The organism is Streptomyces sp. NPDC002884, assembly GCF_040295245.1.
Taxonomy (GTDB): Bacteria; Actinomycetota; Actinomycetes; order Streptomycetales; family Streptomycetaceae; genus Streptomyces.
Genome location: NZ_JBEOVB010000008.1, coordinates 1 through 57,671, shown reverse-complemented (window position 1 = coordinate 57,671; position 57,671 = coordinate 1). Strand labels below are relative to the sequence as shown.

Below are 57,671 nucleotides of genomic sequence, written 5' to 3'. Positions count from 1 at the left end.
CCTGATCGTGATGGCGCTCACGTACTTTCCTACAACTCTACCCGCGTAGAAATTTTGTACGGGTAGTCTGAAGACACCTGTTGGAGACACCCGCAGGCACCTGCTCAGCACCACACCACCGGGAGTGCCAGTGGCACGCGTCGTAGTCGACGTCATGCTCAAGCCGGAGATCCTCGACCCCCAGGGCCAGGCGGTGCAGCGCGCACTGCCGCGGCTGGGTTTCGAAGGCATCTCCGACGTACGTCAGGGAAAGCGATTCGAACTGGAAGTTGACGGGCCGGTCGACGAGGCCGCCCTCGCCCGCATCCACGATCTTGCGGAATCCTTCCTCGCGAACACCGTGATCGAGGACTTCACCGTCAAGGTCGAGTCGGAAGAAGCAGTCGCGGGAGCCGCGAAGTGACCGCTCGTATTGGCGTCGTCACTTTCCCGGGCAGCCTCGACGACCGGGACACTCAGCGTGCGATCCGCCTCGCGGGTGCCGAACCCGTCGCTCTCTGGCACAAGGACAAGAACCTCCATCAGGTGGACGCCGTGGTGCTCCCCGGTGGTTTCTCCTACGGCGACTATCTGCGCGCCGGAGCCATCTCCCGGTTCTCGCCGGTGATGGAGAGCGTCATCGAGCAGGCGAAGGCCGGTCTTCCCGTCCTCGGTATCTGCAACGGCTTCCAGATCCTCACGGAGGCCCACCTGCTTCCCGGCGGGATGCTCGGCAACGACCACCTCCACTTCATCTGCCGCGACCAGAAGCTGCGGGTGGAGAACGCGGAGACCGCCTGGACCGCCGACTACGAGGCGGGCCAGGAGATCCACATCCCGCTGAAGAACATGGACGGCCGGTACGTCGCCGACGAGTACACCCTCGACAAGCTCGAGGCCGAGGGCCGGGTCGCCTTCCGCTACCTGGACGTGAACCCCAACGGCTCCCTCCGTGACATCGCCGGCATCACCAACGAGGCCGGCAACGTCGTGGGCCTCATGCCGCACCCGGAGCACGCCGTCGAGCCCCTCGTCGGGTCCGGCCGCACCGACGGTCTCCCGTTCTTCACCTCGATCCTCAAGAAGCTGGTCAACGCATGAGCCGGACGCCTCTGGACACGGTCGAGCACGCGGCCGAGACCCCCGACGTCGAGCTGCCCTGGGCCGAACTCGGTCTGAAGAAGGACGAGTACGAGCGCGTCGTGGAGATCCTCGGCCGCCGGCCCACCGGTGCCGAGCTCGCCATGTACTCCGTCATGTGGTCCGAGCACTGCTCGTACAAGTCCTCCAAGGTCCACCTCCGCCAGTTCGGCGAGAAGGCCCCCCAGTCCGACGCGCTGCTCGTGGGCATCGGCGAGAACGCGGGCGTGGTCGACGTCGGCCAGGGCTACGCGGTCACCTTCAAGGTCGAGTCGCACAACCACCCCTCGTACGTCGAGCCCTACCAGGGCGCGGCCACGGGCGTGGGCGGCATCGTCCGCGACATCATCGCGATGGGCGCGCGTCCGGTCGCTGTCGTGGACCCGCTGCGCTTCGGCGCGGCCGACCACCCCGACACCAAGCGCGTCCTGCCGGGCGTCGTCGCCGGCATCGGCGGCTACGGCAACTGCCTGGGTCTGCCCAACATCGGCGGAGAGGTCGTCTTCGACGCCTGCTACCAGGGCAACCCGCTGGTCAACGCCGGTGCCATCGGCGTGATGCGGCACGAGGACATCCACCTCGCGAAGGCCTCCGGCACCGGCAACAAGGTCATCCTCTACGGGGCCCGGACCGGTGGCGACGGCATCGGCGGCGCGTCGATCCTCGCCTCCGAGACCTTCGACGACGCCAAGCCGTCGAAGCGCCCGGCCGTGCAGGTCGGCGACCCCTTCCAGGAGAAGCTCCTCATCGAGTGCACCCTGGAGGCCTTCCAGGAGAAGCTCGTCGTCGGCATCCAGGACCTCGGCGCGGCCGGCCTGTCCTGCGCCACGTCCGAGCTGGCCTCCAACGGCTCCGGCGGCATGCGCGTCACCCTGGACGACGTACCGCTGCGCGACTCCACGCTCTCGCCCGAGGAAATCCTCATGAGCGAGTCGCAGGAGCGCATGTGCGCGGTCGTCGAACCGTCGAAGGTCGACCGGTTCCTGGAGATCTGCGACAAGTGGGACGTCATCGCGACCGTCATCGGTGAGGTGACCGACGGCGACCGGCTGGAGATCTTCTGGCACGGCGGCAAGATCGTCGACGTCGACCCGCGGACCGTGGCCCACGACGGCCCCGTCTACGAGCGCCCCTACGCCCGCCCGGAGTGGCAGGACGCCCTCCAGGCGGACGACGCGAACAAGCTGCCCCGGCCCACGACCGGCGCCGAGCTCAAGGACCAGGTGCTCGCGCTGGTCGCCTCGCCCAACCAGGCGTCCAAGAAGTGGATCACCTCGCAGTACGACCACTTCGTGCAGGGCAACACCGTCCTCGCGCAGCCCGAGGACTCCGGCATGATCCGGATCGACGAGGAGACCGGCCTCGGCGTCGCCATCGCGACCGACGGCAACGGCCGCTACGCCAAGCTCGACCCGTACGCGGGCGCGCAGCTGGCCCTCTCCGAGGCCTACCGGAACGTGGCGACGACCGGCGCCAAGCCGCTCGCCGTCTCCGACTGCCTCAACTTCGGCTCGCCCGAGGACCCGGCGGTGATGTGGCAGTTCGCGGAGGCCATCCGCGGCCTGGCCGACGCCTGCCAGCAGCTGGGCACCCCGGTGACCGGCGGCAACGTCTCCCTCTACAACCAGACGGGCGAGGTGGCCATCCACCCCACCCCGGTGGTGGCCGTGCTCGGTGTGATCGACGATGTCGCGCGCCGCACGCCCGTCGCCTTCCAGGAGGAGGGCCAGCTGCTCTACCTCCTCGGCGACACGCGCGAGGAGTTCGGCGGCTCGGCCTGGTCCCAGGTCGTCCACGACCACCTCGGCGGGCTGCCCCCGAAGGTCGACCTGGAGCGGGAGCGGCTCCTCGCCGAGATCCTGATCTCCGCCTCCCGCGACGGCATGATCGACGCCGCGCACGACCTGTCCGACGGCGGTCTGATCCAGGCCGTCGTCGAGTCGGCGCTGCTCGGTGGCAAGGGCGCGCGGCTGGTCGTACCGGACGGGCTCGACGCCTTCACCCTGCTCTTCTCCGAGTCGGCGGGCCGTGCCGTGGTGGCCGTCCCGCGCTCCGAGGAGCTGCGTTTCAACGACATGTGCGGGGCGCGCGGCCTGCCCGTCACCCGCATCGGTGTCGTCGACGGCGACACGGTCGAGCTCCAGGGCGAGTTCGAGCTGTCCCTGGAGGAGCTGCGCAAGGCCCACGAGGAGACCATCCCGGCCCTGCTCGCGTAAGCACCCGAGGCGCCGAGGCGCCAGGACGCCCAGGCGTCTGTACGGCGGTGAAGGCCTCGCCCGTTCCCACGGGCGGGGCCTTCGTCGTGACCGTCACGGGGTCGCGCCGGACGGGACGGCCCCGGTGTCACAGGCGGCCACTAGGCTCACCGCCATGCCCCCGGCCAGGAAACGCACGCGCGCGTACGACCCCGCCAAGATCCGTGCCGCGGTCACCGCGCAGTTCGGGAACGTGAGGCGGGCCGTGGCGACCCTCGGCCCCGAGCAGCTCGCGCTGCCCACCCGGCTGGCGGGCTGGACCGTACGGGACCTGGCCGCGCACGTGACGATGGCGGTGGCGACCGTCGGCCGCAACCTCGACAGGGACGAGCCCGCGAAGGCGGACCTCACGCTCCTCGAGTGGCCGTTCGCCACCGCCTCCCGGGCCGCCGGCATCTCCGACGGCACCCGGGACCTCGCCGCAGCCGAACCCGACCTGAACGCCCTGTTCGCGCGCACCGAGGAGCGCTTCGCCGAGGCCCTCGCCACAGCCTCCGGCGGCCGCGTCCTCGCCGCCCGCACCGGGGCGATGACCCTCGCCGACTACCTCGTCACCCGGACCGTCGAACTCGTCGTCCACACCGACGACCTGAACGCCGCCGTCCCCGGCCTGGACATCCCGTACGACCGCCAGGCGCTCGCCGCCGCCACCCGGCTCCTCGCCGACGCCCTCGCCGCCAGGGCGCCCGGCGGCGCGACGGAGGTGCGGATCCCGCCGTACGCCGTCGTGCAGTGCGTCGAGGGCCCCCGGCACACCCGGGGCACCCCGCCCAACGTCGTCGAGACCGACCCGCTGACCTGGATCCGGCTGGCGACGGGCCGGGTGACCTGGCCGGATGCCGTCGAGCGGGCGAAGGTCGCGGCGAGCGGCGAGCGGGCCGACCTCACGGCACTGCTGCCCCTCATGTCCTGAATCCGACCCCCGGGTGGAACCGACCGCCCCACCCGCCCCGTCGAACCGGCATGTACCGGCAGAGGCACAGCCCTACGCACACGTACAAGCAGCGCTTGACGCTGACCGCGGCCGTCCTGCTCCTCCCGCTCGCCGCGGCCTGCGGCAGCGAGAAGGCGGACGGTGAGCAGCCCGGCAGCGGGGCGGTGAGCGCCGAGCAGCCCGTCACCGGGGTCCGCTGGAACGTCGACAGCGTCACCGTGGACGGCACGACCCACCGTGCCCCGTCCGGCGCCCACGTCGAGATCCGGGACGGCAGGGCGGCGGGCAGTTACGGCTGCAACAACTTCACCGCCAAGGCCGCCGTCGAGGGCGACCGCATCCGGTTCAGCGACGCCAGGTCGACCAGGATGGCCTGCGCGGACCAGCCCATGGACTTCGAGCGCACGCTGGCCGGCACCCTCGCCGAGGGCGCCCTCAGCACCGAGGTCGACGGGAGCACGCTGACGCTCGCCACGGCCGACGGCGATCAGGTCCTGCTGACCAGGAAATGACCTCCGGCCGGCTCCCCGGCCCCGGTGGACCGCGCCCACCGGCCCTCATGGTGTGCGACACCTCACTCGCGCCCGCGGAACGGGCACCCGGGCGGCCGCCCCCGGGGCCCGCCCGACCGTCCAATGGATCACCATATCCGGCCATTGACCTGCGGAAATGAGTGGATCTTGGAGGTAATGACCGACGGGTGATCGAGTTACCGGTGGGTATCCCCAATTCGGACCAGTGGTCGATCTCGCCTACACTCGGTGGCGTGCCACGTGGTGACGGTCGACTCAGTCATGATCTGCTCCCCGGCGAGAAAGGACCCCAGGACGCTTGCGGCGTCTTCGGAGTCTGGGCTCCCGGTGAAGAGGTCGCCAAGCTCACTTACTTCGGGCTCTACGCCCTTCAGCATCGAGGTCAGGAATCCGCGGGGATCGCGGTCAGCAACGGCTCCCAGATCCTCGTCTTCAAGGACATGGGCCTCGTGTCCCAGGTCTTCGACGAGACCTCGCTCGGTTCGCTCCAGGGTCATATCGCGGTCGGACACGCCCGCTACTCGACCACCGGTGCCTCCGTGTGGGAGAACGCCCAGCCGACGTTCCGTGCCACCGCGCACGGCTCGATCGCGCTCGGTCACAACGGCAACCTCGTCAACACCGCCCAGCTCGCCGAGATGGTCGCCGACCTGCCCAAGCAGGAAGGCCGCAGTCCGCGCGTCGCGGCGACCAACGACACCGACCTGCTCACCGCGCTGCTCGCGGCCCAGGTCGACGAGGACGGCAAGCCGCTGACCATCGAGGAAGCGGCCCACCAGATCCTTCCCCAGGTCAAGGGCGCCTTCTCGCTCGTCTTCATGGACGAGCACACCCTCTACGCCGGCCGTGACCCGCAGGGCATCCGCCCGCTGGTCCTCGGCCGCCTGGAGCGCGGCTGGGTGGTCGCCTCCGAGTCCGCCGCCCTGGACATCTGCGGCGCCGCCTACGTCCGTGAGATCGAGCCCGGCGAGTTCATCGCCATCGACGAGAACGGACTGCGCACCTCCCGGTTCGCGGAAGCGAAGCCCAAGGGCTGCGTCTTCGAGTACGTGTACCTGGCCCGCCCGGACACCGACATCGCCGGCCGGAACGTGTACCTCTCCCGCGTGGAGATGGGCCGCAAACTCGCCAAGGAAGCGCCGGTCGACGCCGACCTGGTGATAGCGACACCGGAGTCCGGCACCCCCGCCGCCATCGGCTACGCGGAGGCCTCCGGCATCCCCTTCGGCGCGGGCCTCGTGAAGAACGCCTACGTCGGCCGGACGTTCATCCAGCCCTCGCAGACCATCCGCCAGCTCGGTATCCGCCTCAAGCTGAACCCGCTGAAGGAAGTCATCAAGGGCAAGCGGCTGGTCGTCGTCGACGACTCGATCGTGCGCGGCAACACCCAGCGGGCCCTGGTCCGCATGCTCCGCGAGGCGGGCGCGGCCGAGGTCCACATCCGGATCTCCTCGCCGCCCGTGAAGTGGCCCTGCTTCTTCGGCATCGACTTCGCCACCCGCGCGGAGCTCATCGCCAACGGCATGACCATCGACGAGATCGGCACCTCCCTGGGCGCCGACTCCCTCTCCTACATCTCCATCGACGGCATGATCGAGGCGACCACCATCGCCAAGCCGAACCTCTGCCGCGCCTGCTTCGACGGCGAGTACCCGATGGAGCTCCCGGACCCCGAGCTGCTCGGCAAGCAGCTCCTGGAGACCGAGCTGGCCGCGGGTCCCGCAGCCACGGCCGCGGCTGACGCCATCCGTCGCCCGTAGCGCCGCAGAGCCCCGTTTCACCAACCCGAAAGATCCCAGGCAATGGCTTCTGTGTCCGATCAGTCCCCTCCGGCGACGGGCAGTGCCTCCGGCGCGTCCTACGCGGCCGCCGGAGTCGACATCGAGGCGGGCGACCGCGCCGTAGAGCTGATGAAGGAGTGGGTGAAGAAGACGCAGCGCCCCGAGGTCCTCGGCGGCCTCGGCGGCTTCGCCGGCCTCTTCGACGCCTCCGCCCTCAAGCGTTTCGAGCGTCCGCTGCTCGCCTCCGCCACGGACGGCGTGGGCACCAAGGTCGACATCGCCCGTCAGCTCGGCGTGTACGACACCATCGGCCACGACCTGGTCGCCATGGTCATGGACGACATCGTGGTGTGCGGCGCCGAGCCGCTGTTCATGACCGACTACATCTGCGTCGGCAAGGTCCACCCCGAGCGGGTCGCCGCCATCGTCAAGGGCATCGCCGAGGGCTGTGTGCTCGCCGGCTGCGCCCTGGTCGGCGGCGAGACGGCCGAGCACCCGGGTCTGCTGGGCGAGGACGACTTCGACGTGGCCGGCGCCGGTACGGGCGTCGTGGAGGCCGACCGGCTGCTCGGCCCGGATCGTATCCGCACGGGTGACACGGTGATCGCCATGGCGGCCTCCGGCCTCCACTCGAACGGGTACTCCCTGGTCCGGCACGTCCTGCTGAAGCAGGCAGGGCTGTCCCTGGAGGCGCGGATCGAGGAGCTCGGCCGCACGCTCGGCGAGGAGCTCCTGGAGCCCACCAAGATCTACTCGCTGGACTGTCTGGCGCTCACCCGCACGACGGACGTCCACGCCTTCTCGCACATCACCGGCGGCGGTCTCGCGGCCAACCTGGCCCGGGTGATCCCGGACGGCCTGCACGCCGTCGTGGACCGCTCCACCTGGACCCCGGCCCCGATCTTCGACCTGGTCGGCAGGACCGGCTCCGTCGAGCGTCTGGAGCTGGAGAAGACCCTGAACATGGGCGTCGGCATGATGGCGATCGTGCCCGAGGAGTCGACGGACGTGGCCCTCGCGACGCTGGCCGACCGCGGCGTGGAGGCCTGGGTCGCCGGCGAGATCACCGAACGCGGCGAGCACACGACCGGCGCGGAGCTGGTCGGGGACTACGCAGGCTGAGGACCGAGCGGGCCGGCCACCAGGCGGGCCCGTGATCGGGTAGGCAGCACAAGACCCGGTCGGTGACCGAAGTCACCGACCGGGCGGGTGCTCAGTACAAGGTCAAGCGCCGCGACGATGTTGCGAGGAGTCCTCGCCGTCATCTTCGTCGTCGGCCCCGTACAGCTCGGCGTACCGTGCGTACGGGTCGTCGTCTTGCTCATCGTCATCGTCATCGTCCTCGAATGGCTCACCATTCGGCGGAATATTCGATGGCGATGCGCCCAGCTCTTCGGCCAGGCGTGAGAGATCTGTCCCGCCGCTGTTGTACTTCAGCTGGCGGGCGACCTTCGCTTGCTTGGCCTTGGCCCGGCCGCGCCCCATGGCTCGACCCCCTCAACGACGGGGCTCGACGGCCCCAGGTTGACACGCGTTCATGATCCAGGACGGTCCCTCCGTAGAGAGCCCGTCGTAGGGCTCCCACGGTACCTGAGCCCACGCCCGTACGGTACGTCGCCCGTAGCACGCGCGTGTGCGCAGCACCGTTCGGTCGCCCCGTCCTTGCTGGTCAGTGGCGATTTTAACCACTTATCGGCGGCCGACCCGCCGGGAAGAGTGAGAGTTCTCTCCAACTTTCCACCCGGCGGTACCGCCGAAACCCCCGGGCGGGTCGCCGCGGGGCCCTACGTGAGGGTCACCAACCGCGCGCCTGGGCGGCTTCGTGCATCCGCTGCTCGGCGATCCGGTCGGCCGCCGCCGCCGGTGGAATTCCGTCCGCCTTCGCACGTGCGAAGATCGCGAGTGTGGTGTCGAAGATCTTCGCGGCCTTCGCCCTGCACCGCTCGAAGTCGAAGCCGTGCAGCTCGTCGGCGACCTGGATGACTCCGCCGGCGTTCACCACGTAGTCCGGCGCGTAGAGGATCCCGCGGTCGGCGAGGTCCTTCTCCACGCCCGGGTGGGCGAGCTGGTTGTTGGCCGCGCCACAGACGATCTTCGCGGTCAGCACCGGCACGGAGTCGTCGCTCAGCGCACCGCCGAGCGCGCAGGGCGCGTAGATGTCGAGCCCGTCGATCCCGATCAGGCTCTCGGTGTCGGCGACCACGCCCACCGAGGGGTGCTTGTCGGAGATCCGCCGCACCGCTTCCTCGCGCACGTCCGTGATCACGACCTGGGCGCCCTCGTCCAGCAGGTGCTCCACCAGGTGGTGGCCGACCTTGCCGACGCCCGCGATGCCGACGGTACGGCCCCGCAGCGACGGGTCGCCCCACAGGTGCTGGGCGGAGGCCCGCATGCCCTGGTAGACGCCGAAGGCGGTCAGCACGGACGAGTCGCCGGCCCCGCCGTTCTCCGGCGAGCGCCCGGTCGTCCAGCGGCACTCGCGCGCCACGACGTCCATGTCGGCGACATAGGTGCCGACGTCGCAGGCGGTCACGTACCGACCGCCGAGCGAGGCCACGAAACGGCCGTACGCGAGCAGCAGCGCCTCGGTCTTGATCGTGTCGGGATCGCCGATGATCACGGCCTTGCCGCCGCCGTGGTCCAGACCGGCCATGGCGTTCTTGTACGACATCCCGCGCGCGAGGTTCAGCGCGTCGGCGACGGCCTCCGCCTCGGTCGCGTACGGGTAGAAGCGGGTACCGCCGAGGGCGGGGCCCAGAGCGGTGGAGTGGAGGGCGATGACGGCTTTGAGGCCGCTGGCGCGGTCCTGGCAGAGCACGACTTGCTCATGACCGCCCTGGTCCGAGTGGAACAGGGTGTGCAGTACATCAGCAGGTGCGCCGGAAACGTCGGTCACTGTGGTGACTCCCGGGTGTCTAGCGGCGATCGGGACGCAGGCACCGTAAGGGTGGCGGGGCCTGTGGACTGAGAGTAGAGCCTGCGTGGCCCGCCGCTCTCGCAGTGTTGGGGATCACCTTCTCCCGGAGTACCGCCGTGGGACGATTCGCAGGGTTTCCCGGTCGGCCGAAGGGGGAGGGAGCAGGCGTGCCCAAGGTGTCCTCGGTGATCGTTCCGTACGCGGTCTATCTGCGCGTGTACGAGCCGTTGGCCGCCTTCCCCGAGCCCGAGCGCACCCACTGGACGCGCTACGCCGGCCGCCCCGATCTCCCCTCCTACCAGGACGAGCTGCGCCGTTCGCTGGCCGACCTGCTGCCCACCCCGCCGGTCGCGGTGCCCGTGCACGAGAGCGGCGACGCGTTCCTGGCCCAGGTGGACGGAGTGCTCTGCGTCTGTCCCTGGCGTACCCGGCTGCGCGGCTGGCTGGCGCTGGCCGAGCTGAACGACGAGCTGCCCCGGCCGGTCCTGGAGGCGGCGCTGCCCGAGGTGGTGCGTCTGGAGGCCGCCAAGGACCACGAGCGGTGGCTGGAACGCAACCCCGACGCCCGGCCCTGGATCCGCACAGCCGTCTGGCAGGTGCCGCTCAACTGGTTCGTGCTCGTCTCCGACGAGGAGCGGCAGTACGAGAAGGGGACGGCGGAGGTGGCCCCCGTGCTGCGCTACCGCACACCGATGGTGCAGGCGCGGCGCCGGGTGGCCCGGTCGCTGCGGACGCTGAAGGACGCCATGGACGAGGGGCCGCTCATCGACGGCCTGGTGGACGTGGGGCGCTGGCTCGAGGAATTCCACCCGCGTTCGCTGGTGGAACTGGATTACGGCGGTCTGGTGCATGTGCTGCCGGCGGGTGATCTGGAGGACGATCACTCGGCGAAGGACGTGGCCGAGGGCATCGAGGCGCTGCGGGTCGGGGACGGCGCGGCGGCGGGCGAGGCGTACGGGCGGCTCGTGGAGCGGTGGCGCTCGGTACGGGAACGGCGCTCGGCGAACTGACGGCCGCCGCGCGCTCACGGCCGCCGACCCGGCCCGCTTGCTGTGAACTGACGATGTGACAGACGCGACAGCGCTTTCGTTAGTGACGTAGGTCACGGCCCTGAAGCAGTGGAACAGCGTACGGTCAACCGCACTTCACGGAACTGACGGGACGTAGGTCCCGATCCGGGCTTATGTCGCAAGGGTGATGGAACGCACGTACGCGGCCCTTGCGCCGCTTGCCCCTCCTCGTGCCAAAATAGGACAAGGAGTCCGGGGAGGGCTCCGTCCGCCTGCTTATGCTCCACTGTGGGGGGAAATCTCAGCATTGCAGCGCTTTGGGGGGTCTGATGCCTCCTGATCGTCCTGTGACTGATCGTCACAGTGGCGTGACTGTCCGCTATGGCATGGTCCATCGGCTTCCGTCGCCGATGAACACCTGGGGGGCAATTCCATCGGTTTGGCCGACGCGGCTGGACAGATGGTGTAGTTGTAGTGCCGAGGACAAGCCGTTCGTCCTATAACCGACTCGACTCGCGTCCGCCATTTCGGGCAACGCGGGTCAAGGTGCAGAATTTAGAGGAAAGAACCGAGAAGGTTCGGTTCTCCCGAGGAGGCCGCTCATGACCGCTCGCACCCCTGATGCTGAGCCGCTGCTGACCCCGGCTGAGGTCGCCACGATGTTCCGCGTCGACCCTAAGACGGTCACGCGGTGGGCGAAGGCCGGCAAGCTCACGTCGATTCGTACGCTCGGCGGACACCGCCGTTATCGCGAGGCTGAGGTCCGCGCACTGCTTGCGGGTATCCCGCAGCAGCGCAGCGAGGCCTGAACAAGTGAATAACCGGGCAACACGTCAGGTCCCCCAACCTGTGCGGACGCCCGAAACCTAGCTACAAGCGACGTGGGTCCTGCCCCAACAGGCCCCTCGCCCATCGGGAACGTCGTCGATCGCGCTGGACTCCGCCGGGTCCAGCGCGATCTTTTTTGTGCGCTTGAGACTGGTCGAGAGCGCTCGGCGGGTCGTATCAGGTGGCTCTGTGAGCGGGCTTGTCGGAGTCTGGGGAGGCTCTGGGAGGGTTCCGGGGGGCATCCTCCGGAGTGGTGCAATTGCACATATAAAATTGACCAGTTGTAGGAGCCTGGTAAGAACCCGGGTTTTCAAAACTCATGCCGTGACACCCGTCACATGCCAGGAGCCTTGTTGCCTCTGGCTCATGTGCGCTAGAGGAAGCTCACGTTCCAGCGTCCCACGCGGGTACGGCTGTTGGCGGCCGTGAGCGCGGGCGCCGGCCCGGCCGGAGGTCGAACCGGGCGCGGGTCACGCCGTCGAGGGGCTCTCGCCCTCCACGGCCCCCTCGGGGGCCTCCGCGCCCTGTGGAGCGCCGTCCATGGCCAGCCGCAGTAAGCGGTGGCAGATCGGGCAGTGGCGGGTCAGATGCCGGTACGGGGTCGCGGCCGACAGGTGCGCGCGAAGCAGTGCCCGCGTCTCGTGCCTGACCGATGCCGCCATGCCCCACCTCCGTCGGGGCCACGCGGAAAGAGGCCCTGGCTTCTGGGGTACCGGCGGAAAGTGACGACGTCAAGAGACCGGCGGACAACGTCCGGAGAGCAACGCAAAGAGCCCGGATCCGAAGATCCGGGCTCTTTGCCGTTCATTCACTGCGGTCCTGACGGGATTTGAACCCGCGGCCTCCACCTTGACAGGGTGGCGAGCACTCCAAACTGCTCCACAGGACCAGGTTTTGCGGCACTTGATGTTGCGTTGCGCTGCGAGAAGGACTGTACAGGAGGGTGAGCCCGCCGGTCGAACTCACCCTCCGTGCGGGAGCCGTTACGGCACCGCGGCGTCGATCGCCTTCACGATCCGCTTGTCGGAGACGGCGTACGCCGTGCCCAGCGCGTGGGCGAAATAGCTGACCCGGAGCTCCTCGATCATCCAGCGGATGTCCAGGACCTGCTGGGGAACCGGCCGGCCCTTCGGCAGCTGCTCCAGCAGCCACGCGTACTCGTCCTGCATCTCGTGGACCTTCTCCATGCGGCTGGTGTCCCGCTGGACGCCGGTCGGCATCTGCTGGAGGCGCCGGTCCGCGGCCACCAGGTAGCGCATGAGGTCGGGCAGGCGGCGCAGCCCCGCCCAGGTCACGAAGCCGGGCTTCACGAGGGCGTCCAGCTGCTTCCGCACGTCCGCCAGGTTCGCGAGCAGCACGGGGCTGCGTACGCCCTTCAGGCGGCGCTCACAGGCCTGCCAGGCGGCCAGGACCTGCTGCACCTGGCCGACCGTCCGCACCGTCGTGTCGACGATCTCCGCGCGCACCTTGTCGTAGAGCTTCCGGTACGACTCCTCGTCCCAGGCCGGACCGCCGAAGTCGGCGATCAGCCGGTCCGCCGCCGCCATCGCGCAGTCGTCGAACAGGGCCTGGATCGAACCGTGCGGATTCGCGGACAGCGCGAGCTTCTGGGCGTTCGTCAGCTTCTCGGATGCGAACTTTGCCGGGTTGACCGGAATGGTGCGCAGGATCAGCCGACGCGTGCCCTTCCACATCGCCTCCGCCTGCTCCGCTTCCGTGTCGAAGAGGCGTACGGACACGGTGTCGCCGTCGTCGACGAGCGCCGGGTAGGCCTTCACCGGCTGGCCGGCGCGTCGGGTCTCGAAGACGCGGGCGAGCGAGCCGATCGTCCAGTCCGTCAGCCCCGAACGCTCCAGGGACTCGCCGCCCTGCCGTTCGGCGATGGCCGCGGCCGCCTGCGAGATGGCCTGTCGGGCCTTCGGTTTCAGCCGGAGCCTCAGCGTCTCGAGGTCCTTGTCCTCGGCCAGATTGCGGCGCCGCTCGTCGACGATCCGGAAGGTGATCCTCAGATGTTCGGGGAGCCGCGACCAGTCGAAGTCCTCGGCCTCGAACGGGACGCCGACCATGCGCTTCAGCTCACGCGCCATGGTCGTCGTGAGCGGCTCCTGGAGGGGCACCGCACTGTCCAGGAAGCGCTTCGCGAAGTTCGGCGCCGGTACGTAGTGGCGGCGGATCGGCTTGGGGAGGGAACGGATCAGCTCCGTGACGACCTCCTCCCGCAGACCCGGGATCTGCCAGTCGAAGCCCTCGTCCGTGACCTGGTTGAGGACCTGGAGCGGGATGTGGACGGTCACGCCGTCCGCGTCCGCGCCCGGCTCGAACTGGTACGTGACCCGGAACTTCAGCTGGCCCTGCCGCCAGGAGTCCGGATAGTCGGCCTTGGTGACCGCCTCCGCCGACTCCCGGATGAGCATTTCCCGCTCGAAGTCCAGGTGATCGGGCTGCTCGTGCCGCTTGTGCTTCCACCACGAGTCGAAGTGCGCGCCGGACACGACGTGTTCGGGCACCCGCTGGTCGTAGAAGTCGAACAGCGTCTCGTCGTCCACCACGATGTCCCGGCGCCGGGCACGGTGCTCCAGCTCCTCGACCTCGCTGAGGAGCCGGCGGTTGTCGGCGAAGAACTTGTGGTGCGTGCGCCAGTCGCCCTCGACCAGCGCGTTGCGGATGAACAGGTCGCGGGAGGTCTCCGGGTCGATCCGGCCGTAGTTGACCTTCCGCTGGGCGATGATCGGGACGCCGTACAGCGTGACCTTCTCGTCCGCCATGACGGCCGCCTGGTCCTTCTCCCAGCGCGGCTCGCTGTACGTCCGCTTCAGCAGGTGTCCGGCGAGCGGCTCGACCCACTCCGGCTCGATCCGCGCGTTGACGCGGGCCCAGAGACGGCTCGTCTCCACCAGCTCGGCGGACATCAGGAAACGCGGCTGCTTCTTGAAGAGGGCCGAGCCCGGGAAGATCGCGAACTTGGCGCTCCGCGCGCCCAGGTACTCGTTCTTGTTGCCGTCCTTCACGTCCTTCATGCCGATGTGCGAGAGCAGTCCGGCGAGGAGCGAGACATGGACACTCTGCTCGGGCGCGTCGTCCTCGTTCAGATGGATGCCCATCTGCTTGGCGACCGTGCGGAGCTGCGTGTAGATGTCCTGCCACTCACGGATGCGCAGGAAGTTCAGGTACTCCTGCTTGCACATACGCCGGAAGGAGGAGGAACCCCGCTCCTTCTGCTGCTCGCGGACGTACCGCCACAGGTTGAGATAGGCGAGGAAGTCGCTCGTCTCGTCCTTGAAGCGGGCGTGCTGCTGGTCGGCCTGGGTCTGCTTGTCGGCCGGGCGCTCACGCGGGTCCTGGATGGACAGCGCGGCGGCTATCACCATGACCTCGCGCACACAGCCGTTCTTGTCGGCCTCCAGGACCATGCGGGCGAGGCGCGGGTCGACGGGCAGCTGCGCCAGCTTGCGGCCGGTCTGGGTGAGCCGCCGGCGGGGGTCCTTCTCGGACGGGTCCAGCGCGTTCAGTTCCTGGAGCAGCTGCACACCGTCGCGGATGTTGCGGTGGTCCGGCGGGTCGAGGAAGGGGAACTTCTCGATGTCGCCGAGGCCCGCCGCGGTCATCTGGAGGATGACGCTCGCCAGGTTCGTACGGAGGATCTCCGCGTCCGTGAACTCCGGGCGGGCGAGGAAGTCGTCCTCGTCGTACAGCCGGATGCATACGCCGTCGCTGGTCCGGCCGCAGCGGCCCTTGCGCTGGTTGGCGCTGGCCTGCGAGATCGCCTCGATGGGCAGGCGCTGGACCTTGGTGCGGTGGCTGTAGCGGCTGATGCGGGCGAAGCCGGGGTCGATGACGTACTTGATGCCCGGGACGGTCAGGGACGTCTCGGCCACGTTCGTCGCCAGAACGATCCTGCGGCCCGTGTGCTGCTGGAAGACCCGGTGCTGCTCGGCGTGCGAGAGCCGGGCGTAGAGGGGCAGTACCTCGGTGAAGCGGTACTTCTTCTTCTCCAGCGCGTCGGCCGTGTCCCGGATCTCCCGTTCGCCGGAGAGGAAGACGAGGATGTCGCCCTTCCCCTCGCCCATGAGCTCTTCCACGGCGTCGGTGATCGCGGTGATCTGGTCGCGGTCGACGTCCTCGGAGTCCTCTTCGAGGAGCGGCCGGTAACGGACCTCCACCGGGTACGTCCGCCCGCTGACCTCGACGATCGGGGCGTCGCCGAAGTGCCGGGAGAAACGCTCCGGGTCGATGGTCGCGGAGGTGATGACGACCTTGAGGTCCGGGCGGCGGGGGAGCAACTGGGCGAGATAGCCCAGCAGGAAGTCGATGTTGAGGGACCGCTCGTGGGCCTCGTCGATGATGATCGTGTCGTAGGCGTGCAGCTCACGGTCGGTCTGGATCTCCGCGAGGAGGATGCCGTCCGTCATCAGCTTCACGAAGGTGGCGTCGGGGTTCACCTGGTCGGTGAACCGCACCTTCCAGCCGACGGCCTCGCCGAGGGGCGTGGCGAGTTCCTCGGCGACGCGCTCGGCGACGGTGCGGGCGGCGATCCGACGGGGCTGGGTGTGCCCGATCATGCCGCGGACACCGCGCCCCAGCTCGAGACAGATCTTGGGGATCTGGGTGGTCTTGCCGGACCCGGTCTCACCGGCGACGATGACGACCTGGTGATCACGGATGGCGGCCGCGATCTCGTCCTTCTTCTGGCTGACCGGGAGCTGCTCCGGGTACGAGACGGCGGGTACCCGGCCGCGCCGCAGCACCATCCGCTCCTCGACCCGGGCGACCTCCGCCTCGATCTCGGTGAGGACGGCGGCACGGGCCTCCGGCTTGCGGATCTTGCGCGCGCCTTCGAGCCTGCGCCCGAGCCGGTGCGCGTCGCGCAGGGACAGCTCGGTCAGGCGGGGGGCGAGGTCGCCGAGGGCGGGAGTACCCGGAACGGAGGCGCCGGGAGTGGGGTGCGTAGACATACGCGATCCAGGATCTCATCTTGGCGAAAGAAGGGGCGAGTGCTTTTGGGGCTGCCCCGCCCTCCGCACATCGACAAAAACCCCCTCCGGTCACCCGGAGAGGGTCTTCGTTCTTGTGGCTGGGGCCGGGGTCGAACCGGCGACCTATCGCTTTTCAGGCGATCGCTCGTACCAACTGAGCTACCCAGCCACGAGGTTTCACGTGAAACCTCAGCGGTCCTGACGGGATTTGAACCCGCGGCCTCCACCTTGACAGGGTGGCGAGCACTCCAAACTGCTCCACAGGACCCAGCTGTTGTGTACGACAGTGTCGCACACGGTGTTGCGTGCCCCCAACGGGATTCGAACCCGTGCTACCGCCTTGAAAGGGCGGCGTCCTAGGCCGCTAGACGATGAGGGCTATCGGCCCGCCTGGGCGCTTCTCAGCGCGTCGGGGACGTCATGAGCATATGGGATGGCGGGGGGTATCGCCAAAACGGTTTACGGGGTCGTCCTGGAGGGGGTTCCGGACGGGCCGGTCGACGGGCCGAGCGGCGGGCTGGGGGAGGGAGTCGGGGAGGGGCTCGGGGACGGTACGGCCCCCGGCAGGTTCTCCTTCGGGAGGTGGCGGCTGACCTCGGCCGTCGTCAGGCCCAGACCGCCGAGCTTGATCTCGTCCCAGGCCTGGAGGTGGCGGGTGTCGCGGTCGAAGTAGAGGATCGACGCCTCGATGGGGTCCGGGTACTTGCCCTCGACGGCACGCAGACCGCTGCCGCCCGTGGAGCCCTCGACGCGCAGCCGCGTGCCCTTCTTCATGACCTCCATGTCCTCGTGGTGGAGGTGGCCGGCCAGTACGAGGGGCACCTCGCCGTCCGTGCCCCGGGCGGCGGAGGGCTCGTGGGCGATGGCCACGTCCGCCGGGGTGCCGGCGGTCCGCTGGGCGCGCAGGGCCGCGGCCAGCCGGGCGCCGGCCGTCTCCTGGGACTCCTCGGCGCCGGACGCGGCGGAGCGGTCGGGGGTGAACTGGGGGTCGCCGATGCCCGCGAAGCGCAGCCCGGCGAGGGTGACCGCGCGGCCGTCGTCCAGGACGTGCACGTTCTTCATGCCCTCCAGATAGCGCTGGGTGACGAGCGAGTCGTGGTTGCCCCTGACCCAGACGTACGGCGCGCCCAGCGTGGCGATGGGGTCCAGGAAGCCGTTCTCCGCCGCGGAACCGTGGTCCATCGTGTCGCCGGAGTCGACGATCACATCGACCTTGTACTGCTCCACGAGCGAGGCGATGATCTTCCAGCTCGCGGGGTTCAGATGGATGTCGGACACGTGCAGGACACGGACCGTGGTCGGGTCCGGCTGGAAGGCGGGGAGCGTGGAGGTGACGTCGTAGAGCTTGGTCACGTTGGTGACCAGGCGGGCGAGCTCCTGCTGGTAGACGTCGAACTCGGTGACGATGCTGCGTGCGTTGCCGACGAGCGAGGGCGCGGAGGACAGCAGGCCCGAGAACCGCGGCTCCAGTACCGACTTGGGGTTCCAGGTGGCGTACGCGGTCGCGCCCGAGGCGGCCAGCAGGGTGAGGGCGAGACCGCCGGCGGCGAGGGCGCGGCGGGGGCGGCGGTAGACGGCGAGGCCGAGCGCGGTGGCGCCGGAGACCACGGCGACGCAGGAGCGGACGGCGAGGTCGAGGGTGCCGTGCTCGATGTCACGGGCGACCTCGTCCTGGAGGCCGGACAGGCGTTCGGGATGGTCGACGAGGGCCTGGGAGCGCTCGGGGTCGAGCTGGTCGACGTTCACGTCGAGGCGGACCGGGGCGATGTGGCTGTCCAGGCTGAGCGCGCCCAGCGGGGAGATGTTGATCTTCGTGCCGCCGGTGACGGACGGGCGCAGCGTCATCGTCGTGTTCATGGGGCCGACGGACACGCGGACGTCCCCGACGATCAGCAGGCCGAGCCAGGCGCCGAGGAGGACGACGGCGGTCAGGCCGAGAGCGCGGATCCAGGGGTTGGGCCGGGCGGCGAGTTCGGGGACCGGGTTCCCGCGCCCGGCGGGCTCGGGACGCTTCAGGACTGCGGTGGGGAGACGGGCGCGGACCATTGGTGCCCTATGCCCCGGTCCGGGCGTTGGTATGCGGACGGTTCGTGACCTCCCCCCGACCGCGTCGTACCGGACAATGGGCCTGTGCTGGAGATGACGCGTGAGGAGTTCGAGGAACTGGTCGCCGAGGCCCTGGACCGTATTCCGCCGGAGTTGACGCGGCTGATGGACAACGTCGCGGTGTTCGTCGAGGACGAACCGGCGGCGGACGATCCCGAGCTGCTCGGGCTGTACGAGGGGACTCCGCTGACGGACCGCGGGGAGTGGTACGCCGGCGTGCTGCCGGACCGGATCACGATCTACCGGGGGCCGACGCTGCGGATGTGCAAGACGCGGGAGGAGGTCGTCGCCGAGACGGAGGTCACGGTGGTGCACGAGATCGCCCACCACTTCGGCATCGACGACGCCCGGCTGCACGCGCTCGGCTACGGCTGAGCCGTACGGCACAGGGGCGCGCGTCGGCGCGTGTCTTCTTGCGGGCGCCGGGAGTTGGACAGGTCGACTCCCTGTGCCTGCCCCGGAGGTGGCCCCGTGCGCCCCTTGTACGTACCCGTTCGTCTGGCCGCGACGGTCCTGGCCGTCGCCGCGGCCGCCGGCTGTATGAGCGTGGGGCACGAGGGGGGCGGTCGGCCCGAACCGTCGCACTCGGCGGGCCGGCGCGGCGGTGAGGCCCCGGGCGGGGGCTCGGCGGGCGCCGGGGGCGGTTTCGGGATGGACGCGGCGGCCGGCGACGGCAAGCACGGGCGCGGGAAGGGCGGCAAGGGCAGAGCGAGCGCCTCGGCGTCGGCCTCGGCCCCGCCGTCGGCGGGCCGGAGCGCGCCGGCCTCGGCGGGGGCGGTGCGGCCGGGCAGGAGCGAGCAGCCGGGGGCGCCGACGCCGACCGGGGCGCAGCCGCCCGCGCCCACCCGCTCGCCGGACCCGGAGCCGCCCGCGCCCACGCCGGAGCCGCCGTCGCCCGTGCCGGAGCCGACGGTCGCCGAGCCGTCGTCCTCGGCGCACGAGGGTGACGGAGGGCCGGCGGCGCAGCTGGGGGACCTGGAACCGGCGCCGGAGGCGGGCTCGCCCGCCTAGAGCAGGTGTCCTGTCCCGGGTGGCCGTCCGTCTGGCCGTCCGTCTGGCAGTGCGCCTGTCCGTCTGTCCGTCCGGCTCGCGCAGATCCCTCGGTGGGGACCCTTCGGCGCAGCCCCTCCGCCTCGGGTGCTTCGCGCCGGGCTCTCCGTCCCGGGCTCTCCGTCCCGGGCTCTCCGCTCCGGGCCGGGAGGGCCGCTGAGCTGCGGTGATGGGACCCGGTTTGCCTTCGGTGGTCAGGGTGCTTATAGTGGTAGATCGTTTGATCCCATTTGCCCGGCGCCACCGCAGAGCGCGCCGTGTGGCGCGTACTCTCCCTTGCCGTGGCTGACCGCATAGAGGCGGTCGTAGTGCAATGCGAACACGGAGTTGACGGGCGCGTGCCGACTTGAGACTCCGGAAGGTTTCGCATTCGCATGTCCATTTTCAGTACTGATCACTCCGTCGTGTCCGAGAACAACGACGAGCCGATCACCCTCGAGGCGATCGAGGTCACGGAGACCGTCGAGATCGTCGAGGCCGCCGAGGCCGTCGACGAGACGCCCGAGGCCCCCAAGACCCCCGAGCTCTCCTTCGCCGACCTCGGGCTCCCCGAGGGCGTCGTGCGCAAGCTCGCGCAGAACGGCGTGACCAGCCCCTTCCCGATCCAGGCCGCGACCATCCCGGACGCCCTGGCCGGCAAGGACATCCTCGGCCGTGGCCGCACCGGCTCCGGCAAGACCCTCTCGTTCGGTCTGCCGCTGCTGGCGTCGCTGTCCGGCGGTCACACCGACAAGAAGAAGCCCCGCGGCATCATCCTCACGCCGACGCGTGAGCTCGCGATGCAGGTCGCGGACGCGCTTCAGCCGTACGGCGACGTACTCGGCCTCAAGATGAAGGTCGTCTGCGGCGGTACGTCCATGAGCAACCAGATGTACGCCCTGGAGCGTGGCGTCGACGTCCTCGTCGCCACCCCGGGCCGTCTGCGCGACCTCATCAACCGCGGCGCCTGCTCGCTCGAGAACGTCCAGGTCGCCGTGCTCGACGAGGCCGACCAGATGTCCGACCTGGGCTTCCTGCCCGAGGTCACCGAGCTGCTCGACCAGATCCCGGGCGGCGGCCAGCGCATGCTGTTCTCGGCCACGATGGAGAACGAGATCTCCACGCTGGTCAAGCGCTACCTGAGCAACCCGGTCACGCACGAGGTCGACAGCGCCCAGGGCAACGTCACGACCATGTCGCACCACATCCTCATCGTGAAGCCCAAGGACAAGGCGCCGGTCACCGCCGCGATCGCCTCCCGCAAGGGCCGCACGATCATCTTCGTCCGCACCCAGCTCGGCGCCGACCGTATCGCCGAGCAGCTCTGCGACTCCGGTGTGAAGGCCGACGCGCTGCACGGCGGTATGACGCAGGGCGCGCGCACCCGCGTGCTCGAGGACTTCAAGAAGGGCTACGTCAACGCGCTCGTCGCAACCGACGTCGCCGCTCGCGGTATCCACGTCGACGGCATCGACCTGGTCCTGAACGTGGACCCGGCCGGCGACCACAAGGACTACCTGCACCGCGCGGGCCGCACCGCCCGGGCCGGCCGCACCGGCACGGTCGTCTCCCTCTCGCTGCCGCACCAGCGCCGTCAGATCTTCCGTCTGATGGAGGACGCGGGCGTCGACGCCGGGCGTCACATCATCCAGGGCGGCGCCGCCTTCGAGCCGGAGGTCGCCGAGATCACCGGCGCCCGCTCGATGACGGAGGTCCAGGCCGAGTCCGCGGGCAACGCGGCGCAGCAGGCCGAGCGTGAGGTCTCGCAGCTCACCAAGGAGCTGGAGCGTGCGCAGCGACGCGCGACCGAGCTGCGCGAGGACGCCGACCGTCTGGTGGCCCGCGTGGCGCGTGAGCGTGGCGAGGACCCGGAGGCGGCCGTCGTCGCGGCCGCCGAGGCGGTCGTGGAGCAGAACGCCGTGGCGGAGGCTCCGGCCGAGGCCGCGGTCTCCGAGCAGCCCGCGTTCGAGCAGCCGCGTCAGCGCCGTGACGAGCGGGGCAACTACGAGCGCCGTGACGACCGTGGTGGCCGCTCCTTCGAGCGCCGCGACAACGACCGTGGCGGCTTCAACCGTGACGACCGCGGTGGCTTCAACCGTGACCGCCGTGACGGCGAGCGTGGCGGGTTCCGCCGTGACGACCGTGGCGGCGCCGGCCGTGACGACCGTGGTGGCCGTTCCTTCGAGCGTCGTGACGACCGCGGTGGCTTCAACCGCGACCGCCGTGACGACCGTGGCGGCGCCGGCCGTGACGACCGTGGCGGCCGTTCCTTCGAGCGTCGTGACGAGCGTCCCGCGGGCGGTTTCAACCGTGACCGTCGCGACGACCGCCGTGACGACCGTCGTGACGAGCGCCCCTCCGGTGGCTTCCGCCGCGACGAGCGTCCCACGGGCGGTTTCAACCGTGACCGTCGTGACGAGCGCCCCTCCGGCGGCTTCCGCCGCGACGACCGTCAGTCGGGCGGTTTCAACCGTGACCGTCGCGACGAGCGTCCGTCCACCCACCGTGGCAGCGACCGTCCGTTCAACCGTGACCGTCGTGACGACCGTCCGTCCACCCACCGTGGCAGCGACCGTCCGTTCGGCCGCCGTGACGACCACCGCGGCACCGGCACCGGCACCGGCTCCGGTACGACCGGCCGCCGCGACGACAAGCCGCGCTGGAAGCGCAACGGCTGACGTCGGCTCAGGTGAGTGAACGCCGTGGCCCCCACCGAACACCGGTGGGGGCCACGGCGTTCTCGCGTCTGCTGGTAACCCCTTTCTCCGGGGCTGTGGGGCGACTGTAGGATCAGCCGACTTGTGAGACGGGTGGGAAGGCCGGGGGGCCGCGGACGCCGAAGAGGCGCCCAGTCCGATCCGTCTCCGTCCTGTTCCCGGGGAGGGACCCTCTTGGCTCGCCATGGCTCCGCACGCCTGCGTCTTGTCGCCGCCTCCGCCGTCCTGGCGGCGGGGCTGACCCCGTTGCTGCCGTCCACGGCGGTCGCGGACACGCCGCAGGAGACGGTGGTGCCGGCGTCACTGCGCGACACCTATACGACGGCGACGCTCCAGTCGTCGACCCACGGCAGCCACGACGCGGTCGGCGCGCAGGGGGTCTTCCACAGCCTGGAGGGCACCAGCGGCCTGCTGTGGACGCGATACGCGGACGGCGAGTCGGTACGCGTGCCGACGGCGCCCGCGGGGACGGTGGGGATGCCGACCGGCTCCGATGTCCTGGCGTACCACCACAGCGACGGCCGGGTCGACTTCTGGGACGCGTCCGACGGCTCCACTCGAAGCCTCCAGGTCCCGGACGGGCTGGGTTACCTCACGTCCTACGACAACCTGACGGTGGCCTTCAAGAACGTGCGCACCGAGGACGGCACGGTCGGCCGGGTCATCCATCTGCTGACGCCGGGGCCCGACGGGACCACCGTGGACCGGACGATCACGGGAGGACCGGCCGGTCTCGTCCTCGGACTGGGCGCGGCGGCGGACGCGCGGACGCTGTACCTGCGCGGCTCCGTGGACGGTCAGATGGGCCTGGTCGCCGTGGACCGCGCGTCCAGCGAGGTGCGCGGCTGGAGCGGCCCGATCCCCACCGGGTACACCAACACGAACCTGGGCGGTGGACACGTCGTCGTCTTCGCCCAGGACAAGGCGTCGGTCCTGGTGTTCCCGCGGGAACTCTCGGCGGCCCCCGTCGAGGTGGCGCTCAAGGGCGTCAGCGACGGGGTGAACGCGGCCCGGGACCTGGCCCTCGTCGGCGACTGGCTGGTCAACGGGACGTCCTCGACGACCGCGCAGCCCCTCGCCGGCGGCGAACCGGTGACCTTGCTCCGGTCCTCGGCGTACGGGACCGGCGCGGGGCCCGACGGCACGGCCGTGAAGATCGGCCGCACGGGCGCCGACGACTGGGGCATCCAGCGCATCACCCCGGGCGCGGACGGCGGCCCGCCCGTCGTCACGCCGGTCAAGGCCCTGCCCAGACCGCCGTTGACGATCCAGGGGATCTCCCTGGACCAGGGACGGCTCGTCGTTCTGGACCACTACGGCACCGGTGCGCGCTCAGCCCGGGTACGGACCGTCGCCCCGTCCGGTACCCCCTCGTTCGGCGAGCGCGGCAGGATCACCACCTCCACCTCCCTCCCCATGGCCGACTGCGCCGCCGATGCCGCCTGCGCCCCGGTCAGGGGCCTGGCCGACGGCCGTATCGCCTGGCTCGCACGCGACGGGGCCACGAATGCGATCGAGATCGACGGGCCGGACACGGGTGACGGCTGGGGCCGCCCCGGGCTGCCCAAGGACGGGCAGATCACCGACGTCTCGGGCCGCTACCTGCTCTACACGGGATCCGGTGAGCAGTACGTGTACCGGATCGACAGCGTCGACGCCCCTCCCCTCGTCACCCGCGCCCCCGGGCCGGCCGCCCTGTCCGGCAACATCCTGTGGACGACCGGCACCACCCCGGGCAGTGTCACCGCGTACGACCTGACGGCCGGGAGGACGACCGAGAACCTCGTCACCGACGCGGGCTGCGCGCCCACCGAACTCCAGGCGCTGGGCCGTTGGCTGTACTGGACGTGCGAGGGCCGGGCGGGCGTCTACGACCGCACGGCGAAGAGGTCCGTGCCGGTGCCGGCCGACGAGGCCGAGCTCGGCGACGGGTACGTCGTGACCCACGACAAGCAGGCCGGGAAGCTGACGCTGACGACGGTCGCGGACGGCACCCCCTCCGGCCGGGTCATCGGCGACCTGCCCGACACGGGCGTCTCCCAGCGGGACGTGCGCTGGACGGTCGACGAGTCCGGTGGGAACGCCGCCTACGTCGACGGCCAGGAGCGCGTGCACCTCGTCCCGTCCGGCGTGCCGCAGCAGCCGCTGAGTCTGCTGGACGCGGCACGGAGCGCCACGGAGGTCTCCCCGACGACGTCGCCCGTCCTCACCGACGTGCTGCTGTCGAAGCCGGCCGCGGGCTGGACCCTGACGGTGCGTGACAAGGCGACCGGCAAGGTGGTCGGCGGCACGGACGGCGGCGCCCTGCGCGGCGAGTTGCAGGTTCCCTGGAGCACCGGCATCACGGCCGGGGCGTTCCTGCCCAACGGCTTCTACGACTGGACGCTCTCGGTCACGCCCGCGGACGGCGTCGGCGCCCCCTTGCAGACGCGGGGCACCGTCCGGATGGTGCGCGGCAACCCGGTGTTCCACGACTACGTGGGTACGGCGGCGAAGCCGGACGGAGTCGGAGACCTGCTCACCGTCCCCCGTCCGGGCACTCTGACCTACCAACAGGGCACGGGCAAGGGCACGTTCTCGGGGCAGGTCAGCGGTGCGGGCTGGCCGAAGGACATCAAGGCGGTGCCGATCGGCGATCTGAGCGGCGACCGCTGCAACGACGTCCTCGTACGGCTGAGCAGCGGGGCGCTGCGGCTGTACCGGACGGGCTGCGGCGCGGCGCTGTCGCCCGCGGCGCCGTACACGACGGTCGGCACCACCGGCTGGACCCAGTTCGACGTCCTGACCTCGCCGGGTGACGTCACCAAGGACGGCCGTCCCGACCTGATCGCCCGCAACCCGTCGACCGGCAGGGTCTACCTCTACAAGGGGACGGCCGCCGGGAAGCTGGCGGCGCCCGTGAAGCTCTACGACAACTGGAAGACGTACAAGAAGATCATCGGTGTCGGTGACCTCAACGGGGACGGCATCGGTGACCTGATCGCCCAGGACAGGTCGAACAACCTGTACCGCTACATCGGGACCGGCAAGGGGACCTTCACGGCGAGGGTGAAGCTGTTCGCGAACTGGGGGGCCTCGTACGACGCGGTCGCCGGGGCCGGGGACATCACGGGGGACGGGAAGGCGGACCTGGTGGTGCGGGACACCGCGGGCGGGCTGTACCGGCTGCCCGGCACCGGGACGGGCACGTTCGGGGCGCGGGTCAAGATCGGCGCCGGCTGGCAGAACTACAAGGGCATTTTCTAGCCAAGTTGTGACGTGTGTCACGCCCTCGGCCGGGGAATTGCTGGGGGCATGACAGATGACGGCACAGCGGGCCGGCAGGCTCCCGGGAAACTCTCGGACGAAGAGCTGCTGGCCGAACTCGGTTACACCCAGGTCCTCGCCCGCCGCATGTCGGCGTTCTCCAACTACGCGGTCTCCTTCACGATCATCTCGGTCCTGTCGGGCTGCCTGACGCTGTACCTGTTCGGCATGAACACGGGCGGCCCGGCGGTGATCACCTGGGGCTGGGTCGCCGTGGGGCTGATGACCCTGTTCGTCGGCCTGTCCATGGCCGAGATCTGTTCGGCGTACCCGACGTCGGCGGGCCTGTACTTCTGGGCGCACCGGCTGGCGCCCCCGAGATCGGCGGCGGCCTGGGCCTGGTTCACGGGCTGGTTCAACGTGCTCGGCCAGGTGGCCGTGACGGCGGGCATCGACTTCGGCGCCGCCTCCTTCCTCGGCGCCTATCTGAACCTCCAGTTCGACTTCGAGGTCACCCCCGGCCGGACCGTCCTGCTCTTCGCCGGGATCCTGGTGCTGCACGGCCTGCTGAACACCTTCGGGGTGCGGATCGTCGCCCTTCTCAACAGCGTGAGCGTGTGGTGGCACGTGCTGGGCGTGGGCGTCATCGTCGGGGCGCTGGCCTTCGTCCCCGACAAGCACCAGTCGACGTCCTTCGTGTTCGGCGAGTTCGTCAACAACACCGGCTGGGGCAGCGGGGTGTACGTCGTCCTGCTCGGCCTGCTGATGGCGCAGTACACCTTCACCGGCTACGACGCCTCCGCCCATATGACCGAGGAGACGCACGACGCGTCGACCGCCGGCCCCAAGGGCATCGTGCAGTCCATCTGGACCTCGTGGATCGCGGGCTTCGTGCTGCTCCTCGGCTTCACGTACGCCATCCAGTCCTACGACGCCGCGCTCGCCTCCCCGACCGGCGCGCCGCCCGCCCAGATCCTGCTCGACGCGCTCGGCGCGACCGCCGGCAAGCTGCTGCTGCTCGTGGTGATCGGCGCCCAGCTGTTCTGCGGGATGGCGTCGGTGACGGCCAACAGCCGCATGATCTACGCCTTCTCGAGGGACGGCGCGCTGCCGTACTCGCGCATCTGGCACACGGTCAGCCCGCGTACCCGCACACCCGTCGCGGCGGTCTGGCTGGCGGCCGGCGGGGCGCTGGTGCTGGGCCTGCCGTACCTGATCAACGTGACCGCGTACGCGGCCGTCACCTCGATCGCCGTCATCGGCCTCTACATCGCGTACGTCATCCCGACCCTGCTGCGCATCCGCAAGGGCGACGCCTTCGCGCGGGGGCCGTGGCACCTGGGCCGCTGGTCGAAGGCGATCGGCGTGGTGTCGGTGGCGTGGGTGGCCGTCATCACCGTCCTGTTCATGCTGCCCCAGGTCTCCCCGGTCACCTGGGAGACCTTCAACTACGCCCCGGTCGCCGTCCTGGTCGTGCTGGGCTTCGCCGGGGTGTGGTGGCAGGTCTCCGCCCGGAACTGGTTCCTCAACCCCGAGCACGAACGGACCATCGCCCGCGAGGCGTCACGGGCGGGGGCGCCCGCCGAACTGCCCGAACAGTGACCGATCCCGATCGCTTCGCGTCGACCGGCGCGCCCGTGTCTCCGATACCCGATCGGAGACACGGCCGCGTCCGGCTATGCTCGGGGAGGCAACATCGCCTGGGCCCTTAGCTCAATTGGCAGAGCAGTGGACTTTTAATCCATTGGTTGTGGGTTCGAGTCCCACAGGGCCTACCGGTTGCAGGCGGGGGACACCCCCCTTTCGGCCTGCGGTGCAGCGCCCGGGTCGACTTCGGTCGACCCGGGCGCTGCTTCCGTTCCGGCCCGGTGCTGAGCGCTGTCCGGGCGGGCCGGCGGGTCAGTGGTCCGAGTAGCTGAAGTCGCCGATGGTCCAGGCGCTGACGTCCTCGATCGCGACGCGGTACATCCCGCCCGTCTCCGGGATCCCCACCGTGCCCTGCAGGATCCGGGCGACGTGGAAGTGCAGATGGGTGGGCGGTCCGTCCCTCTTCGCGGAGGTGTCGAAGACGGCGGAGAACTCGCCGAGGTGGGCGGAGTTCGTCAGCACCTCCGACACCCGCTGCCTCCACATGGACTCGGGAGCCAGTCGACCGGTGATGACCGCACCACCGGTGACCACGGTGAGAGGCATCTGATTGCTCTGCTCCGACTCCACAAGGGCGGCGATGTCAACGATCAGCTCGTCAGGCTTCGGCATGGGATCGGATTCTATGCACCGGCCCGTCGGAGGCGGGCCGAAGCGGACGGCCGGGGTCGGCGGACGGCCGGCGAAACGGCGATGCGGAGCCTGCCGCCGGATCCCCCGCAGGATCCCCCGCCGGGTCCCCCTCCGTACCCCCTGGACCTGCGGAGCCTTCGGGCTCACATGAGCGGCGGGCCCTGCGCGACCTGGGCGGGAGTACCGTGGCGGTACCGAGCGCACCTCGCACGCCGTCATCCGTTTCGGCGTCGCCCTCGGGGAACGGCAATGCCGGAACACATCGTGTCCGGTCGGAAATGAGCCGCCCCACATGAGCCTGATGAGCCTCGGAGTACTCGCCTCCTCCCGCAAGGAGAACGAGTTCCGCCTCCCGCTGCACCCCCGCCACCTCGACCGGCTCGCCCCGGACGTGCGCGAGCGGATCTACCTCGAACAGGGCTACGGCCTCCGGTTCGGCGTCGCCGACGACGCGCTGCGACCACTCGTGGCCGGCCTGCGCTCCCGCGAGCAACTCCTCGCCGAGTGCGACATCGTGCTGCTGCCCAAACCGATGCACGACGACATCGCCGAGCTGCGCGAGGGCCAGGTGCTGTGGGGATGGCCGCACTGCGTGCAGGACGAGAAGATGACCCAGATCGGCATCGACCGACGGCTGACCCTGATCGCCTGGGAGGCCATGAACCACTGGACCTCCACGGGCGCCTTCAGCGTCCACGTGTTCCACAAGAACAACGAGCTCGCCGGCTACTGCTCGGTGCTGCACGCCCTCCAGCTCGGCGGGCTGACCGGCAGCTACGGGCGCCGCCTGCGCGCGGCGGTCATAAGCTTCGGCGCCACCGCGCGGGGGGCGGTCACGGGCCTGGGCGCCATGGGGGTCACCGACGTCACGGTGCTCACCCAGCGCGCCGCCGCGGCGGTGGCCTCGCCGATGCCCTCGGTCGTCATGGGCCACTTCGAGGAGCAGGAGGACGATCCGACGCGTCTGCGAGCCGTCACGGCGGCCGGTTCCCTGCCGCTCGCGGAGTACCTGGCCGGGTTCGACATCATCGTCAACTGTGTCCTGCAGGACACCGACGCGCCGCTCATGTTCGTCACGGAACGCGAACTCGCTCTGTTCCGGCCGGGGACCTTCTTCGTCGACGTCGCCTGCGACGAGGGCATGGGCTTCGAGTGGGCCCGCCCGACCACCTTCGGCGAGCCCATGCACGAGGTGGGGCCGGGCTGCCGGTACTACGGGGTGGACCACAGCCCGTCCCACCTGTGGAACTCCGCCACCTGGGAGATCAGCGAGGCGCTCCTTCCCTACCTGCGCAAGGTCATGAGCGGCCCCGCGGCGTGGGACGCCGACCCCACGGTCAGGAAGGCCATCGAGATCCGGGACGGCGTCGTCCAGAACCCGAAGATCCTCTCCTTCCAGCACCGGTCGGCCGCCTATCCGCATGCTCCCGAGGTGCCGGTGGATCCGCTGACCTCATAGGCCGTGGCGAACATGCCGATGTTCATTCGAACATCGGCATGGTAGAAATGCCGTCATGGATGTCGCAGACCGTCTCGACCTGACCCTTCGCCTCGTGCAGGGGCACGGCCAGGACCAAGGGCACGGCCGGGCGCCCGCGCGGGTCTCCGTCGCCGAGCTCGCACAGCGGCTCGGGGTCTCGGAGATGACCGTGCGCAGGGACCTGGACGTGCTGGAGCGGCAGGGGCTCGTGCGGCGGGTGCACGGCGGAGCCGTCGCCGGGCGCCCGCGCGAGGAGGGCGGCGGCTTCGAGGCCCGGCAGGCGTGGCAGGCGGCGACGAAGGACCGGCTCGGCGCGGCCGTCGCCGCACTCGTCGAGCCGGGGTCACGGGTGCTGCTGGACGCCGGCACCACCACCGTGCACGTGGCCGAACACCTCGCCGCGCGGGGCCCGTTGACCGTCGCCGTGCTCAGTCTCCAGGCGGCGCTGCGGCTGGCCGACCGGCCCGGCATCGATCTGCTGGTCGTCGGCGGCCGGTCCCGCCCGGGCGAGCGGTCCCTCGTCGGGCCGCTGGCCCTGCGCACCCTCGAGTCCCTGGCCTTCGACGTGTTCGTGATGTCGATCGGCGGGGTGCACGCCGTGCACGGCTGGTCGGAGTTCTCCCTCGAGGACGCGGCCGTCAAGCAGGCGGGGCTCGGTCAGGCGGCCCGTACCGTCGCCGTCGCCGACGCGACCAAGCTGGGCGTCCGCGCGTTCAGCCAGGTCGCCCCGCTCGACGCCGTGCACTCCTTCGTCACCGACGCCGCCGCCGCGGACCCCGCCACCCATCCCGGCGGCCCGCAGACCCTGGACGCCCTGCGTGAGGCGGGCGTCGAGACCCGGCTGGCCTGAACCCGTCCCAGGAGACCCCGTGAAACCGCTGATGATCCTGGTCGCCGGCCCGTACCGCTCGGGCACCGGCGACGACCCCGCGAAGCTCGCGGCCAATGTGAGGGCCATGAACGAGGCCGCCCTCGTCCTGTTCCACGCCGGGCATCTGCCCGTCACCGGCGAGGCGCTCGCGCTGCCCCTGCTGGAGACGGCGGGCGGCGCCGCCCCCGGCGACCCGCTCTTCGACGAGCTCTTCCACCCCGTCGCCGAACGCCTCCTGGACCGCTGCGACGCGGTTCTGCGCATCGGCGGTCCGTCGGAGGGCGCGGACCGGATGACCGAGCGGGCCCGCGCCCAGGGCAAGCCGGTCCACGCCGACCTCGCCGACATCCCCGACGCCCACGGTGCCGATGCCGACGCCACCCTCCCCGAAGGCCGCCGATGACCGAGCACGTCGCCACCTCGCCCGCCCCCGCGTCCGGGTCCCACGACGCCCCGTCCCGCCGGTCCCGCCCGGCCCCCGGCACCCCCGGCATCGACGTCCCGGACCCCCGCGGCCGTACCGGACTGGACCGCCACGGACGCGATCTCACCGGCAACGACCGGGTCCGCGTCCTCGACGTCGAGGTCCTCGCCTGCGACTGGTCCGTCCTGCGCCGCACCACCTTCGACTACCGGCACAGCGACGGCCACTGGAGCCGCGAGCAACGCGAGACGTACGACAGGGGCGACGGCGCCACGATCCTGCTCTACGACCCCGACCGCCGTACCGTCCTGCTCACCCGGCAGTTCCGGCTGCCCGCGTACGTCAACGGGCATCCGGACGGCATGCTGCTGGAGGCCGCCGCCGGACTCCTGGACGGCGACGACCCGCGCGAGGCGATCCGCCGTGAGGCGGCCGAGGAGACCGGACGGGCGGTGCACGACGTCGAGCACGTCTTCGACGCGTTCATGAGCCCCGGTTCGGTCACCGAGCGCCTCAGCTTCTTCGCCGCCCCCTACGACGCCTCCGCCCCCGGGGCCGACACGGCGGGCGTCGCGGCCGAGGGCGAGGACATCGCCGTCGTCGAACTTCCCTTCACCGAGGCCCTCGGCCTCGTCCGCACCGGCGCGATCGCCGACGCGAAGACCATCATGCTGCTCCAATGGGCCGCGCTGGACGGCCCGTTCGGGCCGTCGGCGGTCAGCCCACGTTCAGCCCGGTGAGGTCGGCCAGGGGCAGCGTGTGCTGCGTCTGGAGGACCTTCGCGCGCAGGTAGCGGACGTTGTGCGGGGTCGTGAAGACGCCCGTGGGGACCCGGTCGTGGACGTCGATGCCCAGGTCGCGCAACTGGCCCGCCTTGTCCGGGTTGTTGGACAGCAGGTCCAGGCTCGTGATGCCCAGGGCGCGCAGCATCTGGGCGGCGGCCGTGTAGTCGCGGTCGTCCTCGGGCAGGCCGAGCGCGGCGTTCGCCTCGTAGGTGTCCAGGCCCTGGTCCTGGAGGGCGTAGGCGTCGAGCTTGTTGTAGAGGCCGATGCCGCGGCCCTCCTGGCGGAGGTAGAGCAGGACACCGCCGGTCCCGGCTATGCGCTCGACCGCCTCGCGCAGTTGCGGCCCGCAGTCGCAGCGGGCGGAGCCGAAGACGTCACCGGTCAGGCACTCGGAGTGCAGCCGGACCAGGGGGGTGGCCCCGGGCGCCGGCTCGCCGAGGACGACGGCGATGTGCTCCTGGCCGTCGGTGAGGCCGTGGAAGGTGACCAGTTCGGCGTCGACGGAGTAACCGTCGGGGAAGCGCAGCGGTACCCGGACGCGGGCGCGCGGGGTGGCGGCGGGGGTGTCGGGCATACGGTCTCCCGGGTCCGGAGGACGGTGGCAAGGCGGCACCGGGCCGCCTTGTGCTTCAGATTTGAAGCAGATCCAACGAATCCAGACCCTACCTCATGCTTTAAATTTGAAGCAACGGGATTGTGGCGCGCACCTCATGCGCCGGCGGCGATCCGGGGTGACCGGATGGTGATCAGGTGGCGATCAGGTTCCCGGGCAGGGCGACGAGCGGCGGCGCCACGGCAGCTCCTGCGGGGCCGCCTCGTCGCCGTCCTGGAACCCCAGCACGACCTGCGTGAAGATCTCCTCCAGCTGCCCCACCTGCTCGGGAGTGAGCCGGTCGAAGAGGGCGGAGCGGACCGTCTCGACATGGCCGGGCGCCAGGTTCTCCAGGGTCGCCATACCCTCGTCCGTCAGGGCCGCGACGGTTCCGCGCTTGTCCCAGCGGCACTCCTCCCGCCGCAGCAGTCCGTCCTTCTCCAGGCGCGTCACCGCGTACGTCAGCCTGCTGCGGGTGATCTTCAGCTGCTCCGCGAGGTCGGTCATCCGCAGGCGCCGCTCCGGTGTCTCGGAGAGGTTGGCGAGGATGGAGTAGTACAGATGAGGCAGGCCGCCCTCCTGCTGGAGCTGCCGGTCGATCGCATCCTCCAGCAGGAGGTAGCCGGCGACGTAGGCGCGCCAGGCGCGCTGCTCCTCAGGGGACAGCCAGCGAGTCGTCATACAGCCAGTGTAGGTTTGTTTCAAACTTGAACCAAGACCCGGGGAGCCGCGTCGATGCCGTACCCGTACGTCCTGCTGTCCGCCGCCGTGTCCCTCGACGGCTATCTGGACGACACCACGCCCGAGCGCCTGCTCCTTTCCGGCCGCGCCGACTTCGACCGCGTCGACGAGGTCCGCGCCTCCGTCGACGCCATCCTCATCGGCGCCGGCACGATCCGTGCGGACAACCCCCGGCTCCTCGTGAACTCCCCGCAGCGCCGCGCCGCCCGGGTGGCCGCCGGACGGCCGCCGTACCCCCTCAAGGTCACCGTCAGCGGTTCCGGCGACCTCGACCCGGCGGCGAACTTCTGGCACACGGGCGGCGAGAAGGTCGTGTACACGACGGACAAGGGCGCCGAACGGGTCCGCGCGCTCGGCATCGAGGCGGACGCCGTCCCGCTCGGGCCCGAACTGGACTGGCGCCGTCTCCTCGAACACCTCCACGACGAGCGCGGGGTGCGGCGCCTCATGGTCGAGGGCGGCGGGAAGATCCACACCCAGCTGCTCCGACAGGGCCTCGCCGACGAACTCCAGCTGGTCCTCGCCCCGCTGTTCGTGGGCGACCCGGCCGCGCCCCGCCTCTTCGGACCCGGCGGCTACCAGGGCGGACGCCTGCGCCTGGTGGAGAGCCGGCGCATCGAGGACGTCGTCCTGAACCGCTACGAGCCCACCGCCCCCGGCGCCGGACCGCTGCCCGTCGCGGCCGACCGGCACTGGCTGGCCCTCGCCTGCGAACTCGCGGCCGACTGTCCGCCGTCGGAGACCGCCTTCAGCGTCGGCGCGGTGATCGTGGCCGCCGACGGCACGGAGCTGGCCCGCGGCCACTCCCGCGAGGCCGGCGACCCGGTCGTGCACGCCGAGGAGGCCGCCCTCGCGAAGCTCGACCCCGCCGACCCCCGGCTGTCCGCGGCCACCGTCTACAGCAGCCTCGAACCGTGCGCCCGCCGCTCCTCCCGCCCGGCCCCCTGCGCCCGCCTCATCCTCGACGCCGGGGTGCGCAGGGTGGTCACGGCCTGGCGGGAGCCGGACACCTTCGTCACGGAGGCGGACGGGACCGGTCTGCTGACGGCCCAGGGCGTCGACGTCCTCGTGCTCCCGGATTACGAGGAGCGGGCGAAGGAGCCGAACCGCCACCTCCTCTGAGGCCGCCGGGGCCCCGTGGATCAACCGATGTGCTTTCCGCCCCGCTGATGGCGTACAGTTGCATTCATCGCCGCGGGGTGGAGCAGCTCGGTAGCTCGCTGGGCTCATAACCCAGAGGTCGCAGGTTCAAATCCTGTCCCCGCTACTGATGAACCGAAGGCCGGAATCCGAAAGGGTTCCGGCCTTCGGCGTTTATGTCGACCTCCCTCCCTCACTCCTGGTGACCGGATGACCGCCCTGCGCATAACGACTGAGTCACCATCAAAACTCCTGTGACTGATGAAGCGTTTCCGGGGCATGTCGAAGCGCGGTCAACTCGCCCGTTTTTCACCGCTGCTGGCCCAAAAGTCCAGGCCAGAAATGTTGTTGATCAAGAGGAACAGCTTGGAAACCCACCCCCGGGTCTATTAACGTTCGATAACGCAGCGCGGTCGTCCCAGCCGGCACCAGAGTCGGCTCCGTGCGGCACGTGCCGAATCCCGCAAGGGAACCGGGGAACCACCACCTTGGGGTGAATCACGCGGAAGCCGTCGTGAACTCGCAGAGTCCACGACCGGTATACGCGCGTAGGAGACCTTCCCGCTCCGAACCCGTCAGCTAACCCGGTAGGCGACGGAAGGAAAGGAGTGCGCCCGCGTGGCGTCCAACCCGCCTGCCCCCGAGGCCCCTTACGCGCCCAGCCAGCGGTCCACCGAGACCTTCGGCTACGGCGACTACCGCACCGACGAGGGCCCTTGGGAGGAGTGGAACCCCACCGCGGAGTCCACTCGCCCGGTACGCGGCAAGCACCGCGTCGCCAAGCAGCGCGGCGGCGGATTCGCCCGCAGCTCCACCGTCCTCGGCGTCGGCGTCATAGCCGCCGTCAGCGCGGGCGGCATGGCCAGCGCCAACACCGGCAAGGCGCCGGTCTCCATCTCGATGCCGGACCTGCCCAACGTGGGTTCGCTCATCTCCGACGACGAGCCCGCCCCGGAAGCCGCCCCGGCCCTCGCCAGCTTCGGTTCCGAAGCCGCCGTGGACACCGAGGAGAGCACCGCCGACGCCGGCGAGGCGCTCCGCAGCCGGATCATGGCGCAGGCCGAGTCGCAGCAGTCGCAGGTCGAGGTCAAGGCGCTCGCCGCGGCGGCCAAGGCCGAGTCCGACGCCGCCGCCAAGGCCGAGAAGGAGGCGGAGGCCAAGGCCGCCGCCGCCAAGAAGAAGGCCGCCGAGGAAGCCGCCGCGAAGGCCGAGGCCGCGCGCCTGGCCGAGCTGGCCAAGCAGTACACGCTGCCGACCTCCTCGTACACCATCACCTCGACCTTCGGCCAGGCCGGTTCCCTCTGGTCCTCCGGCTACCACACGGGTCTGGACTTCGCCGCGCCGACGGGCACGCTCATCAAGGCCGTCCACAGCGGCACCATCACCGAGGCCGGCTGGGCCGGTTCCTACGGCTACCGCACCATCCTGACCCTGGACGACGGCACCGAGCTGTGGTTCTGCCACCAGTCGTCGATCAGCGTCAGTGTCGGCCAGAAGGTCGCCACCGGTGATGTGATCGGCCGCGTGGGCGCGACCGGCAACGTCACCGGAGCCCACCTCCACCTCGAGGTCCATCCGAACGGCAGCGCCGACGGCATCGACCCCGCGGCCTGGCTGCGCGGCAAGGGCCTCAACCCCTGAGCGGTTCCTCTCCCGCGGACACCCTGATCCACCCCGGCAGCCCCGACGCCCTCCGCGTCGGGGCTGCCGCCGTTCCGTGCCGTCCACAGGCGCCGTTCACATGTTCTTCGTGTCACGCCCGGAATGGGCGGGCCGTCGGCGTCCGTTGAGACGAAGCATGACTTCTCTTCGCAAGCTCGGCTCCTCCGACCTCGAGGTCTTCCCGCTCTCCCTCGGCGGCAACGTCTTCGGCTGGACCGCCGACGAGACGGCCTCCTTCGCCGTGCTCGACGCCTACGCGGCCGCGGGCGGCAACTTCGTCGACACCGCCGACTCCTACACGGCGTGGATCGAGGGCAACAGCGGCGGTGAGTCCGAGACCGTCATCGGCAGGTGGGTGAAGGCCCGGGGCAACCGCGACGACCTCGTGATCGCCACCAAGGTGAGCCAGCACCCCGAGTTCCCCGGTCTGACCGCCGACAACATCAAGGCCGCCGCCGACGCCTCGCTCCGCCGTCTGGGCACCGACCGCATCGACCTCTACTACACGCACTTCGACAAGCCCGAGGTGCCCGTCGAGGAGATCATCGGCGCGCTCGACGAGCTGGTGCGGGCGGGCAAGGTGCGGCACATCGCCGCCTCCAACATCTCGCCCGAGCGGCTCCGGGAGTCCCTGGAGTTCTCCGACCGCGAGGGCCTGGCCCGGTACGTCGCCCTCCAGCCCCACTACAACCTGGTCTCCCGCGACACCTACGAGGGCGGCCTCCAGGACCTCGCCGCCCGCTTCGGACTCGCGGCCGTCCCGTACTTCGCGCTCGCCGCCGGCTTCCTCACCGGCAAGTACCGGCCCGGTACGACCGTGCAGAGCGCCCGTGCGGCCGGCGCGGCCAAGCATCTCGACACGGAGCGGGGCCGCAACGTCCTCACCGCCCTGGACGAGATCGCCCAGGCCCACGGCGCCGAGATCCCCACGGTCGCCCTGGCGTGGCTCGCGGCGCAGCCGACTGTGGCCGCGCCGATCGCCTCCGCGCGGACGGTCGAGCAGCTGCCGGCGCTGCTGGAGGTGGCGCGGCTGGAGCTGACGGCGGAGGAGATCACCCGGCTGACCCGGGCCTCGGCCTGACCTGCCGCGGCCTCGCCTACTGGTGCGGGTGGGGGGCGGGGTACGGCCCTGCCGGATACCCGCTCCCGGGGCCGCTCCCGGGGCCGTTCGCGGGGCCGTTCGCGGGGCCGTGTGCTGCCGGGTACCCGTAGCCGAACCCGTATCCGTACGACGGCCCCGGCGGAGTTCCGTGGACCGGCGGGGCTCCGTACACCGGCGCCGCCGGTTGCCCGAATCCGGCGGTGCGGCCCTGGCCGTGGGCCGGACCCCGGCCGTACCCGTACCCCCCGTACACCGGCCAGGGCAGCACGGCCACCCGTACCGGCGGGGCCGTCGCCCGGGCCGCGTGGTCCAGCGCCGGCCGGGCGACGTCCTTGCGCCTCCACAGTTCGTTGAGCAACTCCCGCTCGCGTACGAGGAAGTCGGCGCGGGCCCGGCCCTGCCGGCCGCGGTGCCGCAGGAAGGCGAGGGAGGTCGCGTACGCCTCGTACCGTGCCACCTCCCGCGCCGCCGGCTTGCCGAGGTGGCGGCCGGCGTACTCCCGGGCCAGCCGCCGGGCCCGCATCGAGCCGAGCGCGAACGGCTCGGCCGGGGTGAGCCAGCCGGCGGCCGCGTAGGCGGGCAGTTCCTCGCGCACGGTGCGCAGCTCGCGCTGCCGCGTCCACACCACCAGCCAGGTCAGCAGCCCGAACGCGGGCACCATGAACGCCGCGTACACCGCGAAGAACCCGAACTCGCCGAACGACGAGGAGCCGTTCCACAGGGCGTGCATCCCCATCGCGAGGAGCAGCCCGCACAGCGGGACCAGCACGCGCCGCAGGTGCTGGCGCTCGCCGGAGAGCGCGGCGAACCCGAAGCCGATGCCGGTCAGGACGGTGAACAGGGGGTGCGCGAACGGCGACATGATCACGCGGACGAAGAAGGTCGCGGCGGTGACGGAGGCGATGCCGGTGTCGCCGGTGAGCTGGTCGGTGCCGAAGGCCGTGCCGAGGTAGAGGATGTTCTCGGTGAAGGCGAAGCCGGTCGCGGTGACCCCGGCTATGACCACGCCGTCGACGATCCCGGTGAAGTCCCGCCTGCGGAAGAGGAACACCAGCAGGACGGCGGCGGCCTTCGCGGACTCCTCGACGATCGGCGCTATGACGGTCGCCCCGAGGGTGTCCGCGCCGGACGGGTCGGCGGTCGCGGTGGCTATCCACCGGGTCGCGAAACTGTTGGCGATGATGGCTATCAGCGCCGCCGCGCACGCGCCCCAGGCGAAGGCGAAGACCAGGTTCCGCCAAGGTCCTGGCTCGACCCGGTCCAGCCACCGGAAGGCGGCGACCAGCAGCGGCACGGGCAGCACGGCGAGCCCGAGCCCGACCAGGAACCCTTCCGTGCCGGTCTGTTCGCGCACCAGCGCGAGGATGACCAGGCCGGACAGGGTGAGCAGCGTGATCAGGGCCCCGTACCGAACCCACCTGCGTTGCCACCAGTGAGCGTGCCGGAGCACACCGTCCTCGGGTGCGCCGCCGGGATGCGGCGGACGGGGCGGAAACGGAGGACTGATGGCCACGGCATCGACCCTAACGAGGGAGGGGACTGTGGTGGAGACGGAGGTCGCTCGGTGATTCCTTGGTCGGTCTCCTGGTCGATCTCCTGACCGACCCTCGGGCCGGTCAGCGATCCCCGGGCTGGACGGGATGCTGTACGCGACGGAAGAGCAGATCGTTCACGACGTGACCCTTGTCCAGCCCCTGTCCCTCGAAACGGGTCAGCGGCCGGAACTCGGGCCGGGGCGCGAACCCGCCGTCGGCCCGGGTGTTCTCGAAGCAGGGGTGCGCGGTCAGGACCTCGAGCATCTGTTCGGCGTACGGCTCCCAGTCCGTGGCGCAGTGCACGGTCGCGCCCGGTTTCAGTCGCGTCGCGGCCAGGTCGAGGAACTCGGGCTGGATGAGGCGCCGCTTGTGGTGCCGCTTCTTCGGCCAGGGGTCGGGGAAGTAGACCCGCAGCCCGTCGAGCGAGTCCGCCGGCAGCATCTCGCGCAGCAGGATGATCGCGTCACCGTTGGCCACCCGGACGTTGGTCAGCCCGGTGCGGTCGGCGAGGTTGAGCAGATTTCCCTGGCCGGGCGTGTGCACGTCCACCGCGAGGATGCCGGTGTCCGGGTCGGCGGCCGCCATCTGCGCGGTCGCCTCGCCCATGCCGAAGCCGATCTCCAGGACGACGGGACGGTCGTCGCCGAACAGCTCGGCGAGGTCGACGAAGTGCCCGTCGATGTCGAGTCCCCACTTGGCCCACAGCCGCTGCAACGCGTCCGCCTGCCCGGCCGTCACCCGGCTGCGCCGGGGCTGGAAACTCCTGATCCGCCGCTCGAAGTGCGACCCGGCGGGATCGGCCTTGGGCCCGTCGGGGAACCGGGGCTCCCCCTTGGCCCGGGTGTGCCGAACGGACTCGCCCGGGTGGTGCTCGCCACCGGGAAAGGGCTGGGGGACTTCGGGGGTACTCACGGAATCAGACACAGTGGGGTCGATTTTACGGGTCCGCTCCCGGTGCCGGCCGCGCCCGTGGGCCCGGCACCGGACGGCCGGCCCCGTGCGGCCGGCCCGTGCGGGCGCCGCTCCGACCGCTCACGCGTCGGCCAGTGCTCCCAGGGCCCGGCGCGCCACCTCTCGTCCGATCGGGAGTGAGGCGGTGGCCGCCGGTGAGGGCGCGTTCAGCACATGGACCGCCCGTGGCCCCTCCCGTATCAGGAAGTCGTCCACCAGAGAGCCGTCCCGCAGTACCGCCTGCGCCCGCACTCCGGCCGTCGCCCGCACCAGGTCCCCCTCCTCCACCGCCGGCAGCAGCCGGCGCACCGCGTCCACGAAGGCGCCCTTCGACACCGACCGCCGCAGCTCCCCCACCCCGTACCGCCAGTGCCGGCGGCCCAGCCGCCACACCCCGGGCCAGGCCGCCGTCGCCATCGCCTCGCGCGGCCGTACGACGCCCCAGCCGTACCCCTCACGGGCCAGCGCCGGCACGGCATTGGGGCCGACATGCACGCCCCCGTCGATCCCCCTGGTCAGATGGACGCCGAGGAACGGGAACGCCGGATCGGGCACCGGATACACCAGTCCGCGCACCAGCTCCGGCCGCGCCAGCTCGTAGTACTCGCCCCGGAACGGCACGATCCGCACCTCGGGCTCGTCCCCCGTCAGCCGGGCCACCTCGTCGGAGTACAGCCCGGCGCAGTTCACCAGCACCCGCCCCCGTACGACGTCCCCGCGCGCGGTGAGCACGGCCACCCCGCGCTCCGGCCGCCGGTCGATCCGCACGACCCGCGCGCCGTACCGGATGTCCGCCCCGGAGGCCCGGCCCAGCTGCCGTGCGACGGCCGTGTAGTCGCAGATCCCCGTCGTCCGCACGCGTATCGCGGCGAGGCCCCGGACCTCGGGCTCGTACTCCGCGATCTGGGCGCCGCCCAGTTCCCGCACCGGAATCCCGTTCTCCCGGCCGCGCTGCACCAGCGCGTGCAGCCGGGGCAGCTCCGCCCGGTCCGTGGCGACGATCAGTTTGCCGGTGACGGAGTGGGCGATGCCGTACTCCGCGCAGAACTTCGTCATCTCCGCCGCGCCCCGCACCGCGTACCGCGCCTTCAGCGATCCCGGCCGGTAGTAGATCCCGCTGTGGACGACCCCGCTGTTGCGCCCCGTCTGGTGCCGGGCCACCCCCGGCTCCTTCTCCAGCACCGTGACCCGCGTACCCGGCGCGGCACGCGTGATCGCATACGCCGTGGACAGCCCGACGATGCCCCCGCCGACCACGAGCACATCACAGTCGTAAGCGATCTTCGGCACGTGCACCACCTCCCGGCTTCGATAGTGCACTGCGCCACTGACAGTGCCTTCAAACCCGGGGCGGGCGTCATGCCGGTCGCGTGTTGCCGCCCTACGCCGGAGTCATCAGCAGGGGCCGGGCCCGCTCGCGCAGTTCCACCACCCTGGGTTCGTCGCCGTAGGGCTCCAGCCGATGCAGAAGATCCTTGACGTACTCCGTGGTGCGGGCGGAGGAGATGCGCCCGGCCACCTCCACGGCCCGCACGCCCTGCGCGCAGGCGGCGTCGAGGTTCCCCGACTCCAGCTCGGCGACCGCCGAGACGACGAGCCGCAGCCCGTGCGACCGCACGAACTCCTCCGTCGGCTGCGACAGCGCCTGCTCGGTGAACCTCCGCACCTGACGCGGCGCCTTCAGGTCGCGGTAGCACTCGGCGGCGTCGGCGGCGAAACGGTCGTAGGAGTAGAAGCCGAGCCAGGACGGGTCGTGGTCGCCGTCGCGCGACCGTTCCAGCCAGCCCTCGGCGGCCTTCAGCGCCGCCCCGGCGGCCTGCGCGTCCCCCGCGCGGGCGTGCGCACGTGCCTCGACGAGCCGGAAGAAGCTCATCGTGCGGGCCGTGGCCAGCCCCCGGTTGCGCTCCAGGGCCGCCTGCGCGAGGTCGACGCCCTCGTCGCCGAAGCCGCGGTAGGTGGCCTGGAGGGACATGGAGGCCAGGACATAGCCCCCGAGGGGTACGTCGGCCGCCGCGCGGGCCAGCCGCAGCGCCTGGATGTAGTAGCGCTGCGCGGCCTCCTGCTGACCGGTGTCGAAGGCCATCCACCCCGCCAGCCGGGTCAGTTCGGCGCTCGCCCCGAACAGGGCCCGGCCGACCTCGTCGGAGTACGACCCGAGCAGCAGCGGCGCCGCCTCCACCCGCAGGCACTCCGGCACCATGGACGAACGCCAGTCGCCGCCTCCGTACTTGGAGTCCCAGCGTCTGGCGTCCTCGGCGGCCTCCCGCAGCTTCTGCACATCGCTGTGGCCGACTTTGAGCGGTGCGCCGGACTCCTCCACGAGGTGTACGTCGCGTGCCACCGAGCTGTCGGCCGGGGTTATCAGCCACCGTGAGGCGGGTGTCGCGTACGCGCTTACTGCGAACGATCCGGCCAGCGACTGCCAGATGCCCCCGGAACCGGCCCGGCGGCCGGCCAGGTCGAGTCGATAGAGCTCCGTGGCCGAGCGCACGGCCTGGTTGACGTCCCTGGGGAAGGCGAGGCCCACCTCGGGTGCGGGATCCGCGTCGGCCAGGCCGATCTCGTGGAGCGGCACCGGGCGGCCGAGCTTCTGACCGATGGCGGCCGCGATGAGGTGGGGCGCGGCGCCCTGCGGCACCATGCCCTTCGACACCCAGCGCGCCACGGACGTCTTGTCGTAGCGAAGAGTCAACCCGCGTTGAGCGCCAAGATCGTTGACGCGTCGCGCGAGTCCTGCGTTGCTGATTCCCGCGAGGGCGAGAACGGCGCCGAGTTTTTCGTTCGGCCCGCGTTGCTCCCTGGACATTGCGCCACCCCTCGACACAGACGGCTGCCGCGCTGGCATAACCATGCGGCATTCGTAAACCCAGCGTAGTTCGCCGCATCCCAAGCGTTAAGGGGCATTCTTCCGGTTGGCGGGATTGTGGTCCGTACGAAAGTCCGGGCGCAGGTACGGACCGTCGCAACGTGCTCCCGCTGTGTGGCTGTGCGCCCGGCCGTGCGCTCTTCTCCGGCCACCGCGGGAGCGGTTCCATGGGCCGTGCGTGGGTCGGCCCGCTGTACTGGATCCAGTGGGCTGGGGGACACCGCCGCCTACATCCCCGCGGGCGGCGGAACGGTCCGGGAGACGGCGTCCGTCTCCCGGGCCGGCGCGAGCCTTGCACGGCACGCGCGTGTGTACGGAGCGTGTGCGAAGCCTGCGCGGGACGTTCTCGACGCGCTTCGCACAACGGGGATTTGGCCGAAAATCGACCCTCTGTTCTGTGGGGGACAACGCCTCCCACCACGGAAATCGAGGGCGCGCAGGGCGTCTTGGGGGAGCGTACCGGGGGCGCATTCACGTCGCAGACGCAGGGGTGCGCAGGGACTCCCCCAGAGGCGCCGACGTGTTGACGCGGGCACAGTCCCCGGATCGCGAGCGGCGCCGCCTCCTTCTACGGCGCGTTCTTCGTGGCAGCATGGTGAACCGTTCGTCCGGTGCACTCGGTTGTCCACAGCCTGTGGAGGCGTCCATGCGGTGGTTGGTGGGATGGAGCAGCACCGCCGCGGGCGCGCTGGGCGGATCCGTGGGCTACGACGGCCGTCACGAAGACGACGCGACGTACGGCGGACGGGTCGGCCACGACGGCGAGACCCTGCACCCGGTCGGCTCCCAACTCCTGTGGGGCGACCCCGATCCGCTGTGGGCCGTCGGCGACTGGCGCCCCGACGAGGTGCGGGTGGTGAAGGCCGACGCCCGGACCCGGGTCGCGGTCCTCGGCACCTGCGGCGCGACCGACGAACAACTGCGTGTCGGACTGTTCGCCGCGCGCGGAGGGGCACTTCGGCACCTGACGGCCTGGTCGGGCAGCTACACGGCGATCGTCCAGGTCGACCGGCGCATCACCGTCTGCGGCGATCTGGCGGGCGCGCGCCCGGTGTTCCACACTCCCTGGGCCGGTGGCACGGCGTACGCGACGGCCGCGCTGCCGCTGGCCGACCTCATCGAGGCCAACCTCGACTTCGGTCACCTGGCGGCCCTCCTCGCCGCCCCCGACGTACCGGCCGCCCTGCACGACTCCACCCCGTACGACGGCGTGCACCGCATTCCGCCGGGGCACGCGCTGATCCTTCGCACCGGGGCCCGTGAGGTCGCCGGGTACGAGCCGGTGGCCTCGCTCGCCGTGGCGGCGCCCCCCGCCGACCCGGACAGCGCGGTCGGCGCCGTACGCGACGCGCTCATCGAGGCGGTACGCGCGCGCCTGGCCGCGCCCCGGCACGTCCCGGACATCGACCCGGGGCCGGTGCCCGGCATGGGGCCCGCGGAACGGCGTGCCGCGCGCGGGATGCCCGCGCCGGGCATCGGCGCCGACCTCTCCGGCGGTCCGGCCTCCGGCACGCTGGCGCTCCTCGCGGCGGGCCTGCCCGGCATGCCGGGCACTCTGCTGGGGCACGGCACGGGCGCGGGGGAGCGGCTGCTGGCCGTCACCTTCAACGACCTGGCCGTCGGCGGACGCGAGGCCGAGCTGCAACGGGCCGGCACCCTCGCGGCCAACCCGCGCCTGCACCACGTCGTGGTGGCCGGCGGCGAGGAGGCCCTGCCGTACGCCGACCTGGACGGCCCGCTGACCGACGAACCCGGCCAGAGCCTGGTCACGGCCGCCCGCCACCGGGCGCGCCTCGCGGCGGGCAGCGCGGACCACTTCACGGGATACGGCGCCCGGCAGGTGCTGGACGCCCACCCGGCCCGCCTCGCGGACCTGCTGATGGACCGCAAACGCCGTCATCTGGTGCGTCCGGTGGCGGCGTTGACGAAGGCCGACGGTTCGGTGCTCGTCCCCGCGCGCGTGTACGGCGCGGCCCGCCGCCTGGCCCGTACGCCGTACCGCGCGGGCGTGGAGGGCCTGGCCGAACGCCTCCTGCACCGCAGCTTCGGCTCCGACGACCCCTCGGGCGCCGTAGGGGCGTCCCTGGCCGCCCTCACCTGGGGCGGCGCGGGGCCGGCCGCGCGCTGGCTGACGGGCGAGGCGCTGGCTGAAGTATCGGTTCGCCTCCAGGGGGCCGCGCACCGTACCGGCGTGGGCCCCGGCCAGCGTCCGGGCGACTACCGGGCCCGTGCGGCCCTCGCCCGGCACGCCATGGACCTGCGCGTCCTGGAACAGGCCGCCGAGATCCGCTCCCAGCGACTGCACGCGCCGTTCCTCGACAACCAGGTCGTCCGCGCGTGCCGCGCGCTCCCCGAGACCCTGCGCGTGCAACCGGGGGCACGTGCCGCGATCCTGCGCACCGTCCTGAAGGGCGCCGGCGTCACCGACCTCCCGCCCGGCTGGGGCGCCCCCTCCCAGGCGTCCGCCACCGCGGCGGCCCGGGCGGGCCTGCGCATGGCCATGGACCCCCTCCTCACCCTCTTCGAAGCCCCTCTCCTCGCGGAGGCGGGCCTGATCGAGGCGAGAGTGGTTCGCAAGGCGCTCCGGGCCGCCGCGGCGGGCGAACCCCTGCCCCTGGACGGCCTGGCCGACCTGGTCTCCCTGGAACTCTGGCTCCGCCGTCTGCTGTCCCGCAGAGGCACCTGCTGGACGGGCACACCGGCACGCGCGCGTGCGGTACCGGCGGGCATCGCTCCCCAGAGACGGGCGGTCTCCTCCGGCGGGTGAGAAACGCGCCGCCCACAAACCCCGTGCCCCACGACTCGCCCCCGGTGACAATGAACGGGTGCGGTACAGAATTCTGGGCGTCACCCAGACAGCGGACGACCAGGGCACCGCCGTATCCGTCCCCGGCCCCCGGCTCCGCGCCCTCCTCACGGCCCTGGCGCTCCGCCCGGGCCGTCTCACCGCCCCGGAGACCCTCATCGACGAGGTGTGGGCCGAGGACCCGCCCCAGGACGCCCCGGCCGCCCTCCAGGCACTGATCGGCCGTCTCCGCCGCGCCGTCGGCAAGGACAGCGTCACCTCCGTCCCGGGCGGGTACCGCCTCGCCGCGACCGAGGACGACGTCGACCTCTTCGTCTTCGAACGGCTCGTACGCCAGGGCGATGAGGCGCTGCGTCGCGGTGACGCGCCCACCGCCGCCCGCACCCTGGACGACGCCCTCGCCCTGTGGCGCGGCCCCGCCCTGGCCGACCTCCCCGACCGCACCGCGGCCACCCGCCCCGAGGCCCTCCGCCTGGAGGCCACCCGCGCCCGTGCCGAGGCGGACCTCCTCCTCGGCCGCGCCCGCGAAGCCGTACCGCGCCTGACGGAACTGGCCGCGGCGCACCCGTACGACGAGCCGCTGCACGCCCTCCTCATCCGCGCCCTGCGCGACACCGGCCGCGAAGCCGACGCCCTCGCCGTGTACGAGACCGCCCGCCGCGCTCTCGCCGACGGCCTCGGCACCGACCCGGGCCCGCACCTGCGCGCCCTGCACACCGAGCTCCTCGCCCGCGCGGAACCGACCCACGGCGCTCCGTCGGCGCACGGCCCCGCACCGGATGCGCCGACGCGCCGCACCCCGCTCCAACTCCCCGAGCGCACCGGCAACATCCGTCCGCGGCTTACCTCTTTCGTGGGCCGGGAACCCGAGCTCGACGCCATCCGTTCCGAATTGCACAGGGCCCGTCTCGTCACGCTCACCGGACCGGGCGGCTCCGGGAAGACCCGTCTCGCCGAGGAAGCCGCCGCCGGGCTCCCCCAGGCGTGGCTGGCCGAACTGGCGCCGCTCGACCGGCCGGAGGCGGTGCCGGGCGCGGTGGTCAGTGCCCTCGGTCTGCGCGAGACCGTCCTGATGACCAGCGAGCTGGCGGCCCCGCAGGACGACCCGGTCGCCCTGCTCGTCGAGTACTGCGCCCCGCGCAGCCAACTCCTGATCCTTGACAACTGCGAACATGTCATCGGCGCGGCCGCCGCCCTCGCCGAGACCCTCCTCACCCGCTGCCCCGGGCTCACGATCCTCGCCACCAGCCGTGAACCCCTGGGCGTCCCCGGCGAGTCGGTCCGCCCGGTCGAGCCCCTCCTCCCCGACCAGGCGCACCGCCTCTTCACCGAGCGTGCGGCCGCCGCCCGCCCCGCCGCGCCGGCCGCCCTGCGGGACGGGGAGGCGATCGCGGAGATCTGCCGGCGGCTGGACGGACTGCCGCTCGCCATCGAACTGGCCGCCGCCCGGCTCCGGCTGCTCACCCCGCGCCAGATCGCCGACCGCCTCGACGACCGCTTCCGCCTCCTCACCTCGGGCAGCCGCACGGTCCTGCCCCGCCAGCAGACCCTGCGTGCCGTCGTCGACTGGTCGTGGGACCTGCTCGACGAACCGGAGCGCACACTGCTGCGCGAGCTGTCCGTGTTCGCGGGCGGCTGGGACCTGGAGGCGGCGGAAGCCGTGTGCACCGGCCCGGTCGCGGACCTCGTCGGCGCGCTCGTCGACAAGTCCCTGGTCGTGGCCGCGCCGTGCGAGCGGGACGGCGGGGGCGGCATGCGCTACCGCATGCTGGAGACGATCCACGAGTACGCCGGCGAACGCGCCGCCGAGCTCCCCCGGTGCCGAGCGGCGGCCCGCCGACGCCATCGCGCGTGGGTGCGCGCACTCGTCGAGCGGGCCGACCCGCTGCTGCGCTCCGCCGGGCAACTCCCCTGGATCGCCCGCCTGGAGACCGAACTGGACAACATCCGCGTGGCCCTCCAGCGCGCGCACACGGCGGGCGACGAGGAGGAGGCAACCGCCCTCTGCCTCGCCACGGGCTGGTTCTGGTGGCTGCGCAACTACCGTCGCGAGGGCGCCGAGTGGTGCGACCGGACCCTGCGCCTGGGCGCCGTCCTGGACACCCTCCGAGAACCCGCGGCCGAGGTGCCGTTCACCGCCGCCGACCTCACCGCCCGTATGGCCGCGCTCGACCCCGTCGACGCCCTGCTCGGCACACCGGCCGCCACGGAGGAAGCCCACCCGCGGCACGCGCAGCGCATGAACCTGCGGATGCTGAACGTGTTCCTGCTGTCGGAGTCCGATCCGAAGGACCTCGTGGCGGACCCGCGCTACCAGGAGTACCTGGTCCGCCTGCGCGCCGACTACGAGCCGGGCGGCCCCCGGGCGGCACGGATGCCCGGCCTGCTCTGGCCGCTGACGGCCTTCCAGATGCGCGACATCGTGGACGTCCGGGGGGTCCTGGACCGGACGGTCGACAACTGCCGTGTCCACGGCGGCGACTGGGAGCTCGGCTGCGCCCTGATGTTCCGTACCCACATGGTCGTCGATTCACCCGGCGGGCTGCACGGCGTGGACGACGACCTGGCGGAACTGCGGGTGCTCAGCCTGCGCGTCGGCGACCGCTGGATGCGGGCCCAGGTGTGCGGCGCGGCGGGCGAGGCGGAGATGGCGCGCGGCCGGTTCACGGAGGCGGAACGGGAGTACCGCGAGGCGCTGCGCCTCGCCCACGAGGTGGGGGCGTACGCCGAGTCGCCGTTCCTCATCGCCCGGCTCGGGGAGATCGCCTACCGCTCGGGAGACGTCGAGGGCGCCCTGGCCGCGCTGGACGAGGCGAACAGCGCCGCCGACCACTACGGAGTGCCCGACGTCCTGGCGTTCGTCCTCCTGCTGCGCTCCCACATCGCGCTGCAGGAGGGGCAGGTGGCCCACGCGCGCGTGCTGTGCGACGAGGTCCGCGTGGCGGCCGGGACGGGCACCCCGCCGCCCCAGTTCGTGGCGGCGCTGAACATGCTCGACGCCGACCTCACCGCCGCCGAGTCCGGCCCGGAGCACGGCCTGCCGATGCTCGCCGACACGCTGCGCCGGGCGGTGGCCGACCAGTGCGCCGAGGCGGTCACGTCGTCGATCCTGGACGACGCGGCGAACCTGCTGACCCGGCTCGGGGACCACCCGCGCGCGACCCGTCTCCTCGCGGCCGCCGACGCCCTGCGCGGCCCCCACCCCCGCCCCGCCCCGCAGCACGCCAAGGCCGAGCAGGCCGAGGCCGCGGCCCGCGCGGCCCTGGGCGCCGTGCGGTACGCGGCCGAGCGCGTCCGGGGCACGGCGCTGACGGTGACCGACGCCCTGCGCGAGCTCACGGACAGCGTGCGCGACCATCCGGCCGGACCGCCGGCCGTGGCCGTGCGGGCGCCTACGAGCAGGTGAACCCGGACTCCGCCCAGTCCGCGAGTGCCACCGAGTCGAGGCCGCTGTGCGGCTCGACCACCAGACGCACGGTGGTGCTGCCGACGAGATTCACATGGACGGGCACGGCCGGGTCGCCGCCCTTGATCACCCCGGACACCCAGACCCGGCGCCCGTCGGCGTAGACCGCGAAGGAGACCGCGCCGAGCCTCATCGTCAGGTCGTCGACACCGACGAGCGCGTCGTAGGAGGTGCACGCCCGGTTGAGGTCGACGGTGACGGAGGAGTCGCCGTGCACGGTCACCCCGCGCTCGTACCGCCGGTCCGCGATGGACAGGCCGTACCGCTGCCACACCCAGCTGCTGCCGCCGAGCCGGATCTCGGGTCCGGTCCCGTCCCCGCCGATGTCGAAGGACAGCTCGTTCAGCGGATAGACGGCCGGAGCGGGCGGCGGCGTGGGTGCGGGAGTCGGCGTGGGCGTGGAGATCGGGGTGGGCGTCGGAGTCGGGACGGGGGTGGGGGACGCGCTGGGCGTGGGGGCCGGTGTCGGCGTGGGCGTCGACCGTGCGGTGCGGGTCGGTGTCGGGGCGGCCGCGGGGACGACGGCCAAAGGCTCCGGCTCGCGCTCCTTCGTCGGCGTCGGCGCGGGTGTCGGCTCCTCGGGCTGCGCGACCGGCGCCGGCACGGACGCCGGGGGCCGGGCCTCGGGCTGCTTCGCGGGACCGCCGTGGCCGATGAGCGCGAGGGCGACCGCGGCGGCCGCCACCGCGACCACACCGGCCGCGATCCCGGCCTTCACGGGGGCGCCCAGCCCCTCCGAGGCCAACGCTCCGCCACCGGCGCCCGCCCCGCCCGAGGAGCCGCCGGCCGCGGCCGCCGCGCCCGCGACGCCCGCCGCCCCCGCCCCGGCACCACCGGCGATGAGCGCCACCGCCTTGGCGTACCCGGCGACGCCGAACCAGCCGATGACCGCGACCGGCACGACGGCGGGGATGCTGCTGGCGACCTCCTCGATCTGCAGGGCGGCCAGCCGGCACTTGGCGCACTCCTCCAGGTGCTTGCGCAGCCCGCGTTCGGCGCGGGTGCGCAGCCTGCGGCGGGCGTAGGTGCCGAGCTGGTCGGCGTAGCCCGCGCACTCCTCGTCGCTGGTGAGGGTGGCGCTGACATGGGCCTGGAGGTAGGCCTGCTTGAGGCCCTCACGGGCGCGGCTGGCGAGTACGCGCGTGCCGTTGGCGTCGAGGCCGAAGAGCATGGCGACCTCGCTCGGCGACTCGTCCTCGACCTCGGTGTGCCACAGCACCGCCTGCCAGCGCTCGGGCAGTGAGCGGAAGGCCTGCATGGCCATGGACTGCTCGGCCTCGTGCATCGCGCGCACATCGGCGCCCAGGTCCGTGCCCGCGCCGAAGGAGCCGCCGGACACCGTGTCCTCGGCGGCTTCGGAGGAGCGGGCCGAGCGGGCGGACTGTGTGGCGAACACCGCGAAGTCGTCGACGAGCTGCTCCCGCTTCGCCGACCGGATCCAGTCGGCGGCCACCCGCCGCACGCAGGTCAGGAGGTAGGCGCGGACGGCGTACTCGGGTCCGGAGCCGCCGCGCACCGCCTGCAGCATGCGGGCGAAGACCTCGGCGGTGAGGTCGTCGGCGGTGTGCGCGTCCCGGCAGCAGGTGCGGGCGTAGCGGCGTACGGCGTCGGCGTGCCGCCGGTACAGCTCCTCGTACGCCGTGTCGTCGCCCGAGCGCATCCGGCCGATCAGGTCGGTGTCCGCCGGCGGCAGGTCCCGCGGCGGCGGCAGGACGACCTCGGTTCGCCGTTCGCGCTGTGCCGGAACGCTGCCCTCGGAGGGGTCGTCGAGCGGACGTACCGGCGGACGGGTCACCGGATCGCCCGGACGGCCGCCTGTCGGACCGCCCAGGAACCCGCTCGCGCGTCCGCCCTGGCTCGGCACCTGCGGTGAGGTCAGGCCGTCGGCCTCCGTGTCACCGTCACCGGATGGACCGAGCGACTCGTCCCCACCGTCAACACTCATCGCGGAAAGCCCCCGCCGCCGGCCCAACCAGTCCTGACCACCGGGTCAGAGTGCCATATTGGCTTTTGTTCAGGACCCCGCGAGGAAGAGTTGTCCACTCGTCCGTGGGGACCTGACGCAATTCAGTACTAGTTCTCACCCGTACGGGGAAGGTTCAACTGTCTTGCTGTGGGCAGCAGTTGAGCCGCGCGTCCGGAATGCCGCGAATGTTCGGCACGGTGGGCGAGGGTGAGGGTCACGCGGTACCCCCACCCCACCGTCACCCTTTCGAGCCACCCGCCCGCAAGCCGCCGACACGGCAGGCGGCCCCGCCCCTCACGAAGAGGGACGCGACCGCAGGCCCTCCAGCAGGATGTCCAGCAGCCGCGCCGAAGCCGCCGCCTGCTGAGCCGGATCCGGCAGCGAGGGCGCCGCCGTCGCGATGACCAGCAGCACGTCCGACACCGACACGTCGGGGCGCAGTTCGCCCGCCTCCCGCGCCCTGTCCACCAGCAGCCCCACGACCTCGAGCAGCGCCGCCGCCCCGGCGTCGTCGACAGCGGCCGTCGTGCCGTCGCCCGCGACGAGTCGCAGTTCGCCGCCGCCCGGCTGGGTCCGCTGCTGCGGCACCCGCGCCTCCTCGGCCGGCACGCCCTCGCCGTCGTCCTCCGCGACACCGACCCGCAGCACCTGCGGCGGCAGCAGCCGCCCGGCGCCGGAGGCCACGGACGTCCGCAGGAAGCGCGACAGCGCCGACCACGGCTCGTCCTCCTGGCCGAGCGCCGCCCGCGCCTGGTCGGTCAGCCGGGACGTCTCCTCCTCGGCTATCCGCCGCACCAGGACGTCCTTGCTCGGGAAGCGCCGGTACACCGTGCCGACCCCGACCCGCGCGCGGCGCGCCACGTCCTCCATCGGCGCGCCGTAACCCAGCTCGCCGAACACTTCGCGCGCCGCCCGCAGTACATGCTCCAGATTGCGCTGTGCGTCCACGCGCAGCGGTGCCGTCCGCGCGCCTTCTCCACGTCCGTTGCCGACCGGCGTACCGACCACGCCGCCTGGTGACAGGGCCGACGTGGACGACCAATGCGAGTTGTGAGTGTGCATGAATGTTCCCCCGGTAATGACGTCTCCCCCCGGAGACTCTCCCCGCCATCGAAAGTCGGGGGCGTGGAACACAGGGGACGGCCTCCCGGGCCCACCCGTCGCAGACCCGCAGAGCACTTCCCCCTGACACCCCGTCGACACACGAACATAGTTGAGAGGGAGTCAATTCAGAAGGGGCAGGTTCCGCACGGAGCGCCCCCCGATCGGAGTACGGGTCGCATACATCCCGATTGCACCCCTTCCCGCACCCCGGTGCACAGCAGCTGACCTGCGCTTCTGCCCCGCACTTCGGTGTTTCGGCCAACCCTGCGCACACCCGACTCGCGGTCACACAAATTGTCGGGGCTGTGGACAAACTCCGGCGTCCGGTGCGTCATGGGACGGTGAAGGAACGTGCGCGCATTCTCGTTGTCGGCGGCGGCTACGTCGGGATGTACACGGCCCTGCGGCTCCAGCAGAAGCTGAAACAGGAACTCGACCGGGGCGAGGCCGAGATCACGGTCGTCACACCCGACCCGTACATGACCTACCAGCCCTTCCTCCCCGAGGCGGCCGCGGGCTCCATCTCCCCCCGGCACGTCGTCGTGCCCCTGCGCCGCGTCCTGCCGCACTGCCGGGTCGTGGTCGGCGAGGTCACCGCCGTCGACCACGCCAAGCGCAGCGCCACCCTCACCACCCTCGCCACCGACGAAGAGGGCACCGGCCCGCAGCAGCTGACGTACGACGAACTCGTCCTCGCGCCCGGTTCCGTCTCCCGCACGCTGCCCATCCCCGGCCTGGCCGACCACGCCATCGGCTTCAAGACCGTCGAGGAGGCCATCGGGCTGCGCAACCACGTCATCGAACAGATGGACATCGCCTCCTCCACCCGCGACCCCGCGATCCGCGACGCCGCCCTCACCTTCGTCTTCGTCGGCGGCGGCTACGCGGGCGTGGAGGCGCTCGGCGAGCTCGAGGACATGGCCCGCTACACCACGCGCTACTACCACAACGTCAAGCCCGAGGACATGAAGTGGATCCTGGTCGAGGCCTCCGACCGGATCCTGCCGGAGGTCGGCGCCGACATGGGCCGCTACACCGTCAGCGAACTGCGCCGCCGCAACATCGACGTACGCCTCGACACCCGCCTGGAGTCCTGCTCCGACCGCATCGCCGTCCTCAGCGACGGCGCCCGCTTCCCGACCCGTACGGTCGTGTGGACCGCCGGCGTGAAACCGCACCCGCTGCTCGCCGCCACCGACCTGCCGCTGAACGCACGGGGCCGGCTGAAATGCACCCCCGAGCTGACCATCGACGGCGTCACGCACGCGTGGGCGGCCGGAGACGCGGCCGCCGTTCCCGACGTGACGGCCGACGAGCCCGGCAAGGAGACCGCCCCGAACGCCCAGCACGCGGTCCGCCAGGCCAAGGCCCTCGGCGACAACATCGTGCGCTCGCTGCGCGGCGAACCCCTCCGGCCGTACTCCCACAAGTACGTCGGCTCGGTCGCCTCGCTCGGCCTCCACAAGGGCGTGGCGCACGTCTACGGGCGCAAGCTCAAGGGCTACCCGGCCTGGTTCATGCACCGCGCGTACCACCTCAGCCGCGTGCCCACCTTCAACCGCAAAGCACGCGTGCTCGCCGAATGGATCCTCTCCGGGCTCTTCAAACGGGAGATCGTTTCCCTGGGATCCCTCGAACATCCCCGCGCGGAGTTCGAACTCGCTGCCGGTGGAAAGCCTTCTGACGAGTCTTCCGGCGACCCGAAGGGGTCGTCCTGACCGGATCCAGGAACTCCACCGACCGCCCCCACGTCTGACGAATGTCGGCCCGGACGGCGGCCACACTGCCAGACTGCTCCCTGCTCCAGTCCCTCCCGAGCCCCTCCCCGCGGGCCACCACCCGCCCCCCGACCCACGAGGCCGTTCCACGTGCTCCACACCCCGGGTGCTGCAACAATGTGCGGCCACCGCCGCGCGGCCACCGCAGCCCAGGCCGGGCCCGGAGCCGGGCCGCCGACGACTACACGAGGCAAGGATTCGTGAACTTCACGCGCTGGAGCGCCCGGCTCCCCGGAACGCAGCGCCGCGCCGCCGCGCGAGCCGAGCACCCGGTCACCACCACGGACCGGCGGAGCGAAGGCTCCGTACCCGCGGCCCGCGCCGAACGACTCACCGACGAGCCGCCCCCGGTACCCGCCGTCGACGAACTCCCGGTCCGTGAGGTCATCGACCGCGTCCCGGCCCTCGTCGCCCTCGTCCACGGACCCGACCACCGCCTCGCCTACGTCAACGACGCCTACGCGGCGGCCTTCGGCGCACGCCCCTGCGGCGAACCGGCCGCCGAGGCGCTCCCCGAGCTCCGCGACCTCGGCCTCATGCCCCTCCTCGACCAGGCCCTGCGCAGCGGCAAGCCCCGCACCCTGAAGTCCCGCAAGGCCCCGGACGGCCGTTCCTACACCTTCACCTGCACCCCGGCCGCCGAGGACAACGGCAAGGGCACCGTCCTGATCTTCGCCACCGACGTCACCGACCACGCCGAGGCCGCCGAACGCCTCAGAGCCAGTGAACGCCGTCAGCGCGAGACCGCCGTCACCCTCCAGCGCTCCCTCCTCCCCCAGGAGCTCGAGGAGCCCGACGACCTGCGCATCGCCGCCACCTACCAGCCCGGCGGCACCGAGGCCGCGGTCGGCGGCGACTGGTACGACGTCATCACCCTCGGCGGCGGCCGCACCGCCCTCGTCATCGGCGACGTCATGGGGCGAGGCGTCCGCGCGGCAGCCGTCATGGGCCAGCTCCGCACGGCGGTCCGCGCGTACGCCCGCCTCGACCTGCCCCCGCACGAGATCCTCCAGCTCCTCGACGGCCTCGCCGCGGAGATCGACGCCAATCAGATCGCCACGTGCGTGTACGCCATCCACGACCCCAACGAGGGCCGGCTGGTGTACGCCTCCGCCGGCCACCTGCCCATCCTGGTCCGTGACGAGAGCGGCACCGTCCTGCGCGCCGACGAGCCCACCGGCCCGCCCCTGGGCACCGGCGGCTGGATGCACGCCTCCGGCTCGATCCCGCTCGGCCCCGGCTCGACGGCCGTCCTCTACACGGACGGCCTGGTCGAGCGCAGGGACGAAGACCTCGACGAAGGCATCGCCTCCCTGGAGCGCGCCCTGTCCGGCGCCACCGGCACCCCTCAGGTCGTCTGCGACCGCCTCGTCCGCTCGGCCGGCGTCACCGCCGACCACGACGACGACGTCGCCGTCCTGGTCCTCCAGCACCCGGCCCGCACCGGCCCCGACGGCGAGCTGTTCCGCAACGCGGCCCTGGAGCTCCTCGGCGGTGTGGAGGCGGCCCCACGCGCGCGTGCCTTCGCCTCCGGTGTCCTGACCAGCTGGCGCTTCCCGCCCGAGCTGCACGACCTCGGCGTCCTCGCCGCCAGCGAACTCGTCGCCAACTCCCTCCAGCACGGCACCCCGCCCATGCGGCTGCGGCTGCGCCGCACCGACCGCCGCCTGATCATCGAGGTCACCGACGGCGACGACCACCTCCCGCGCCGCCGCCGCGCCGAACCGGGCGACGAGTCCGGCCGAGGCATCGCCATCGTCGCCACGATCGCCTCCCACTGGGGCAGCCGCCGTACCCCGGGCGGCGGAAAAGCCGTGTGGTGCGAGTTCGTCCTGCCGAAGCCTCAGCAGTGACGCGGGCCGTGACAAGCGCAGTGACAAGCACCGTGGCGACCGGAGCGACCGTGAGCGCGCCACGGAAGAGTCACGGCCACCCGCCGACACGAAAGGCGGCCGCCGTCCTCTCGGACGACGACCGCCTCCTCCACCCGCCTCACGCCTCGGCGGCCACCGGCTCCGCCACCGCGCCACCTCGCGCGACCACCCGCTTCCGCACCAGCCACGGCTGATCCTGCACGGCGGTCAGCTGCCGCCCCAGCCGCAGCGCCAGATAGGTGATCCCCAGCGAGAACAGCAGGAACGTCACGATGTACGGCGCGTGCAGAGAGGCCCCCATCGGCCCGCCCACCGCCGGCCCGACGGCCAGCGCGAGCTGCTTCACCAGGGCGAACGCCGAGTTGTACTGCCCCGCCAGACCGGCCGGCGCCAGATCGGCCACCAACGGCGCGACCGTCGGCGACAGCATCGCCTCACCCAGCCCGAACAGCGCGTACGTCGACACGAACGCGGCCGTCGCCATCTCCCGACTGCCGTGGCCGAGCCCCGCGTACCCGGCGACGACCCACGCGACGGCCCAGATCAGTCCCACGGCCGCGATCACCCGGGACCGCTTCTGCCGCTCGACGAACTTCAGCACCGCGAACTGCGCGACCACGATCATCGCGGTGTTGGCGGCGAGCGCGGTCCCGAGCGCGGACGTCGAGATCCCGGCGGCCTCCACCCCGTACGCGCTCAGCCCCGACTCGAACTGTCCGTAGCAGGCGAAGAACAGCACGAAGCCCAGCACACACAGCTGCACCATGGCCCGGTTGCCGAGCAACCGCTTCCAGCTGCCCCCGGCGGACTGCGGGGCCTCCCCGACGTTCGGAGCGTGCGGCAGCCGCACGGTCGACATCACCACGGCCAGCAGCAGGAACATCGCCGCCTCGATGGCGAACAGCAGCGTGAACGAGGACACGCGCGAGGTGTCGACGAGATGCCCGCCGATCAGCCCACCCACGCCCAGCCCGAGGTTCTGAAGGAAGAACTGCGTCGCGAACGCACGCGACCGGGTCTCCGCGGTCGAGCAGTCCACGATCATCGTCGCCAGCGCCGGCTGCATCACGGCCTGCCCGGCACCGAGCGCGGCCGCGGCGGCCAGTACGGCGGTGCCGTTGCCGGCGAGCCCCAGGCTCAGCGCTCCCAGAGCGGCGGTGACCAGGGCGGCGAGCAGGACCGGCAACGGACCGCGCCGCACGATCGCCCTACCGGCGAACGGCAGCACGATCAGCGCGGCCACGGCGAAGACGGCGAGGACGAGCCCCGCCGTCATGGCACCCAGTCCTCGCACCTGCGCCACATAGACGTACAGGTAGGGGACGGTGAAGCCGAGCCCGAACGCGCTGAGTGCGTTGCCCACGTGGATCCGGCGCATCGCTGCGCCCCTCGCCCTGGTCACGTTCACCTCTCTCAGGTAGTCGCCGTCGGCACCGGGTCGGAGCTGCCTCAGTACTTCCGTCAGTACTTCCGCTGCCTCAGTACTTAGTGCCGAAGACTTCGAAGCTAAAGTTAGGACCTAAACTGTACACCTCGAAGAACTTCAATGCGAACGAGCCCCGTGCGATACTTGCCCCCATGGGCGACACCCCCGGCACGGTCGGCACCGGCAACGGCGGCGAGCCGACCCTCGAAGAGCAGATCGCGGCCTATCAGCGCGAATTCCAGGACCTCGACCCCCAGGTGGAGAAGATCGTCTCGGCGCTCTCCCGCCTCAACCGCCGGATGAACGTCGCCTACGGCCGTCAGACCGCGGACCTCGGCATCAGCAACGCCGAGTGGGAGGTCCTCAAGGCACTGGTCCTCTCCGGTGCTCCTTATCGCCTGGGCCCCAGCGATCTGGCCAAGCGCCTCGGCCTGACGCCGGCCGCGATGACCCACCGGATCGACCGCATGGTCGCCGAGGGGCTGGTGACCCGGGAGCGGGACGAGTCCAACCGCGTCCGCGTGATCGTCGAGCTGCTGCCCGAGGGCCGCGAGAAGTGGCTGCAGGCGATGCGCATGGCGACGGTCTTCGAGGAGGACCTGCTCCAGGACCTCTCCGCGGACGAGCGGACGGTCCTGGGTGAGGTCCTGACCAGGCTCCTGCGCCGGGTGGAGCACGCCCAGCCGGACGCCGGCGGCCGGCTGAGCGACCTCGACTGAGCCACCCGCCCCGGGTCGACTAAAAGATCTTGACAGGGGTGGTTGACATCCCCATCCAGGGTCCGTAAAGTTCTTCGGGTTGCCGGGGAGACGTAACGGTTCTCCGACAGCACCTCCGCCGCAGTAGCGGCACCACAAACCACCAGCACGATCTCCCACGGGATCGAATTCGGCGTGCCCGAATTCAATTCGATTTGGGGTCGGCAGCCCGATTAGGAACTGCCGAGCGGATCCGCTAAGGTTTGAGACGTCGGAACGGCCCAACAGCCGGGAAGACAAGCCCCCTCTGACTGGGAATCAGCGCCGAAAGGATCTGATAGAGTCGGAACCGCCGGAAAGGGAAACGCGAAAGCGGGAACCTGGAAAGCACCGAGGAAATCGGGTCGAGAAAAGATCTGATAGAGTCGGAAACGCAAGACCGAAGGGAAGCGCCCGGAGGAAAGCCTGAGAGAGTCTCTCGGGTGAGTACAAAGGAAGCGTCCGTTCCTTGAGAACTCAACAGCGTGCCAAAAATCAACGCCAGATATGTTGATACCCCGTCCCCGGCCAGTGATGGTCGAGGATGAGGTTCCTTTGAAACAAAACACAGCGAGGACGCTGTGAACGGCCGGGCTTATTCCGCCTGGCTGTTCCGCTCTCGTGGTGTCGTCCCGAT

The 57,671-nt window shown here is 71.4% G+C and carries 41 protein-coding genes, 6 tRNA genes and 1 riboswitch; of the genes, 28 read left to right on the top strand and 19 right to left on the bottom strand.

The genetic code is table 11. The features are described 5' to 3' along the window. Positions 1-130: 130 nt before the first annotated feature. The 7 genes from purS to purM all read left to right on the top strand — a co-directional run bounded on the left by purS (position 131) and on the right by purM (position 7,744). Complete coding sequence (gene purS / locus ABT070_RS18535; protein WP_020131278.1) at positions 131-403, top strand: phosphoribosylformylglycinamidine synthase subunit PurS; 273 nt, start codon at positions 131-133, stop codon at positions 401-403. Further along, positions 400-1,080 (top strand): phosphoribosylformylglycinamidine synthase subunit PurQ, encoded by a 681-nt coding sequence (gene purQ / locus ABT070_RS18530; protein ID WP_351761566.1) that lies wholly within the window; start codon positions 400-402, stop codon positions 1,078-1,080. The genes purS and purQ overlap by 4 nt, the downstream gene beginning before the upstream one ends. Beyond that, complete coding sequence (gene purL / locus ABT070_RS18525) at positions 1,077-3,335, top strand: phosphoribosylformylglycinamidine synthase subunit PurL (RefSeq protein WP_351761563.1); 2,259 nt, start codon at positions 1,077-1,079, stop codon at positions 3,333-3,335. Before purQ ends, purL begins: the two co-directional genes overlap by 4 nt. Positions 3,336-3,489: 154 nt before the next feature. Further along, positions 3,490-4,287, top strand: coding sequence for a maleylpyruvate isomerase family mycothiol-dependent enzyme (locus tag ABT070_RS18520; RefSeq protein WP_351761560.1), 798 nt, complete (start codon positions 3,490-3,492; stop codon positions 4,285-4,287). A 95-nt stretch (positions 4,288-4,382) separates the two neighbouring features. Beyond that, positions 4,383-4,820 (top strand): META domain-containing protein, encoded by a 438-nt coding sequence (locus ABT070_RS18515; RefSeq protein ID WP_351761557.1) that lies wholly within the window; start codon positions 4,383-4,385, stop codon positions 4,818-4,820. Between the two features lie 254 nt (positions 4,821-5,074). Next, complete coding sequence (purF, locus tag ABT070_RS18510) at positions 5,075-6,601, top strand: amidophosphoribosyltransferase (RefSeq protein WP_351761554.1); 1,527 nt, start codon at positions 5,075-5,077, stop codon at positions 6,599-6,601. Between the two features lie 42 nt (positions 6,602-6,643). Then, entirely contained in the window at positions 6,644-7,744 is a 1,101-nt protein-coding gene (gene purM / locus ABT070_RS18505; protein ID WP_351761551.1) for a phosphoribosylformylglycinamidine cyclo-ligase, read from the top strand. A 102-nt stretch (positions 7,745-7,846) separates the two neighbouring features. On the opposite strand, the gene ABT070_RS18500 is transcribed toward purM, so the two are convergent. Both ABT070_RS18500 and ABT070_RS18495 read right to left on the bottom strand, forming a co-directional pair. Next, positions 7,847-8,107 (bottom strand): DUF3073 domain-containing protein, encoded by a 261-nt coding sequence (locus ABT070_RS18500; RefSeq protein WP_200726382.1) that lies wholly within the window; start codon positions 8,105-8,107, stop codon positions 7,847-7,849. A gap of 310 nt (positions 8,108-8,417) precedes the next feature. After that, on the bottom strand, positions 8,418-9,518 hold the full coding sequence (locus ABT070_RS18495) for a Leu/Phe/Val dehydrogenase (RefSeq protein WP_351761548.1): 1,101 nt from the start codon (positions 9,516-9,518) through the stop codon (positions 8,418-8,420). Between the two features lie 188 nt (positions 9,519-9,706). Between ABT070_RS18495 and ABT070_RS18490 the strand changes: the two genes are divergently transcribed. Then, positions 9,707-10,549, top strand: coding sequence for a DUF8083 family protein (locus tag ABT070_RS18490; protein WP_351761545.1), 843 nt, complete (start codon positions 9,707-9,709; stop codon positions 10,547-10,549). Between the two features lie 602 nt (positions 10,550-11,151). Further along, positions 11,152-11,358: a developmental transcriptional regulator BldC gene (gene bldC, locus ABT070_RS18485; protein WP_003949541.1), complete on the top strand. Its 207-nt coding sequence runs from the start codon at positions 11,152-11,154 to the stop codon at positions 11,356-11,358. A 489-nt stretch (positions 11,359-11,847) separates the two neighbouring features. On the opposite strand, the gene ABT070_RS18480 is transcribed toward bldC, so the two are convergent. The 7 genes from ABT070_RS18480 to ABT070_RS18450 form a co-directional block, all read right to left on the bottom strand. Then, a complete protein-coding gene (locus ABT070_RS18480) occupies positions 11,848-12,039 on the bottom strand; it encodes a DUF6274 family protein (protein WP_351761543.1) in 192 nt (63 codons plus the stop codon). A gap of 152 nt (positions 12,040-12,191) precedes the next feature. After that, positions 12,192-12,266, bottom strand: a tRNA-Asp gene (locus ABT070_RS18475). Between the two features lie 94 nt (positions 12,267-12,360). Then, positions 12,361-16,329, bottom strand: coding sequence for an ATP-dependent RNA helicase HrpA (hrpA, locus tag ABT070_RS18470; protein WP_351761540.1), 3,969 nt, complete (start codon positions 16,327-16,329; stop codon positions 12,361-12,363). A 116-nt stretch (positions 16,330-16,445) separates the two neighbouring features. Next, positions 16,446-16,519: transfer RNA gene (locus tag ABT070_RS18465), tRNA-Phe, on the bottom strand. A gap of 24 nt (positions 16,520-16,543) precedes the next feature. Beyond that, positions 16,544-16,618: transfer RNA gene (locus ABT070_RS18460), tRNA-Asp, on the bottom strand. A 38-nt stretch (positions 16,619-16,656) separates the two neighbouring features. After that, positions 16,657-16,729, bottom strand: a tRNA-Glu gene (locus ABT070_RS18455). A gap of 80 nt (positions 16,730-16,809) precedes the next feature. Then, positions 16,810-18,396: a metallophosphoesterase family protein gene (locus ABT070_RS18450; RefSeq protein ID WP_351761537.1), complete on the bottom strand. Its 1,587-nt coding sequence runs from the start codon at positions 18,394-18,396 to the stop codon at positions 16,810-16,812. Positions 18,397-18,480: 84 nt separating this feature from the next. Here ABT070_RS18450 and ABT070_RS18445 point away from each other — a divergent pair, with 84 nt between their 5' ends. The 6 genes from ABT070_RS18445 (at position 18,481) to ABT070_RS18420 (ending at position 27,223) form a co-directional block, all read left to right on the top strand. Further along, the gene (locus ABT070_RS18445) at positions 18,481-18,831 is read left to right on the top strand and encodes a metallopeptidase family protein (RefSeq protein ID WP_216377826.1); all 351 of its coding nucleotides are present in this window, start codon (positions 18,481-18,483) and stop codon (positions 18,829-18,831) included. Between the two features lie 96 nt (positions 18,832-18,927). Further along, positions 18,928-19,467 (top strand): hypothetical protein, encoded by a 540-nt coding sequence (locus ABT070_RS18440; RefSeq protein ID WP_351761534.1) that lies wholly within the window; start codon positions 18,928-18,930, stop codon positions 19,465-19,467. Positions 19,468-19,880: 413 nt separating this feature from the next. After that, the gene (locus ABT070_RS18435) at positions 19,881-22,163 is read left to right on the top strand and encodes a DEAD/DEAH box helicase (RefSeq protein WP_351761531.1); all 2,283 of its coding nucleotides are present in this window, start codon (positions 19,881-19,883) and stop codon (positions 22,161-22,163) included. 213 nt (positions 22,164-22,376) lie between these two features. Further along, the gene (locus tag ABT070_RS18430) at positions 22,377-25,448 is read left to right on the top strand and encodes an FG-GAP repeat domain-containing protein (protein WP_351761528.1); all 3,072 of its coding nucleotides are present in this window, start codon (positions 22,377-22,379) and stop codon (positions 25,446-25,448) included. A gap of 48 nt (positions 25,449-25,496) precedes the next feature. Next, positions 25,497-27,050: an amino acid permease gene (locus ABT070_RS18425; protein ID WP_351761525.1), complete on the top strand. Its 1,554-nt coding sequence runs from the start codon at positions 25,497-25,499 to the stop codon at positions 27,048-27,050. 100 nt (positions 27,051-27,150) lie between these two features. After that, positions 27,151-27,223, top strand: a tRNA-Lys gene (locus tag ABT070_RS18420). A 124-nt stretch (positions 27,224-27,347) separates the two neighbouring features. On the opposite strand, the gene ABT070_RS18415 is transcribed toward ABT070_RS18420, so the two are convergent. Next, complete coding sequence (locus tag ABT070_RS18415; protein WP_351761522.1) at positions 27,348-27,707, bottom strand: GvpU-like protein; 360 nt, start codon at positions 27,705-27,707, stop codon at positions 27,348-27,350. A gap of 313 nt (positions 27,708-28,020) precedes the next feature. On the opposite strand from ABT070_RS18415, the gene ABT070_RS18410 reads away from it, so the two are divergent. The 4 genes from ABT070_RS18410 to ABT070_RS18395 are packed head-to-tail and all read left to right on the top strand — an operon-like array spanning position 28,021 to position 31,243. After that, on the top strand, positions 28,021-29,187 hold the full coding sequence (locus ABT070_RS18410; protein ID WP_351761519.1) for a N(5)-(carboxyethyl)ornithine synthase: 1,167 nt from the start codon (positions 28,021-28,023) through the stop codon (positions 29,185-29,187). Positions 29,188-29,242: 55 nt separating this feature from the next. Beyond that, positions 29,243-30,058, top strand: coding sequence for a DeoR/GlpR family DNA-binding transcription regulator (locus tag ABT070_RS18405; RefSeq protein ID WP_351761516.1), 816 nt, complete (start codon positions 29,243-29,245; stop codon positions 30,056-30,058). A gap of 31 nt (positions 30,059-30,089) precedes the next feature. Further along, positions 30,090-30,482: a DUF4406 domain-containing protein gene (locus tag ABT070_RS18400; RefSeq protein WP_351762195.1), complete on the top strand. Its 393-nt coding sequence runs from the start codon at positions 30,090-30,092 to the stop codon at positions 30,480-30,482. After that, positions 30,479-31,243, top strand: a complete 765-nt coding sequence (locus ABT070_RS18395; RefSeq protein ID WP_351761513.1) for an NUDIX domain-containing protein — start codon at positions 30,479-30,481, stop codon at positions 31,241-31,243. The genes ABT070_RS18400 and ABT070_RS18395 overlap by 4 nt, the downstream gene beginning before the upstream one ends. On the opposite strand, the gene ABT070_RS18390 is transcribed toward ABT070_RS18395, so the two are convergent. Both ABT070_RS18390 and ABT070_RS18385 read right to left on the bottom strand, forming a co-directional pair. Beyond that, positions 31,221-31,862, bottom strand: coding sequence for a GTP cyclohydrolase II (locus tag ABT070_RS18390; protein ID WP_351761511.1), 642 nt, complete (start codon positions 31,860-31,862; stop codon positions 31,221-31,223). The genes ABT070_RS18395 and ABT070_RS18390 overlap by 23 nt on opposite strands. Positions 31,863-32,045: 183 nt before the next feature. Then, positions 32,046-32,561 carry a MarR family winged helix-turn-helix transcriptional regulator gene (locus tag ABT070_RS18385; RefSeq protein ID WP_351761508.1) on the bottom strand — a complete coding sequence of 172 codons (516 nt, stop codon included), beginning with the start codon at positions 32,559-32,561 and terminating at the stop codon, positions 32,046-32,048. Between the two features lie 54 nt (positions 32,562-32,615). Between ABT070_RS18385 and ABT070_RS18380 the strand changes: the two genes are divergently transcribed. The 4 genes from ABT070_RS18380 (at position 32,616) to ABT070_RS18365 (ending at position 36,504) form a co-directional block, all read left to right on the top strand. Beyond that, the gene (locus ABT070_RS18380; RefSeq protein ID WP_351761506.1) at positions 32,616-33,743 is read left to right on the top strand and encodes a dihydrofolate reductase family protein; all 1,128 of its coding nucleotides are present in this window, start codon (positions 32,616-32,618) and stop codon (positions 33,741-33,743) included. Between the two features lie 71 nt (positions 33,744-33,814). Continuing rightward, positions 33,815-33,888: transfer RNA gene (locus tag ABT070_RS18375), tRNA-Met, on the top strand. A 315-nt stretch (positions 33,889-34,203) separates the two neighbouring features. Beyond that, positions 34,204-34,370, top strand: a riboswitch (cyclic di-AMP (ydaO/yuaA leader). A gap of 9 nt (positions 34,371-34,379) precedes the next feature. After that, on the top strand, positions 34,380-35,402 hold the full coding sequence (locus tag ABT070_RS18370) for a M23 family metallopeptidase (RefSeq protein WP_351761503.1): 1,023 nt from the start codon (positions 34,380-34,382) through the stop codon (positions 35,400-35,402). Between the two features lie 157 nt (positions 35,403-35,559). Then, positions 35,560-36,504, top strand: coding sequence for an aldo/keto reductase (locus ABT070_RS18365; RefSeq protein ID WP_351761501.1), 945 nt, complete (start codon positions 35,560-35,562; stop codon positions 36,502-36,504). 16 nt (positions 36,505-36,520) lie between these two features. Here ABT070_RS18365 and ABT070_RS18360 read toward each other — a convergent pair whose 3' ends face one another. The 4 genes from ABT070_RS18360 to ABT070_RS18345 form a co-directional block, all read right to left on the bottom strand. After that, complete coding sequence (locus ABT070_RS18360) at positions 36,521-38,038, bottom strand: PrsW family intramembrane metalloprotease (RefSeq protein ID WP_451101124.1); 1,518 nt, start codon at positions 38,036-38,038, stop codon at positions 36,521-36,523. 103 nt (positions 38,039-38,141) lie between these two features. Continuing rightward, the gene (gene trmB, locus ABT070_RS18355; RefSeq protein ID WP_351761498.1) at positions 38,142-38,984 is read right to left on the bottom strand and encodes a tRNA (guanosine(46)-N7)-methyltransferase TrmB; all 843 of its coding nucleotides are present in this window, start codon (positions 38,982-38,984) and stop codon (positions 38,142-38,144) included. Positions 38,985-39,092: 108 nt separating this feature from the next. Next, on the bottom strand, positions 39,093-40,310 hold the full coding sequence (gene lhgD, locus ABT070_RS18350) for an L-2-hydroxyglutarate dehydrogenase (RefSeq protein WP_351762191.1): 1,218 nt from the start codon (positions 40,308-40,310) through the stop codon (positions 39,093-39,095). A gap of 82 nt (positions 40,311-40,392) precedes the next feature. Next, positions 40,393-41,817 carry an NsdA family TPR-like regulatory protein gene (locus ABT070_RS18345; RefSeq protein ID WP_307164138.1) on the bottom strand — a complete coding sequence of 475 codons (1,425 nt, stop codon included), beginning with the start codon at positions 41,815-41,817 and terminating at the stop codon, positions 40,393-40,395. A gap of 706 nt (positions 41,818-42,523) precedes the next feature. Between ABT070_RS18345 and ABT070_RS18340 the strand changes: the two genes are divergently transcribed. Both ABT070_RS18340 and ABT070_RS18335 read left to right on the top strand, forming a co-directional pair. After that, the gene (locus ABT070_RS18340) at positions 42,524-44,644 is read left to right on the top strand and encodes an asparagine synthase-related protein (RefSeq protein WP_351761496.1); all 2,121 of its coding nucleotides are present in this window, start codon (positions 42,524-42,526) and stop codon (positions 44,642-44,644) included. Positions 44,645-44,702: 58 nt separating this feature from the next. After that, complete coding sequence (locus tag ABT070_RS18335; RefSeq protein ID WP_351761493.1) at positions 44,703-48,089, top strand: AfsR/SARP family transcriptional regulator; 3,387 nt, start codon at positions 44,703-44,705, stop codon at positions 48,087-48,089. Here ABT070_RS18335 and ABT070_RS18330 read toward each other — a convergent pair. Both ABT070_RS18330 and ABT070_RS18325 read right to left on the bottom strand, forming a co-directional pair. After that, the gene (locus ABT070_RS18330) at positions 48,076-50,094 is read right to left on the bottom strand and encodes a sigma-70 family RNA polymerase sigma factor (RefSeq protein ID WP_351761491.1); all 2,019 of its coding nucleotides are present in this window, start codon (positions 50,092-50,094) and stop codon (positions 48,076-48,078) included. The two genes, ABT070_RS18335 and ABT070_RS18330, sit on opposite strands and share 14 nt — an antisense overlap. 315 nt (positions 50,095-50,409) lie before the next feature. After that, entirely contained in the window at positions 50,410-51,177 is a 768-nt protein-coding gene (locus ABT070_RS18325; RefSeq protein WP_351761489.1) for a TetR/AcrR family transcriptional regulator, read from the bottom strand. Between the two features lie 383 nt (positions 51,178-51,560). Between ABT070_RS18325 and ABT070_RS18320 the strand changes: the two genes are divergently transcribed. Together ABT070_RS18320 and ABT070_RS18315 are read left to right on the top strand one after the other, a co-directional pair. Then, positions 51,561-52,937 (top strand): NAD(P)/FAD-dependent oxidoreductase, encoded by a 1,377-nt coding sequence (locus tag ABT070_RS18320; protein WP_351761486.1) that lies wholly within the window; start codon positions 51,561-51,563, stop codon positions 52,935-52,937. A gap of 260 nt (positions 52,938-53,197) precedes the next feature. Continuing rightward, positions 53,198-54,850 carry an ATP-binding SpoIIE family protein phosphatase gene (locus ABT070_RS18315; RefSeq protein WP_351761484.1) on the top strand — a complete coding sequence of 551 codons (1,653 nt, stop codon included), beginning with the start codon at positions 53,198-53,200 and terminating at the stop codon, positions 54,848-54,850. A gap of 139 nt (positions 54,851-54,989) precedes the next feature. On the opposite strand, the gene ABT070_RS18310 is transcribed toward ABT070_RS18315, so the two are convergent. Further along, complete coding sequence (locus ABT070_RS18310; RefSeq protein ID WP_351761482.1) at positions 54,990-56,249, bottom strand: MFS transporter; 1,260 nt, start codon at positions 56,247-56,249, stop codon at positions 54,990-54,992. Between the two features lie 200 nt (positions 56,250-56,449). Between ABT070_RS18310 and ABT070_RS18305 the strand changes: the two genes are divergently transcribed. Then, positions 56,450-57,016: a MarR family winged helix-turn-helix transcriptional regulator gene (locus ABT070_RS18305; RefSeq protein ID WP_351761479.1), complete on the top strand. Its 567-nt coding sequence runs from the start codon at positions 56,450-56,452 to the stop codon at positions 57,014-57,016. Positions 57,017-57,671: the final 655 nt, after the last annotated feature.

What these genes read in the sequence shown, in the direction of transcription:
- purL (WP_351761563.1), top strand. Translation starts at nt 1,077, where the DNA reads ATGAGCCGGACGCCTCTGGACACGGTCGAGCACGCGGCCGAGACCCCC.
- ABT070_RS18520 (WP_351761560.1), top strand. Translation starts at nt 3,490, where the DNA reads ATGCCCCCGGCCAGGAAACGCACGCGCGCGTACGACCCCGCCAAGATC.
- purM (WP_351761551.1), top strand. Translation starts at nt 6,644, where the DNA reads ATGGCTTCTGTGTCCGATCAGTCCCCTCCGGCGACGGGCAGTGCCTCC.
- ABT070_RS18500 (WP_200726382.1), bottom strand. Translation starts at nt 8,107, where the DNA reads ATGGGGCGCGGCCGGGCCAAGGCCAAGCAAGCGAAGGTCGCCCGCCAG.
- bldC (WP_003949541.1), top strand. Translation starts at nt 11,152, where the DNA reads ATGACCGCTCGCACCCCTGATGCTGAGCCGCTGCTGACCCCGGCTGAG.
- ABT070_RS18480 (WP_351761543.1), bottom strand. Translation starts at nt 12,039, where the DNA reads ATGGCGGCATCGGTCAGGCACGAGACGCGGGCACTGCTTCGCGCGCAC.
- hrpA (WP_351761540.1), bottom strand. Translation starts at nt 16,329, where the DNA reads ATGTCTACGCACCCCACTCCCGGCGCCTCCGTTCCGGGTACTCCCGCC.
- ABT070_RS18450 (WP_351761537.1), bottom strand. Translation starts at nt 18,396, where the DNA reads ATGGTCCGCGCCCGTCTCCCCACCGCAGTCCTGAAGCGTCCCGAGCCC.
- ABT070_RS18435 (WP_351761531.1), top strand. Translation starts at nt 19,881, where the DNA reads ATGTCCATTTTCAGTACTGATCACTCCGTCGTGTCCGAGAACAACGAC.
- ABT070_RS18425 (WP_351761525.1), top strand. Translation starts at nt 25,497, where the DNA reads ATGACAGATGACGGCACAGCGGGCCGGCAGGCTCCCGGGAAACTCTCG.
- ABT070_RS18415 (WP_351761522.1), bottom strand. Translation starts at nt 27,707, where the DNA reads ATGCCGAAGCCTGACGAGCTGATCGTTGACATCGCCGCCCTTGTGGAG.
- ABT070_RS18410 (WP_351761519.1), top strand. Translation starts at nt 28,021, where the DNA reads ATGAGCCTGATGAGCCTCGGAGTACTCGCCTCCTCCCGCAAGGAGAAC.
- ABT070_RS18405 (WP_351761516.1), top strand. Translation starts at nt 29,243, where the DNA reads ATGGATGTCGCAGACCGTCTCGACCTGACCCTTCGCCTCGTGCAGGGG.
- ABT070_RS18400 (WP_351762195.1), top strand. Translation starts at nt 30,090, where the DNA reads ATGATCCTGGTCGCCGGCCCGTACCGCTCGGGCACCGGCGACGACCCC.
- ABT070_RS18395 (WP_351761513.1), top strand. Translation starts at nt 30,479, where the DNA reads ATGACCGAGCACGTCGCCACCTCGCCCGCCCCCGCGTCCGGGTCCCAC.
- ABT070_RS18390 (WP_351761511.1), bottom strand. Translation starts at nt 31,862, where the DNA reads ATGCCCGACACCCCCGCCGCCACCCCGCGCGCCCGCGTCCGGGTACCG.
- ABT070_RS18385 (WP_351761508.1), bottom strand. Translation starts at nt 32,561, where the DNA reads ATGACGACTCGCTGGCTGTCCCCTGAGGAGCAGCGCGCCTGGCGCGCC.
- ABT070_RS18380 (WP_351761506.1), top strand. Translation starts at nt 32,616, where the DNA reads ATGCCGTACCCGTACGTCCTGCTGTCCGCCGCCGTGTCCCTCGACGGC.
- ABT070_RS18365 (WP_351761501.1), top strand. Translation starts at nt 35,560, where the DNA reads ATGACTTCTCTTCGCAAGCTCGGCTCCTCCGACCTCGAGGTCTTCCCG.
- ABT070_RS18345 (WP_307164138.1), bottom strand. Translation starts at nt 41,817, where the DNA reads ATGTCCAGGGAGCAACGCGGGCCGAACGAAAAACTCGGCGCCGTTCTC.
- ABT070_RS18340 (WP_351761496.1), top strand. Translation starts at nt 42,524, where the DNA reads ATGCGGTGGTTGGTGGGATGGAGCAGCACCGCCGCGGGCGCGCTGGGC.
- ABT070_RS18330 (WP_351761491.1), bottom strand. Translation starts at nt 50,094, where the DNA reads ATGAGTGTTGACGGTGGGGACGAGTCGCTCGGTCCATCCGGTGACGGT.
- ABT070_RS18325 (WP_351761489.1), bottom strand. Translation starts at nt 51,177, where the DNA reads ATGCACACTCACAACTCGCATTGGTCGTCCACGTCGGCCCTGTCACCA.
- ABT070_RS18310 (WP_351761482.1), bottom strand. Translation starts at nt 56,249, where the DNA reads ATGCGCCGGATCCACGTGGGCAACGCACTCAGCGCGTTCGGGCTCGGC.
- ABT070_RS18305 (WP_351761479.1), top strand. Translation starts at nt 56,450, where the DNA reads ATGGGCGACACCCCCGGCACGGTCGGCACCGGCAACGGCGGCGAGCCG.